This is a genomic window from Rhizobium sp. BK196 (assembly GCF_014193255.1).
In the GTDB taxonomy this organism is placed as follows: domain Bacteria; phylum Pseudomonadota; class Alphaproteobacteria; order Rhizobiales; family Rhizobiaceae; genus Rhizobium.
The window spans coordinates 111,962-169,632 of record NZ_JACHZB010000009.1 but is presented as its reverse complement, the minus strand read 5'-3'; the positions used below and the strand labels follow the sequence as shown (position 1 = coordinate 169,632).

Annotated in this window: 51 protein-coding genes and 7 pseudogenes (2 of these 58 running past the window's edge); 28 read left to right on the top strand and 30 right to left on the bottom strand. The window is 60.1% G+C overall.

Going from position 1 to position 57,671, the window contains the following annotated elements:
• Positions 1-391, bottom strand: partial view of a winged helix-turn-helix domain-containing protein gene (locus FHT78_RS29835; protein ID WP_183749296.1) — the 5' portion only. It extends 248 nt beyond the left edge of the window; the window shows 391 of its 639 coding nt (coding positions 1-391); its start codon is at positions 389-391; the stop codon falls past the left edge of the window.
• Positions 392-661: 270 nt separating this feature from the next.
• Between FHT78_RS29835 and FHT78_RS29705 the strand changes: the two genes are divergently transcribed.
• On the top strand, positions 662-1,360 hold the full coding sequence (locus FHT78_RS29705; RefSeq protein WP_183749295.1) for a response regulator transcription factor: 699 nt from the start codon (positions 662-664) through the stop codon (positions 1,358-1,360).
• A gap of 13 nt (positions 1,361-1,373) precedes the next feature.
• Positions 1,374-2,774, top strand: coding sequence for an amidohydrolase (locus FHT78_RS25260; protein WP_183749294.1), 1,401 nt, complete (start codon positions 1,374-1,376; stop codon positions 2,772-2,774).
• On the opposite strand, the gene FHT78_RS25255 is transcribed toward FHT78_RS25260, so the two are convergent.
• Positions 2,771-4,117, bottom strand: coding sequence for an MmgE/PrpD family protein (locus tag FHT78_RS25255; RefSeq protein WP_183749293.1), 1,347 nt, complete (start codon positions 4,115-4,117; stop codon positions 2,771-2,773). The two genes, FHT78_RS25260 and FHT78_RS25255, sit on opposite strands and share 4 nt — an antisense overlap.
• Positions 4,105-5,178 (bottom strand): ornithine cyclodeaminase, encoded by a 1,074-nt coding sequence (locus tag FHT78_RS25250; protein WP_183749292.1) that lies wholly within the window; start codon positions 5,176-5,178, stop codon positions 4,105-4,107. The genes FHT78_RS25255 and FHT78_RS25250 overlap by 13 nt, the downstream gene beginning before the upstream one ends.
• 264 nt (positions 5,179-5,442) lie before the next feature.
• On the opposite strand from FHT78_RS25250, the gene FHT78_RS25245 reads away from it, so the two are divergent.
• From FHT78_RS25245 to FHT78_RS25220, 6 genes are all read left to right on the top strand, one after another.
• Positions 5,443-5,706, top strand: a complete 264-nt coding sequence (locus tag FHT78_RS25245; protein WP_183749291.1) for a hypothetical protein — start codon at positions 5,443-5,445, stop codon at positions 5,704-5,706.
• A gap of 199 nt (positions 5,707-5,905) precedes the next feature.
• On the top strand, positions 5,906-6,190 hold the full coding sequence (locus FHT78_RS25240; RefSeq protein ID WP_183749290.1) for a hypothetical protein: 285 nt from the start codon (positions 5,906-5,908) through the stop codon (positions 6,188-6,190).
• Positions 6,191-6,549: 359 nt separating this feature from the next.
• Positions 6,550-9,765, top strand: coding sequence for a maltotransferase domain-containing protein (locus FHT78_RS25235; RefSeq protein WP_183749386.1), 3,216 nt, complete (start codon positions 6,550-6,552; stop codon positions 9,763-9,765).
• Position 9,766: 1 nt separating this feature from the next.
• Complete coding sequence (gene treS / locus FHT78_RS25230) at positions 9,767-13,060, top strand: maltose alpha-D-glucosyltransferase (protein WP_183749289.1); 3,294 nt, start codon at positions 9,767-9,769, stop codon at positions 13,058-13,060.
• On the top strand, positions 13,057-15,270 hold the full coding sequence (gene glgB / locus FHT78_RS25225; protein WP_183749288.1) for a 1,4-alpha-glucan branching protein GlgB: 2,214 nt from the start codon (positions 13,057-13,059) through the stop codon (positions 15,268-15,270). The genes treS and glgB overlap by 4 nt, the downstream gene beginning before the upstream one ends.
• A gap of 278 nt (positions 15,271-15,548) precedes the next feature.
• Complete coding sequence (locus FHT78_RS25220; protein WP_183749287.1) at positions 15,549-16,280, top strand: Crp/Fnr family transcriptional regulator; 732 nt, start codon at positions 15,549-15,551, stop codon at positions 16,278-16,280.
• A 374-nt stretch (positions 16,281-16,654) separates the two neighbouring features.
• Here FHT78_RS25220 and FHT78_RS25215 read toward each other — a convergent pair whose 3' ends face one another.
• The gene (locus tag FHT78_RS25215) at positions 16,655-18,187 is read right to left on the bottom strand and encodes a histidine kinase dimerization/phosphoacceptor domain -containing protein (protein WP_183749286.1); all 1,533 of its coding nucleotides are present in this window, start codon (positions 18,185-18,187) and stop codon (positions 16,655-16,657) included.
• Between the two features lie 281 nt (positions 18,188-18,468).
• Here FHT78_RS25215 and FHT78_RS29475 point away from each other — a divergent pair.
• A pseudogene (locus tag FHT78_RS29475) lies at positions 18,469-18,684 on the top strand (trehalose synthase); the annotation flags it as partial.
• Between the two features lie 143 nt (positions 18,685-18,827).
• On the opposite strand, the gene FHT78_RS25210 reads toward FHT78_RS29475, so the two are convergent.
• From FHT78_RS25210 to traA, 12 genes are all read right to left on the bottom strand, one after another.
• Positions 18,828-19,163, bottom strand: coding sequence for a hypothetical protein (locus FHT78_RS25210; protein WP_183749285.1), 336 nt, complete (start codon positions 19,161-19,163; stop codon positions 18,828-18,830).
• Between the two features lie 763 nt (positions 19,164-19,926).
• Positions 19,927-20,814 carry a carbon-nitrogen hydrolase family protein gene (locus FHT78_RS25205; protein WP_183749284.1) on the bottom strand — a complete coding sequence of 296 codons (888 nt, stop codon included), beginning with the start codon at positions 20,812-20,814 and terminating at the stop codon, positions 19,927-19,929.
• The gene (locus FHT78_RS25200; RefSeq protein WP_183749283.1) at positions 20,811-21,464 is read right to left on the bottom strand and encodes an RraA family protein; all 654 of its coding nucleotides are present in this window, start codon (positions 21,462-21,464) and stop codon (positions 20,811-20,813) included. Before FHT78_RS25200 ends, FHT78_RS25205 begins: the two co-directional genes overlap by 4 nt.
• A gap of 24 nt (positions 21,465-21,488) precedes the next feature.
• On the bottom strand, positions 21,489-22,352 hold the full coding sequence (locus FHT78_RS25195) for a TauD/TfdA family dioxygenase (protein WP_183749282.1): 864 nt from the start codon (positions 22,350-22,352) through the stop codon (positions 21,489-21,491).
• Between the two features lie 115 nt (positions 22,353-22,467).
• Positions 22,468-23,550, bottom strand: coding sequence for an ABC transporter ATP-binding protein (locus tag FHT78_RS25190; RefSeq protein WP_183749281.1), 1,083 nt, complete (start codon positions 23,548-23,550; stop codon positions 22,468-22,470).
• Positions 23,547-24,350 carry an ABC transporter permease gene (locus FHT78_RS25185; protein ID WP_183749280.1) on the bottom strand — a complete coding sequence of 268 codons (804 nt, stop codon included), beginning with the start codon at positions 24,348-24,350 and terminating at the stop codon, positions 23,547-23,549. Before FHT78_RS25185 ends, FHT78_RS25190 begins: the two co-directional genes overlap by 4 nt.
• On the bottom strand, positions 24,347-25,246 hold the full coding sequence (locus tag FHT78_RS25180) for an ABC transporter permease (protein WP_183749279.1): 900 nt from the start codon (positions 25,244-25,246) through the stop codon (positions 24,347-24,349). Before FHT78_RS25180 ends, FHT78_RS25185 begins: the two co-directional genes overlap by 4 nt.
• A 9-nt stretch (positions 25,247-25,255) precedes the next feature.
• On the bottom strand, positions 25,256-26,278 hold the full coding sequence (locus tag FHT78_RS25175; protein ID WP_312858792.1) for an ABC transporter substrate-binding protein: 1,023 nt from the start codon (positions 26,276-26,278) through the stop codon (positions 25,256-25,258).
• A gap of 510 nt (positions 26,279-26,788) precedes the next feature.
• Positions 26,789-27,391, bottom strand: a complete 603-nt coding sequence (locus FHT78_RS25170) for a TraH family protein (RefSeq protein ID WP_183749277.1) — start codon at positions 27,389-27,391, stop codon at positions 26,789-26,791.
• 14 nt (positions 27,392-27,405) lie between these two features.
• Entirely contained in the window at positions 27,406-28,563 is a 1,158-nt protein-coding gene (locus FHT78_RS25165; RefSeq protein ID WP_183749276.1) for a conjugal transfer protein TraB, read from the bottom strand.
• Complete coding sequence (gene traF, locus FHT78_RS25160) at positions 28,553-29,098, bottom strand: conjugative transfer signal peptidase TraF (RefSeq protein ID WP_246715421.1); 546 nt, start codon at positions 29,096-29,098, stop codon at positions 28,553-28,555. The genes FHT78_RS25165 and traF overlap by 11 nt, the downstream gene beginning before the upstream one ends.
• 17 nt (positions 29,099-29,115) lie before the next feature.
• Positions 29,116-32,424, bottom strand: a complete 3,309-nt coding sequence (gene traA, locus FHT78_RS25155; protein ID WP_183749274.1) for a Ti-type conjugative transfer relaxase TraA — start codon at positions 32,422-32,424, stop codon at positions 29,116-29,118.
• Positions 32,425-32,675: 251 nt separating this feature from the next.
• Here traA and traC point away from each other — a divergent pair, with 251 nt between their 5' ends.
• The 4 genes from traC to FHT78_RS25135 all read left to right on the top strand — a co-directional run bounded on the left by traC (position 32,676) and on the right by FHT78_RS25135 (position 35,866).
• On the top strand, positions 32,676-32,972 hold the full coding sequence (gene traC / locus FHT78_RS25150; RefSeq protein WP_183749273.1) for a conjugal transfer protein TraC: 297 nt from the start codon (positions 32,676-32,678) through the stop codon (positions 32,970-32,972).
• Between the two features lie 4 nt (positions 32,973-32,976).
• A complete protein-coding gene (locus FHT78_RS25145; RefSeq protein ID WP_183749272.1) occupies positions 32,977-33,192 on the top strand; it encodes a type IV conjugative transfer system coupling protein TraD in 216 nt (71 codons plus the stop codon).
• Positions 33,179-35,110 (top strand): Ti-type conjugative transfer system protein TraG, encoded by a 1,932-nt coding sequence (gene traG / locus FHT78_RS25140; protein WP_183749271.1) that lies wholly within the window; start codon positions 33,179-33,181, stop codon positions 35,108-35,110. Before FHT78_RS25145 ends, traG begins: the two co-directional genes overlap by 14 nt.
• 498 nt (positions 35,111-35,608) lie before the next feature.
• The gene (locus FHT78_RS25135) at positions 35,609-35,866 is read left to right on the top strand and encodes a WGR domain-containing protein (protein ID WP_183749270.1); all 258 of its coding nucleotides are present in this window, start codon (positions 35,609-35,611) and stop codon (positions 35,864-35,866) included.
• 64 nt (positions 35,867-35,930) lie between these two features.
• Here FHT78_RS25135 and FHT78_RS25130 read toward each other — a convergent pair whose 3' ends face one another.
• Together FHT78_RS25130 and FHT78_RS25125 are read right to left on the bottom strand one after the other, a co-directional pair.
• On the bottom strand, positions 35,931-37,094 hold the full coding sequence (locus tag FHT78_RS25130) for an aminotransferase (protein WP_183749269.1): 1,164 nt from the start codon (positions 37,092-37,094) through the stop codon (positions 35,931-35,933).
• A 26-nt stretch (positions 37,095-37,120) separates the two neighbouring features.
• Complete coding sequence (locus FHT78_RS25125) at positions 37,121-38,143, bottom strand: LysR substrate-binding domain-containing protein (RefSeq protein WP_183749268.1); 1,023 nt, start codon at positions 38,141-38,143, stop codon at positions 37,121-37,123.
• 301 nt (positions 38,144-38,444) lie between these two features.
• Here FHT78_RS25125 and speB point away from each other — a divergent pair, with 301 nt between their 5' ends.
• The 6 genes from speB (at position 38,445) to FHT78_RS25095 (ending at position 44,191) form a co-directional block, all read left to right on the top strand.
• Positions 38,445-39,503, top strand: coding sequence for an agmatinase (gene speB, locus FHT78_RS25120; RefSeq protein ID WP_183749267.1), 1,059 nt, complete (start codon positions 38,445-38,447; stop codon positions 39,501-39,503).
• Between the two features lie 81 nt (positions 39,504-39,584).
• On the top strand, positions 39,585-40,664 hold the full coding sequence (locus FHT78_RS25115; RefSeq protein ID WP_183749385.1) for an ABC transporter substrate-binding protein: 1,080 nt from the start codon (positions 39,585-39,587) through the stop codon (positions 40,662-40,664).
• Between the two features lie 56 nt (positions 40,665-40,720).
• A complete protein-coding gene (locus FHT78_RS25110; protein WP_183749266.1) occupies positions 40,721-41,758 on the top strand; it encodes an ABC transporter ATP-binding protein in 1,038 nt (345 codons plus the stop codon).
• The gene (locus FHT78_RS25105) at positions 41,755-42,609 is read left to right on the top strand and encodes an ABC transporter permease (protein WP_183749265.1); all 855 of its coding nucleotides are present in this window, start codon (positions 41,755-41,757) and stop codon (positions 42,607-42,609) included. The genes FHT78_RS25110 and FHT78_RS25105 overlap by 4 nt, the downstream gene beginning before the upstream one ends.
• Positions 42,606-43,400 carry an ABC transporter permease gene (locus FHT78_RS25100; RefSeq protein WP_183749264.1) on the top strand — a complete coding sequence of 265 codons (795 nt, stop codon included), beginning with the start codon at positions 42,606-42,608 and terminating at the stop codon, positions 43,398-43,400. The genes FHT78_RS25105 and FHT78_RS25100 overlap by 4 nt, the downstream gene beginning before the upstream one ends.
• A gap of 14 nt (positions 43,401-43,414) precedes the next feature.
• A complete protein-coding gene (locus FHT78_RS25095) occupies positions 43,415-44,191 on the top strand; it encodes a carbon-nitrogen hydrolase family protein (protein ID WP_183749263.1) in 777 nt (258 codons plus the stop codon).
• A 370-nt stretch (positions 44,192-44,561) separates the two neighbouring features.
• Here the strand turns inward: FHT78_RS25095 and FHT78_RS25090 are convergent, their stop codons facing one another.
• From FHT78_RS25090 to FHT78_RS25065, 6 genes are all read right to left on the bottom strand, one after another.
• On the bottom strand, positions 44,562-45,053 hold the full coding sequence (locus tag FHT78_RS25090) for a hypothetical protein (protein WP_183749262.1): 492 nt from the start codon (positions 45,051-45,053) through the stop codon (positions 44,562-44,564).
• Between the two features lie 338 nt (positions 45,054-45,391).
• The gene (locus FHT78_RS25085) at positions 45,392-45,556 is read right to left on the bottom strand and encodes a hypothetical protein (protein ID WP_183749261.1); all 165 of its coding nucleotides are present in this window, start codon (positions 45,554-45,556) and stop codon (positions 45,392-45,394) included.
• 318 nt (positions 45,557-45,874) lie between these two features.
• A complete protein-coding gene (locus FHT78_RS25080; RefSeq protein ID WP_183749384.1) occupies positions 45,875-46,186 on the bottom strand; it encodes a DUF736 domain-containing protein in 312 nt (103 codons plus the stop codon).
• Positions 46,187-46,826: 640 nt separating this feature from the next.
• Entirely contained in the window at positions 46,827-47,054 is a 228-nt protein-coding gene (locus FHT78_RS25075; protein WP_183749260.1) for a BrnA antitoxin family protein, read from the bottom strand.
• A 12-nt stretch (positions 47,055-47,066) separates the two neighbouring features.
• Positions 47,067-47,375: a hypothetical protein gene (locus FHT78_RS25070; protein ID WP_183749259.1), complete on the bottom strand. Its 309-nt coding sequence runs from the start codon at positions 47,373-47,375 to the stop codon at positions 47,067-47,069.
• A gap of 94 nt (positions 47,376-47,469) precedes the next feature.
• The gene (locus FHT78_RS25065; protein ID WP_312858791.1) at positions 47,470-47,772 is read right to left on the bottom strand and encodes an HU family DNA-binding protein; all 303 of its coding nucleotides are present in this window, start codon (positions 47,770-47,772) and stop codon (positions 47,470-47,472) included.
• Positions 47,773-48,046: 274 nt separating this feature from the next.
• Here FHT78_RS25065 and FHT78_RS29830 point away from each other — a divergent pair.
• Positions 48,047-48,274: pseudogene (locus FHT78_RS29830) on the top strand (MBL fold metallo-hydrolase); the annotation flags it as partial.
• A gap of 126 nt (positions 48,275-48,400) precedes the next feature.
• Positions 48,401-48,844, top strand: a pseudogene (locus FHT78_RS25055) (hypothetical protein); the annotation flags it as partial.
• A 163-nt stretch (positions 48,845-49,007) separates the two neighbouring features.
• On the opposite strand, the gene FHT78_RS29825 reads toward FHT78_RS25055, so the two are convergent.
• Positions 49,008-49,157 (bottom strand): hypothetical protein, encoded by a 150-nt coding sequence (locus tag FHT78_RS29825; protein WP_312858790.1) that lies wholly within the window; start codon positions 49,155-49,157, stop codon positions 49,008-49,010.
• A gap of 330 nt (positions 49,158-49,487) precedes the next feature.
• Between FHT78_RS29825 and FHT78_RS29700 the strand changes: the two genes are divergently transcribed.
• The gene (locus tag FHT78_RS29700; RefSeq protein WP_281412883.1) at positions 49,488-49,613 is read left to right on the top strand and encodes a hypothetical protein; all 126 of its coding nucleotides are present in this window, start codon (positions 49,488-49,490) and stop codon (positions 49,611-49,613) included.
• Positions 49,614-49,908: 295 nt separating this feature from the next.
• Here FHT78_RS29700 and FHT78_RS25040 read toward each other — a convergent pair whose 3' ends face one another.
• The 3 genes and pseudogenes from FHT78_RS25040 to FHT78_RS25030 all read right to left on the bottom strand — a co-directional run bounded on the left by FHT78_RS25040 (position 49,909) and on the right by FHT78_RS25030 (position 52,353).
• Positions 49,909-50,295: a hypothetical protein gene (locus FHT78_RS25040; RefSeq protein WP_183749257.1), complete on the bottom strand. Its 387-nt coding sequence runs from the start codon at positions 50,293-50,295 to the stop codon at positions 49,909-49,911.
• 78 nt (positions 50,296-50,373) lie between these two features.
• The gene (groL, locus tag FHT78_RS25035; protein ID WP_183749256.1) at positions 50,374-52,008 is read right to left on the bottom strand and encodes a chaperonin GroEL; all 1,635 of its coding nucleotides are present in this window, start codon (positions 52,006-52,008) and stop codon (positions 50,374-50,376) included.
• A gap of 49 nt (positions 52,009-52,057) precedes the next feature.
• Positions 52,058-52,353: pseudogene (locus tag FHT78_RS25030) on the bottom strand (co-chaperone GroES).
• Between the two features lie 1,211 nt (positions 52,354-53,564).
• On the opposite strand from FHT78_RS25030, the gene FHT78_RS25025 reads away from it, so the two are divergent.
• From FHT78_RS25025 to FHT78_RS29820, 3 genes and pseudogenes are all read left to right on the top strand, one after another.
• Positions 53,565-53,969: a response regulator gene (locus FHT78_RS25025; protein WP_183749255.1), complete on the top strand. Its 405-nt coding sequence runs from the start codon at positions 53,565-53,567 to the stop codon at positions 53,967-53,969.
• A gap of 122 nt (positions 53,970-54,091) precedes the next feature.
• Positions 54,092-54,751, top strand: a pseudogene (locus FHT78_RS25020) (acyl-CoA dehydrogenase); the annotation flags it as partial.
• A 133-nt stretch (positions 54,752-54,884) separates the two neighbouring features.
• Positions 54,885-55,307, top strand: a pseudogene (locus tag FHT78_RS29820) (FAD/NAD(P)-binding protein).
• A gap of 147 nt (positions 55,308-55,454) precedes the next feature.
• On the opposite strand, the gene FHT78_RS29815 reads toward FHT78_RS29820, so the two are convergent.
• Positions 55,455-55,757: a hypothetical protein gene (locus tag FHT78_RS29815; RefSeq protein WP_312858793.1), complete on the bottom strand. Its 303-nt coding sequence runs from the start codon at positions 55,755-55,757 to the stop codon at positions 55,455-55,457.
• A 455-nt stretch (positions 55,758-56,212) separates the two neighbouring features.
• Between FHT78_RS29815 and FHT78_RS25005 the strand changes: the two genes are divergently transcribed.
• From FHT78_RS25005 to FHT78_RS29465, 3 genes and pseudogenes are all read left to right on the top strand, one after another.
• Complete coding sequence (locus FHT78_RS25005; protein WP_183749254.1) at positions 56,213-56,455, top strand: type II toxin-antitoxin system ParD family antitoxin; 243 nt, start codon at positions 56,213-56,215, stop codon at positions 56,453-56,455.
• Complete coding sequence (locus FHT78_RS25000; RefSeq protein ID WP_183749253.1) at positions 56,452-56,745, top strand: type II toxin-antitoxin system RelE/ParE family toxin; 294 nt, start codon at positions 56,452-56,454, stop codon at positions 56,743-56,745. The genes FHT78_RS25005 and FHT78_RS25000 overlap by 4 nt, the downstream gene beginning before the upstream one ends.
• A gap of 42 nt (positions 56,746-56,787) precedes the next feature.
• A pseudogene (locus FHT78_RS29465) lies at positions 56,788-56,970 on the top strand (VapC toxin family PIN domain ribonuclease); the annotation flags it as partial.
• A 333-nt stretch (positions 56,971-57,303) separates the two neighbouring features.
• Here FHT78_RS29465 and FHT78_RS24990 read toward each other — a convergent pair.
• A protein-coding gene (locus FHT78_RS24990; protein WP_183749252.1) for a helix-turn-helix domain-containing protein crosses the window boundary here: on the bottom strand, positions 57,304-57,671 show its 3' portion. Its footprint extends 235 nt past the window's final position; only the last 368 of its 603 coding nucleotides appear in the window; the start codon falls outside the window, past its right edge; its stop codon occupies positions 57,304-57,306.

Here is a 57,671-nt window from a genome sequence, read left to right as displayed (position 1 = left end):
GCGAGCCATCAGGCGCCAACAACTCTCGACGGCGCGGATCGACGCGCCAGCCCTCAAAATTGAGGGTGGGCCGGCGCTCGTCCTTATACAAGTCGGATCTGCGCAAGAGTGCTCGCACATGGACCATCAGCTTGTGCATATCCGCGTGAAAGGGAAGGCAATAATCAGCGCCCGCCTCAAGACCGTCGAGTTGCTCCTCAGCTCCACTCAAAAGGATGATCTGTATCGAACTCGCGGCGCGGATGCGCCGGCACAGGTCGAGGCCGATTTCGGGCGTGGTAGACGTGGAGATGATGAGAATTCGAAAGCGACCGCCTGAGAGCACTTGATCGGTGGCTTGAGCGGGCGCGACGACCGCGCTTGCGAAACCGTGTCTGCCGAGCTCCTCCACCAGCGGTGCGGCGGAGGCGAAATCGTCGGTCGCAATGAGTATGGCGGACTTCCGTCGCGGCGTTTCCATCCGGTCAGGACAGCACAGAATGCGGCACCTTCAAGTCGCAGATGTGAGGGGATCAATCCGCGCGGCAAAAGCCCGAAATCGCCGTATCACCGAGGAAATAATATTTAATATCATAGTCTTTGCTGCCGGTGACCATTCATGGCATCGTTACATCCAAGAGTTGTCGATTCAAAAAGGAACTCGATTTCTCGCGGGCCGCCGGTGAAACCCAATATCGTCATAAGCTCGCCCGATGCCGACTTTTCGCTGACGCTCCGTCATATTCTCGAGGTTGAGGGATTTTCTACTGACCTTGCCATGGGCCCGGCTGAAACGGTCGACGCGATCAGGCAGAAAAAGAATGTCGGGCTCGTCCTCGACGGCAGAAACGAGTTCGCGATCAACCTTTGCAGATCACTCAAATCGGATGAAGGGATCGGACAAGTGCGCATCGTCACGCTCGTCCCGGCGGAAGCGGAGCACCGTTACGAGGCGTTTCTGAACGCCGGCGTGGATGAGGTCTTTATCCGGCCGATCGAGCCCGACCGATATCTGCGCGCGCTCAGACGGCTGCTCGGCGCAGACGGATGCCGGTCTTGCACCCATCAGGAACAGGAAGGCATCACTGACGGCGGGCTGACCGTCGACACGCGCGCCCATCGTATCACCTATGACGGCCGCGACATTCATCTCGGGCCGATCGAATTCGCGCTCTTGCGGACGATGGCCGGCGAGCCCAGCCGCGTCTTTCGGCGCGACGAGCTGTCATCTATGGCCTGGCCACAAGGTGTGTTCGTGGACCCAAGAACCGTTAACGTCCATATCGGAAGGCTGCGAAGAGCGCTTTCGGCCGTCATGGGAAGGGACATCATCCGTACGGTTCGCGGGATCGGCTACGGCATCGAATTCAACCGGGATTGAAGGAGGGAACCTTGTGAGCCAGATCCGTCCGATCGCGATCATCAATGCGAGCGTCATCACCGGTGACGGCGTAACCGTGCTCGACAAGGCGAGCGTGCTTCTTGCAAATGGCCGGATCGAGGCGGTCGTAGAGGTCGATCTGCCTTCGCTCTCCCCGGACTATCTCGTGTTGGACGCGTCGGGATGCAGCGTCCTGCCGGGAGTGATCAACGCCCACGCGCATGGCTGCGTCTTCGGTCCTTCAATGCCAAGCGGATCAGCACCCTTCGATCAAAGAGAGGTCGACTACCAGCGTAACCGCCATCTCCTGTCTGGCACGACGACGCTGCTAAACGTCTGCGGCCTTGCGCTTGATGACGAGATCGATGCCGGCCCGAATGGAGGCCATCCGCTCGACATCCATATCAGCACCGCCCACACGCCAGCCAGCCTCGCCGCTGCCCGGGCGGTCGACGGCGCGGGGCTCTCGGGCAGACATCTGGCAGCAAGGATCGATGACCTTCTTAGCCGCGGCGCCAAGGCGCTCGGCGAGGCGGGCGGGGGCCAGACGCTTGGCGGCGGCGCCCAGGACTACCGCATTCTTCCTGCCGCGATTAAAAAAGCCTGCGGGCTGGTCGTGCATCCGAATCTGGCGCGGCTCCTCAAAGAATCAACGCTCGGGCGCAATCTAAACGGGGCGGACAATCCGGGCGGCGAAGCGTTGGCGCGGCTGATCGAGGAGAACGGGCTCGGGCGGCATTTCACGGTCAAAAGCCTCTCCGGTCTGATCCGCGAGACTGTGATGCCGCCAGTAGCGCTCGCACGAAGGGGTTTTGCCGAAATTGCCGACGAGGCGACCCGCACCGCAATGCCGGCCATTTTCCACAACGCAGCACCAACGGCCAGCCAGCTGATCGATCTTGCAAGAGCCCATCCGAGAGCGAGGATCGTCGCCGGCCACAGCAACCATCCCTCGTTCACGACAAAGGAAGCCTTGGAGACCGCCGTGGCGCTGCGCGATCTCGGCGCCAGCATCGACGTTTCGACACTCGACTGCATTTCAACACGTTGGCGCAATGGACCAGGCAATTTCGATGCACTTGTCGAAGCCGGTCTTGTCGATACGATTTCGACCGACTTTGCCGGCGGTGACTGGGACGGTATCCTCGAGGCGGTTCATCGGCTGGTGAGAAAGAGGCTGTGCCTGCCCGCAGCAGCAATTGCCAAGGCGACGGGAAACGTGGCGCGTATCTTTCCTGAGCTTGCGGGCGACCGCGGCTTGATCGCCAGAGGCAAGCGAGCCGACATCCTCATCTGCCACTCCCACAATCTCGCCCGGGTCCGCGACGTCCTGTGCGCTGGCAGAATTGTCGTTTCCAATGGAGAGCTCCGATTCAACTCCATTTCATCTCAGGGGATGTCAGAAGGCGCTTAGGACGACTTCGTCAGGCTCTCAAGGGATCTGGTGATTGCGACTGGGTTTCCCTCCGGTATTGCTGCGACGGCGTCTATAAGCTCCTGCTGATGCCTCTCCTGAAGGCGATGCCGGGTGACGGTCTTGAACTTCTGCACGATGGCCGGCCAATCCATCGGTCTCGTCGGTTCTCCGACCGGCGTGTGGACCGAAGAGACAAGCTGCAAGGTCCGCGTGCTGACGATCAGCCGCGCCAGGGTCTGCGCCGGGAAAGATCGATCGATCTGCGGATCGACAGTCAATCGGATTTTGCGTGCCAACCGCTGCAGGTCTTTGCGTCCAATCGTGCTGACATCAATCGGCGACAAGGCCTGGCTGCCGTCGATCGCAAAAATCGCCAGGCAATAGGGAAGGCTGTATTGCACGTCGATCAGGCTTTGCGGTTCGAGACTGTTTGCGAGTTTTTGAACCCAGGAAAAGCTCTGAACCTCGATCTCGACGATGTCCTCGGCGTCGATCGTATCCGCTGCGGCGATTTCGCCATAGGCGTCGAGAGCTGCATGAATATAGCGGCAACAACCATATGGCTTGAAATAGGTATCGCCGATTTCCCATCGTTGGCCGAGATCTGCCACGATGCGCGCGCCGTCGTAATAGTCGGAATGATCGAGAATATCCAACGGACCGGTAAACCCGGCACCTCCCAGATGAGCTGCCGTCAGTCCGAGAACGCTGCTCCAGGCAATGCCTTCCTTCACGTCGTTGCCGGTCATTTTCGAATAGCCAGAGCTGCCGTTGGCAAGCTGGTTGGGCGCAAGCACGCCGGCGATCGCGAGCGCGTGGGCAAGGCAATCGGGATCGAGCCGGAGCAGACGGCCGGCCGTTGCGGCGGCCGCAAAGCTTGCCCAGCGCCCCGACTGTCGCGTCCTGATCCGTTCGGCGATATGGCCCGCCGCAATCCGCACCCCGACATCATAGCCACAGATGACGGCGCTCAAGAGTTCTGCGCCGGTAGCGCCGGCGTGACCTGCCAACATCAGAGCCGCCGGAATGACTGCTGCACCCGGATGGCCGCGAGCCGCACGATGTCCATCATCGATGTCGAGGGCAGTCGCAGCTGTCGAATTGCAGAACAGCGCGCCGGCCGGCGAACTGCTGCCCTTCAGCCAGATCGTGTCGGTGCCACTTCCAAAAACGGAGGTGGCGATGGAGCGCGCCGCAACGGCGCCTGGCATGTCGGCGCCGGCAACAGCTGCACCGACGAGGTCCAGGATGCAGCGTCGGGCGACATCGTTGAGTTCGGCCGGATAAGCGGTCTGGGCCCGGCATACATGATCGGCAAGAACGCGGCTCAGACAGTGCATGCGGCGATCCGATCGGCATCTGCGGCCTGGCAATATTTCTCGTAGCTTGCCTGGGCAACGAAAAGATCGAGCATGGGCAGGCCTACGCAGGTGATGCAGGTCGGACCATCCGCATCCAAAGACCAGTCCTGCATATCTGAAAGCGAGCGAATGCCGATCAGCGGCCCGACGGCTTCCAGCGATAGGCCCTGGCGAGAGAAATGCAACGCGATGCTCTGCGAGTTGCGACGCGAGACGGTCGGTAGGTCGTCGCAGATGACGAGCCCGGAGCGCAGGACGCGCCGCAGGTAGTCCGCCGGCGCCTCGTCACCGCCAAGATGCAGGGTCGTCGCATCCTCTGCAAGCTCCTCGTCGCTAAAGACCGGGGCGCGCGCATTGGTTGCTGTGATAACGAGCGCGCAGTCGCGCATCGCCCTGTTGTCCTCGACGCAGAGGAGGGGGATCTTCGTCTCGGTCGAAAGCCCGATCGCCAGCGCACGGGCGCTTTCGATCCTGCGGCTACGGATGAAGATCTGCTCGATCCGGGTTTCGCAGGAATAGGTGAGCGAGCGGATCACGCTGCGGGCGACCGGCCCCGATCCCAGAAGGAAGACGGAGGCGGTGGCCTGCCGGCGCAGGCATTTCTCGGCGACGATTGACGCGTAGGTTCCGGTCCGGTCGGCCGACAGAGCCGTTTCGTCGAGGATGGCGATCGGCCGAAGCGTATATTTGTCGAAGAGGATGAAGGTCGACGTCGATCGCGGTAGGCCAAGACGCCGATTGAACGCATTTGCGCCGATGATCTTGACGCCGCCATATCTCGAGTTGACGCCATAGAGCGACGACAGTTTCCAGCCGAGCCGCTCGTCGGCAAAATCCTCCTTAAAGGGGGCGAAGTCGGGCCTCGACCAGAACTCATCTTCCGAAAGCGAAAAAACCGTCTTTCCGCCGCGTGCCGTTCCCGATCGGATCTCATCCCAGGCGTTCGTCGTGGCCAGGTGAATCTCTGCGATCGTCAGTGCGCGATCGTCGTGCTCAAGGTCCCTGGCATTTAAAAGCAAGATATCGTGCGATGCCTCCATCGTCGTCTCCTCCCTTGTCGCGGTCTAAGGCGTGCAAGAGCTCAACGTACGGTTTTTGCTGGGTGCTGGGGGTGAATATTTGGACAATTCCCGTGCTACATGAAGCAGTGAACGCAACGGTTCGGCAACCTTTCGGCGACGTTTGGTTGATAGCGGTCACAGCCGCGGTGTCATCGGCCGCTGCGATCGCCATTGGAAGCGGCTGCCGCTGCGCATTGCGGGAACAAAGAGACCTGCTTGATGTTCTGCGCCAAGGAGGTGGCCATGCCGAAATTTCTCTTTCAGGTCATCGATCGCACAAACCCCGAACCAACCGAAGTCGCGCACGAATTCCGAAGTCTCGACGATGCCAAGCGCGAGGCAAGGTTGGCGCTCGCCCAGATGGCTTGCGAAGGACTGCCGGAGGCTCCGCTCAACATGATTTCTGTCGAACTATTCGATGAGGATCGTGTCCCGATTGCTGAATACCGACTACTTCTCGAGGAAGTCTCAAAAACGCCACCGCCGACACCGCCCGTGGAGCAATAAGGTTCCTAAAAGCCGCCGCGAGCCGTACGAAGGGCGCCGGGGACAGTCCGCTGCAGTCGGTCTAGCTCCCCGGTCACGCGGACCGCCACAGATACCGGTAATCTTGCATAGCCATAAGACGGGGAAGCCAAGAAACAAAATCCTCCCGGGAACTTCGAGGTTTTCGGCGGCGTTAGGCCGCGAAGAAACGGAGGAAGACATGAGCCAATCAAAATCCCCGGCCGTCGAAGCATACGAACTCGACAAGGCAAGGAAGCAGCAGCAAGAAAAGGACGGCGACCTCGACAAGGCACTCGAGGATACGTTTCCAGCCTCTGATCCCGTTTCGCACTCGGTTACCTCCGTTGCCGGCGCGCCGGCGGCATCCGAAAAGGCGGACAGCGAAAACCTCCTCGACGCGATCAGGGCTTGGGTCAAGGATAATCCGATAGCGGCCGTCGCCGTCACGGCCGCCGTCGCATGGGTGATCGGCTCCAGACGATAGCGGCAGCCTTGTCTGGCGATCCTTCCCCTCGTGGGTAGAGTAAGAACCGTCTCGGCGGCTCATACGACGTCAAAAGCTCAACGCGCGTTGGTTCTGCAGGATGAGTGCTGTCGCCGGGTCCCTCGACACAGGCTGTCATCGAGAACCCAGGCTGGATGGTAGCCGACGAGCGGTCGCAAGCGTGCCCCGAGGAGTTGGTCGCCTCCGTTATCGGTCTGAAGGGCGGCGACCCGACAAGCTGATCCATCCCGCCGCGTGCATCATCTGTCGCCTTGAATGGGAACAAGTAAAGCGCCTGCAGGTTCACCTCGGCGATCTTCAAAGACTGTTCATGCGACTGGGCGGAGACAGACCGAGTGATGACAACAGCAATCTCTTCGACCGCTTTCCCTCCACCTCTGCGGATCTACTATGTCAACCCGCTTCTGCTGTCGGGCAGAGACCGCTGGCTTGAGGTTTTCGACCACGCAGCCCTTCTTGGCTTCGATACCGTGCTGTCGGCCTCGCCGTTTCAAAGGACAGATGAAAGCCTGTTCTTTCCGCACGACTACGGCAGCCTCGATGCGGCCCTCGGCCTTGCTGGGGATGCCGAGGAGGCGCTTGCGATGCTGGCCGGCGAGGCCGAAGGTCGCGGTATCAAATTGATGCTGGACCTCACGATCAGCCCAGGAACCGAGGTGAACCACAATACCCTGCGGTCTCTTGACCCGCGGCGATCGCCGCTCATGCCATTCCGTCACCCGGTCTCGTCTACCTCGCCCGGGCTGATCGAGGCGTGGAAGAGGAGACTTTCCCGCTTTGCTGCTGCCGGAATTGCTGGCTACCGACTTGTCGGCCTGGATAATCTGGAGATCGCCGAATGGCAGCAACTGATCGCCGCTGCCCGGGCCGCCAACCCCTCAACGGGTTTTCTTGCCTATACGCCCGGCACCGCCTTTGCCCTGCGAAACAGCCTGCGCGATTGCGGGCTCGACGCCACATTTACCTCGCTCGCCTGGTGGGACCTGCGGGAAAGCTGGATGCTCGAAGAGTATCGCCTTCAGCAGTCTCTCGGACCGCAGATAGCCTTTCCGGAGCCGCCCTTCGGCAAGCGGCTTGCGCATGGTACGGAGAGCAGAGAGATCCGCGAGCGGCGGTCGCGCCGCGCCCTGCGCCTGGCGGTGGCGATCGGCGACGGTCTTCTCGTGCCGATGGGTTTCGAATTTGGAGCGGTGCTGCCGCTCGACCCGACGCATGGGCATGGCGAGGGCCTGCGTCGGCTCAGAGCCGACGGCACCTTCGATCTGACTGACGAACTGCGCGATCTGATAGCATCCAGCCGTAACGGGGCGAAGCAACTCGTCAATTGCGAGATCGCGAGCCATGTGACCGTCATGACGCAAGCCGACTCGGCCGACATCAGGAGCGCTCATTCGGTACAGCTGGTTGCAGTCAATCGAGATCTTCGTCGTTCCGCCGTCCTTGCGGAGACCATTCTCAATCGAGCTGTCGCACCCTTCGTGCCCGTTGATGCAGCGACGCCCGAGCTGCGCCTAAAGCCTGGCGAGGCCCGTTTGATTCCAACCCAGGCGCGTGCCGCCATTACCGCCGAGCACGGAGACCTGCCGCTCGACAAGGCGACAACCTCGCCGCGCATCGCTATCGAAAAAGTCGCCCCGGCAGTCGACGACGGTCGCTTCCCGGTCAAGCGCATTGTCGGCGAGACGGTCGTCGTCGAGGCCGATATCTTCGCCGACGGGCACGATCTTCTGTCGGCAGCGCTCCTCTTCCGCCCACGCGGACAAGACGGGTGGCGCGAAGCGCGTATGGGCCTTTTCGAAAACGATCGGTGGAGGGGCAGTTTCGTTCTCGATCGTGTCGGCCGGTTCCAATTCTGCGTCGAGGCTTGGAAGAACCCGTTTGCGATCTTCCGCTACGAGCTCGTCAAGAAACATGAAGCCCGCCTCGACCTCAGACTGGAAATCATCGAAGGGGAAGAGTTGATACGCAGGACGGCGGCGGATCCGGCCCCGGCGATGGCGGCCGAGGAGCGCAGCGAGCTTGAAGCGCTCCTCGGCGAACTCGAGCGTCGGGAGGGCGTCGCAAAGCTCGATTTACTCCTGGGACCGCGCACCGCCGAGCTGATGGCACGCGCCGACAGGCGCCCCTTTTCCTGCCGCACAGCAGTCTATGGCGTTGAATCGGAGCGGCGCGAGGCCGGATTTGCCAGCTGGTACCAGATCTTCCCGCGATCGCAGAGCGGCGATCCGAACCGTCACGGCACGTTCGAGGACGTAATACCCCGTCTGCCGGCCATTCGCGATATGGGTTTCGACGTTCTCTACTTTCCGCCGATCCACCCGATCGGCCGCACCAACCGGAAGGGCCGCAACAATTCTCTCGTCGCCACACCCAACGATCCGGGCAGCCCCTACGCCATTGGCTCGGAAGCCGGTGGCCATGAGGCAATTCACCCCGAGCTCGGCGAATTCGACGATTTCGAACGTCTGGTCGATGAAGCGAGAAAGGTTGGGCTGGAGATCGCCCTCGATCTCGCTATCCAGGCCTCGCCCGATCATCCGTGGCTGCGCGAACATCCCGGCTGGTTTGACTGGCGCCCGGACGGCACCATCCGTTACGCCGAAAACCCTCCGAAGAAATACGAGGATATCGTCAACGTCGATTTCTATGCCAAGGATGCGATTCCGGACCTGTGGGTGGAACTGCGCGATATCGTCGAGATGTGGGTCGACGAAGGCGTCAGGCTTTTTCGCGTCGACAATCCGCACACAAAGCCTTTTCCGTTCTGGGAATGGCTGATCGGCGACATTCGCGCGCGCCACCCCGACGTCATTTTTCTGTCAGAGGCTTTCACGCGCCCGAAGGTCATGTACCGGCTGGCCAAGATCGGCTTCTCGCAATCCTATACCTATTTCACTTGGCGCAACGAAAGGTGGGAGCTCGAGCAATATATGAGCGAGCTTACCGCAAGCGAGGTGCGGGAATTCTTCCGGCCGCATTTCTTCGTCAATACTCACGACATAAATCCAGACTTCCTGCAGAACGCGCCGCGGCCTGCCTATCTGATCCGCGCCGCGCTTGCCGCCACGTTGTCGGGCCTTTGGGGCGTCTACAACGGGTTCGAGCTTTGCGAAGGACGCCCCGACGCAAAGCGTAAGGAATATGCCGACAGCGAAAAATACGAGATCCGCGCCTGGGATTACGACCGCCCCGGCAACATCAAGGCGGAAATCGCCATGCTCAACCGCATCCGCAGGGACAACCCTGCACTCCATTCGCATCTCGGTCTGACGCTTTTGCCCTCATCGAACAGCAACGTCATGTTCTTCGAGAAAGCAGATGCCGAGCGTCATAATGTGCTCCTGATCGCCGTCACTCTCAACCCGCACGCAATCGAGGAGAGCAGCGTCGAGTTTCCGCTCTGGAAGTTCGGCCTCGGCGATATGAGCGCGCTGGCACTCGAGGACCTTGTCAGCGGCCAGAATTTCAAGCGCACCGGAAAGTGGCAAACGATCAGGCTGGACCCGGCCCATTTGCCCTTCGCTATATGGCGGGTCAGGGCAGGAGAAGCCTGAAATGGATGCAGCCTTCGTAGAAGACCGGAAACCGACAACCGACGATGCGCTCTGGTACAAGGACGCGATCATCTATCAACTGCACATCAAGTCCTTTTATGACGCCAACGGCGACGGCATCGGCGATTTCGAAGGCCTCTATCAGAAGCTCGACTATATCGCCTCGCTCGGCGTCAATGCCATCTGGCTTCTTCCCTTCTTTCCTTCGCCCCGCCGCGACGACGGCTACGACATTGCCGATTACCGCAATGTCAGCGCCGACTACGGGACACTCGACGACTTCCGCCGGTTCGTCGCAGCCGCCCACGAGCGCCATATCAAGGTGATCATCGAACTGGTGATCAATCACACCTCCGACCAGCATCCCTGGTTCCAGCGCGCCCGCCAAGCGCCAGCCGGCAGTCCCGAGCGTGAGTTCTATGTGTGGTCGGACAATGACCACAAGTTTCCCGAGACCCGTATCATCTTTCTCGACACCGAAAAATCGAACTGGACGTTCGATCCCGTCGCCGGCGCCTATTACTGGCATCGCTTCTATTCCCACCAACCGGATCTCAACTTCGACAATCCGAAGGTGATGGAGGAGCTCATCGACATCATGCGCTTTTGGCTCGAAACCGGCATTGACGGTTTCCGGCTCGATGCCATTCCCTATCTGGTCGAGCGCGAGGGCACCAATAACGAGAACCTGCCCGAAACCCACGCGATCCTCAAACAGATCCGCGCGGCCCTCGATGCCACACATCCGGGCGTCATGCTCTTGGCCGAAGCCAATCAATGGCCGGAAGATACGCGGGAATATTTCGGTGACGGGGACGAGTGCCACATGGCCTTCCACTTCCCACTGATGCCGCGCATGTACATGGCGATCGCCAAGGAAGACCGCTTCCCGATTACCGACATCATGCGACAGACGCCGGATATTCCGGAAACCTGTCAATGGGCAATCTTCCTGAGGAACCATGACGAGCTGACGCTGGAAATGGTGACGGATGCCGAGCGCGACTATCTCTGGGAGACCTACGCGTCCGACAAGAGGGCCCGCATAAATCTCGGCATCCGTCGCCGGCTGGCGCCGCTCATGGAGCGCGACCGCCGGCGGATTGAGTTGATGAACGCGCTGTTGTTGTCGATGTCCGGTACGCCGGTCGTCTATTATGGCGACGAGATCGGCATGGGAGACAATATCTATCTCGGCGACCGGGATGGCGTGCGCACGCCGATGCAATGGTCGCCCGACCGCAACGGCGGCTTCTCACGGGCGGATCCGGCACGCCTCGTCTTGCCGCCTGTCGCAGATCCACTTTACGGCTTCGAGGCATTGAACGTCGAAGCGCAGGTGGCCGACGCCCATTCGCTCTTGAACTGGACGCGGCGTATGTTGGCGCTGCGGCGCCGTCACAGTGCCTTCGGGCGCGGGTCCTTGCGGTTCCTGACGCCGAGCAACCGCCGGATCCTCGCCTATCTGCGCGAGTATGGAGACGAGGTCATCCTGTGCGTTGCCAATCTCTCGCGCCTTCCTCAGGCGGTCGAACTCGATCTGTCGGCTTTCGAAGGCCGCATCCCGATAGAGCTCACCGGCATGTCGCCCTTTCCACCGATCGGGCAGCTCACCTATCTTTTGACGCTTCCGCCCTACGGGTTCTTCTGGTTCCAGCTCAACAGCGAGGCGGATGGCCCCGCCTGGCGCACGGCGCCGCCCGAGCAACTGGCCGACTTCGTCACCGTCGTCATCCGGCGCAACCTGAGCGAACTTGTCGAACAGCCCCAGCACGCGGCAATGCTAAGCCGCGACATCCTACCGGCCTACCTGTCCAAGCGGCGCTGGTTTGGCGCCAAGGATCAGGCGCTTCAGGAGGCTCGGCTCGTGTCTGCCACACCTATCCCCTTCGCCGATGGTGTTGTTCTGGGCGAGCTTGAGGCCGTGTTGCCCGATCACGTGGAGAGCTATCAGCTGCCGCTTGCTGCCGAATGGGACGACACACCACCCAACGTGCTCGGCCAACAGCTCTCGCTCGCTCGCATCCGGCAGGGCCGGCGTGTCGGCTTTCTGACGGATGGATTTGCGGTCGAGACAATGGCGCGCGGCATCCTGCGAGGCCTGCGCGACCGGTCCGTCGTCAGCGGACGCACGGGGCAGATCGAGTTCATTGGCACTGACACGCTCGACCGCCTGTCGCTGTCTGACGACATGCCGATCCACTGGCTATCGGCGGAGCAATCCAACAGCTCGCTCATTGTCGGGGACGCGGCGATGATCAAGCTGATCCGACATGTCTTCGTCGGCATTCATCCGGAAGTCGAGATGACCCGCTATTTGACGCAGCACGGCTACGAACATACCGCGCCGTGGCTAGGCGAAGTCGCTCGCACCGACCGCGAAGGTCGGCGCTCGACCCTGATCATCGTTCAGGGCGCCATCCGCAACCAGGGCGACGCTTGGAACTGGATGCTCGCCAACCTCAGACGTGTCGCCGACGAGATCGTCATGACGGAAGTCGCCGTCGAGATGGCTGACGAGCAATTGCGACCGCTTGTCAATTTCGTCGCAATGATCGGGGAGCGGCTCGGCGAACTGCATGTGCTCCTGTCCCGGCCGACCGATGACGAGGCCTTTTCGCCGCGCCGGGCCGATGAGAGCGACGTTGAAACCATCCGCAAATCCGTCACCGGTGAAATTGCCTACGCCTTCTCCAAGCTCACCGACCTCGGTGCAGAGATCGACGAGGGAATGGGTGGCCCGGCCGGATCGCTCCTTCAGCGACGCGATACCATCATCGAACTTGCCGGAGCATTGGCGGACGGAGCAAAAGGAACGCTGCTCACACGCGCCCATGGCGATTTCCATCTCGGCCAGGTCCTGGTGACGGAAGGTGACGCCGTCATCATCGATTTCGAGGGGGAACCAGCCCGCAATCTTGCCGAACGCAGGGCAAAGACAAGTCCGCTGCGCGACGTGGCAGGGCTTTTGCGCTCGCTCGACTACCTGTCGGCGACCGCGAAACTCGAAAACGATGCGATCTCCGACCATCATGACGCACGTCGGCGCGAGGTCATTTCCCGCTTTGGCGCCAAAGCTGAACAGGTCTTCTTGCAGGCCTATGTGCAGGCGCTCTCGGCCTCTGCGGATCTGCCCAATTCGGAAGCCGAGGTCAGACGCATCCTCGATGTCTTCCTTTTGGAAAAGGCAGCTTACGAAATCGCCTATGAAGCGCGCAATCGCCCCAAATGGCTACCGATTCCGCTGAATGGATTTGCCAACATCTTGACCCGCCTCTCGGAGAGCCCCTCATGACGACAGACTTCGCCGACATCTTCTTCGGTGTTGGGCCGGATGCCATGCAAGCCCTCATCGAGGGGCGCCATGGCGATCCATTTTCAATCCTCGGCCCCCATCAACGCGGCGATGGTCGCTATAGTGTTCGCTTATTCTTGCCTGGGGCCACGGGCGTCGATCTAATCGCCGGCGACAGTGACAGGCTTCTTGCAACGGCGGATCTCGTCCATCCGGCGGGCCTGTTCGGCGCCGTGCTGCCGGAGCTGGCCTCCTACCATTTGAAGGTATACTGGCCTGACGCCATCCAGGTGACCGATGATCCCTACAGGTTTGGCCCGTTGCTCGGCGACCTCGACCTGCACCTCGTTGCCGAAGGCACGCACTACAGTCTGACGCGTGCGCTTGGAGCCAATCCAATGACGATCGACGACGTTGTTGGCGTGCGCTTTGCGGTCTGGGCACCAAACGCACGGCGCGTGTCGGTCGTCGGCGACTTCAACAGCTGGGATGGCCGGCGCCATCCGATGCGGCTTCGGCCCCAGGCGGGTGTCTGGGAAATCTTCGTTCCGCAGGTGAGCGTCGGCGAGCGCTACAAGTTCGAGATTCTCGATCGGTACGGCAATCTTCTGGCCCAGAAGGCCGATCCTGTCGCCAGGGCGGCGGAGCCGGCGCCCTCGACGGCATCGGTCGTGGCTTCCACCGATCCCTTCGCCTGGACCGATGCAGCCTGGTTGGACGCCCGCCGCAGCGCCGACCAGCAAACAGAGGCGGTCAGCATCTACGAGGTGCACCCCGGTTCGTGGCTGCGCGACATGAGCGAGGGGGCACGCGTGCTTGACTGGGTCGAGCTATCACAGCGCCTCATACCCTATGTTCGTGACATGGGCTTCACTCATATCGAGTTGCTCCCGATCATGGAGCACCCCTTCGGCGGCTCATGGGGCTACCAGCCGCTCGGCCTGTTTGCGCCAACCGGCCGCTATGGCACACCAGAGGATTTTGCTTACTTTGTCGACCGCTGCCATGGCGCCGGGATCGGCGTCATCCTCGACTGGGTGCCGGCGCACTTCCCGACTGATGTCTGGGGCCTGGCGCGTTTCGACGGGACGGCGCTCTATGAGCACGAAGACCCCCGTGAGGGTTTTCACCAGGATTGGAATACACTGATCTACAATCTCGGTCGCAACGAGGTCAAAGGCTTTCTGATCGCCAGCGCCCTTGAGTGGCTCGAGCATTATCATATCGACGGATTGCGCGTCGATGCGGTGGCATCCATACTTTACCGCGACTACAGCCGGGCGGCTGGCGAATGGATCCCGAACCGTCACGGCGGCCGTGAAAACCTCGAGGCCATTGAGTTCTTCAAGCATCTCAACAGCATCGTCCATGACCGGTTTCCCCATGCGTTGATGATCGCCGAGGAATCCACCGCTTTTCCGAACATTACCAGGTCACCGCAGGACGGGGGGCTCGGGTTCGACATGAAATGGAATATGGGATGGATGCACGACACGCTGAATTATATGTCTGAGGATCCGGTCTATCGCAAATATCACCACGGATCGATGACCTTCGGCATGATCTATGCTTACAGCGAGCGCTTCATTCTACCCTTCTCGCACGACGAGGTCGTGCACGGAAAGGGATCGATATTCGCCAAGATGCCCGGAGACGCCTGGCAGAAGATGGCTAATTTGCGAGCGCTTTTTGGTTTCATGTGGGGCCATCCCGGTAAGAAGCTCATCTTCATGGGGTCGGAGATCGGCCAGACGACGGAGTGGAACCACGACGGTTCAGTGGAATGGGATCTGCTTGATGATCCGGCTCATTCCGGCCTGCAGCGACTTGTGCGCGACCTCAACCGAATTTACCGCTATTTTGACTGCTTACAGTATGGCGACAGCGAGCCGTCGGGGTTTGAATGGGCAATTGCTGATGATGCGGAAAATTCCGTGCTCGCCATGCTGCGCTATGACCGCGAACGCCGATCGGTCGCTCTCGTCATTTCGAACTTCACGCCGATTCCGCGTCACGGTTACCGGGTGGGCGTTCCCGTGCCGGGCCACTGGCGGCAAATCCTCAACACCGATTCATCCGTCTACGGCGGCACCGGCACGAGCGGTGGAGATTGCAGCAGCGACAATGTCGCTGCCGATGGCCGCAGCCAGTCACTTCTCGTCGACCTTCCGCCGCTGTCGACGATGATTTTCGTGCATGAGGACGGTTAGTCGCTTTGAGGCCCTGCGGGTCGCTCTCGAGCGCGCATGGCGCCAGGGTTTGGGGTTTTTTCTCCAGGTTTCGACCCCGACGATTGCCTTGGCATCGCCCGATCGCGCAAAGCGAGCGGCTTTCGGCCAAACGGCGTGCCCACCCACACCCGATGCGGCCGCCAGCGCGCGAACGTGGTTGCTACGGAACCAGAAGCGCAGATGAAAGTTCACTCGATACTGGTGCAGAGCGAGGCTGCCGATTGCTGCTCGCGCTAGAGGCAAGTCGGGAGACACGGATGGCGCCGAGCCAGAGACAAATATCAAACCGCATGCTGACTGCGCTCGAACCGCCTGATTTTGCGATGCTTGCACCGTATCTCGCCCAGGTCGATCTTCCCGCTCAGTTCCAGATCGCAAAGCCGCGCGAAAAGCTCGACTACGTCTATTTTCCCGAAAGTGGGATCGGAGCGGTCATGACGGTCTCTTCCACAGGCGAGACCGCGGAGGCCGGCATGTTCGGCTGGGAAGGCTTTGTGCCGACCGCCACCATCATTGGCGACAATGTCGTTCCCTATGTCGTCGAGATGAACATCGCCGGTTCGGGCTACCGGGTGCCGATCGAGGCGATGCGGCAGGCCACGATGAAGAGCTCTACCTTCCAAGTCCCGCTCGTCAAATATATGCATATCTTTGCCACGCAGGTCGCCTTCACCGCGCTTGCCAATATTCGCTATTTGCTCGAACAGCGCCTCGCCCGTTGGATTCTGATGTGTCACGATCGCCTTCGCAGCGACGAGATGGCGATCACCCATGAATATATCGCGCTGATGCTCGGGGCCAGGCGCCCCGGCGTGACGGCGGCCCTGCATGTCCTGGAAGGGCATCGTTTGATCCGCTCCGTGCGCGGCTCCGTCGTCATTCGCAATCGCGCCGGTCTCGAGGTGTTTGCGGCCGGATCCTATGGGATTCCCGAACAGGAATTCGAACGGCTTATCGGGAGCCGCTTGAGCAATCACAAACCGGCATGAGCGGCGCCGGCCTCCGATAGAGTGAAGCATGCGGTATTTTTTTAATACGTGACGGCGAGGATCTGATCTGGATAAGGAGGGAAGCGATTGCGCGCGCCTTGCTGTTGCCATCGAGGAGGCCAAGGCCGGTGCGCGCGACCCCATGGCGGAGAGGTTGAGGTCCGGCCGGGAACTCGACGGGCAGTGCTTCGAGATCGTCGATGACGCTGGAACCCTGGCAGCCGTCGTCCGGTTCAAGGACGCCTTGCCATCGTGATCGTAAGGCCGTCGCGCATCTGGTCCCGGAAGGAGCGAATGAGATCTCACATCCTCAACGATCTGGGAGGAGGCGCGCAGGCGTCTGGCGCCAAAGGGTAATTCAGGTCAGACGTGGCCTAGCGCGTCAACGCCAACTGCGCCCTAAACAGGGTGCCATTCATGCGCTCGATCGTGAAGGTCCCGCTCAACTCGTTGACGAACGCCTTGATCAGCCGGCTGCCCATGCCCGCCTTTGCCGCGGCCGGATCGTATCCGATGCCGTCATCGGCAATTTCGAACAGCACGAGATCGCTCGACTGTCGCGAAAGCCGGACGCGGATTAGCCCCTGAGGCCGATCAGCGAAGGCGTATTTCATGCTGTTCGTCAGCAGTTCGTTGAGCAGAAGCGCAAAAGGCGTCGCCCTTTCAGCGTCGATCTCGATGTCGTCGAGTTCGAACCTCAAGTCGATAGGGCGATCGTTAAGCCTAACAAGCGTGCGCGCGAGGCTTGGAACGAGCTGGCGGGCATTGACGCTTTTGAACTGATCGAAGCCATACATCTGCTCGTGGACGGCGGACATGGCCTGAACCCGGTCGTTCAACTTCTGTACCGTTTCCGGCCTGAGGCCCTGCAGGCGCACAAGTGCCATAACGGTTTGCAGGTTGTTCTTCACGCGGTGGTGAATTTCACGCATGAGGGTCTGATTGGTATGCAGCGCTTCTGCCAGTTCGGCCGTGTGACGGGCGTCGGCCCGTGCCAGGCTCAGTATCTTCCATCCAGCCGCCAGGCTTGCGACGAGGGCAAGGGTGGTGATGAGCGCCACGATTGCGACATCCGTCCAGAAGGGTTTCAGGATCAGCGAAGTCTCGGCGGAGGCGATCGCCACGAATGGCGTGCGCTCGACAATGCGATAGGCGACCAGACGCTGCACCTGGTCGACTGGCGAGACTGAACTATAGGTTCCGGACGTGGCCTTGCGCATATAGTCGGTAAACAGCACGTAGTTGCCGAGATCGACCATCTCCTTCGGTTCGGGATGGCGCGCGATCAGTTTGCCATCCCTTCGAAAAAAGCTGACGGTGGAACCTGGACCAAGCGGCGACGCGTCCCAGATCGAACGCAACAGTCCGGTATCGAAGGCTAGAACGGCGACCCCGACGAATTTGTGGTCGCGCTCGATGCGGGCTGCCGACAGGAAGACGCGTCTTCCGGTACTGGCCATCTCAGTCATTGCCGACGTGTAGGCTTCCGCTCCATTGGAGAGCCGCTGGAAGTATGTCCGATCGACAATGTCGGCCGGCGCGCCCTCCCGATCGGTTGAATAGATTAGCGAGCCGTCGGAGGCCAGCACATAGGCTGTCGCTGCACTTGGCAGCTCCTCCGTTGCCAGGTTCAGCCGTCTGAGGCGATCACCGTTATCCGGACCAATTGCCGTGCCGAAAGCATCGTCCATTCGAAAAAGGGTCTGACGCGCAAGAGAATTGATCCAGACAGCATTGGCCACCACGATCTTGGCGGTTGCAACAACTTGTTCCTCGCCGCTTTTAACCGCCGCCGAATAGCTCGAATGCAGCCAGACTGCCAGGACGACACAAAGGGCGGCAAATAAGCAGGCAACTGCGGTGATCGCGGCCCTGCCGACAATTGTGAAGCCGTTGGCCGGGCCCATCCAGTCCTCATGATCTGACGAAGCGGCACTGTCTGATGGTGAGCTATTGGATGTCAAGAATTCGTACGGTTGGAATCAATGTGAGGCGTCCAAGACGCGATGCAGCTTTCAGTAACGACAGATGAGCCATTTGGCGGCTCTCGTCCGGTGCGGCGAAGAACGGGAGGTGCCGGAACAATCGACGGCATACGCCATTGGGGCCTCGAACAAGAAGGGGTGCGACGATTGACGATCTCCGGTATAAGAATGCCGCCATCAACTGCCTCTCGGTCGAAGCCTTCATGGATGCGTAGAGTGACGGGATCGGCGATTTCACCGGGCCTGCGCGCCGTCTCGATTTGCTGGTCTCGGCATCACGGCGATCTGGCTCATGCCGTTCAAGACGCCGGCAAGCAAGGACGATGCTGCGGCGTCTCGGTAATATAAAGTCGGCCGTGCTACGGGGATGCTCGGTGACGTCGTCGGGTTTCACGCATGGCGCAAGACAGCGCCGCATCCTACGCCGCACGGCAATCCGAGGCGGTCTGATGTCTCCATCGCGGCGGCGCAGGACGGTGGTTATAAAGCGTAAAACGCCGGTAGCGGTCTTTTACTCCCCGCCCTGATGGATCAAGGCATGATCGTCGGCATGTTGAACCACCTAGATTTCCGGGCAGCCTCTGACATTGGCAAAGCGTATGCGCTCAGACCTGCCGCTGCGTCTGAATCCTTCGACGATGATGCTGCGGCGCGTCTCGCCGATGATGTGCGGTCGGCGAAGACCGGCATCACGCGCATTGTCTAAGGCATCACGCGGGTCACACCGGCGCCGCAGGCCGTAATCGTCATCCGGATTTGCATACCGGTCGCGATCGGGATTTCGCATTTCGACCCCGCCGGGCCCCAATCGCAGCTCGACCTGGGCGTGAGCGACAGATGGCAAGGCGGCAGCGCCAGTGACCAACGTCAACAGGAATGCTTTGAGCGCAGTGTTCATACTTTTCCTCCACTAAGACTGAGATCCGAACCTCTGGACCGTCGTTTGGTTCCCTGCCAGCACCACGGGTTCGTCATGGCCTTTGAGAAACGACGAGATCCGTCCCGATCATCGGTGTTCTATTGAGGCGCCAACGTGTTTAGAGGGCCGTCAGGTATCCGAAGCGCTGGATTGCGAACCGGTTAGCCTGGGACTATCGCAGCGTCGCAACAGGCTGCGCTGGTGACGCGCAACCTGGCGCGCGCCTCTCCTTCGCGCCAGTCTTCCGTTCTTTCCGTATCGGTTTTTTCTCGATGTTCCAGAATGGAAGAACTCCAGGCGTCAGCGCCCCTGCAAGCCCAGATCGGCCTTCGTTTTTCTGGAAACCCCTGCGGATCCTGCCAAATGCAACCATATCGTCAGCTCCTTATCTGATGAGCAACGTCGTTGGCCCCAGGCGGTTCCCGCTGCGCGTGGCGTCACCGCTGAAACTTGTAGCCTCACGGTGCCGTCCGGTCGGAACGACGCGTTCGCCACAATTACAGCAGGTCGAATAAGAAGCGGCATGCGCTTCCGCTCTCATCTGGAGCAAACCAATGACGGCCGCGGAAATAAGGTCCGACGGCTCTTTATCATCGATGGGTTTATGTAACGATTTTTGGAGATCGACACATCCTCCAACCACCTCCGACAATGCTTGAAAGGCAACGACGAAGGCCACAGGGCAACCTGAACAAGAATATCGTCGATTGATGAAGCCTCTTGGGTCGGCCCCTTGAGCCCCTCAAAAGGTCATGTCCGTCACGCGGCGATTGGGCGTGGCAGCATTGGCAGTGGCGAGCGGCATGGCCGTAACATCTACCCGGTGTGCTTCCATCGGAATCCAGGCTCGAACCTGCCTCAGCCTATCACGGTCAATTCTGGCGCTGAGAACCCCCGGCCTATCGTCGGCCCTTACGAGAATTTGTCCCCAGGGGTCACAAATCATCGAATTCCCGAACATTTGCCGCTCCTCGCCGGCAGGCGTCGTGTAGGAACCGCATTGGCCGCAGGCGACGACGAACGCCTGGAACTCGATGGCCCTGGCCCGGCACAGAACCTCCCAATGGTATTTTCCGGTCTGGGTCGTGAAGGCTGCCGGTAGAACGAAGACATCGGCCTTTTCGGCGGCCAGACGGTCGAAAATGCGGGAGAACCGCAGATCGTAGCAGATGCAGCAGGCTAGTCGGAAACCATTCAGTTCATAAATGAGCAGCTGATTGCCGGGCGCAACCGTCTCGGATTCGGCATAGCGTTTCCCGTCCGGCGTGACGATGTCGAAAAGATGGATCTTCCGATAGGCACCGATCTGTCTCCCATTGGCGTCGAAGACGACACTCGTATTGAAGATCCGGTCGTGGCCAGGAACGCTTTCAAGGATGCTGCCGGCATGGATGGCGACACCATGCTCGGCAGCAAAGCGTTGCACCATCTTATAGGCTCTGCCGCCGGGGATAAGGTCGGCGGCCGCCTTTTTCTCGGCTGCAGTACCTCCCGTCCAGTCGAAATGTTCCGGCAGCACGATGAGGTCCGGCCTTTCGTTTCGAACCGCCTTCAGCATCAGGCGCCCAGCTTCGGCAAGATTGTAGGCGCGATCCGGGCGGGCGTTCATCTGAATGAGCGAGATCTTCATGCAAGGTCCTCTTGCTCGAACAGGAATATGGATTTGCCGGCAGTCAGGTGCGCACGCAGCGCTGCTGAGCGCTGCTGGCGTGCAATCGCCATTTCCGCAAGGGCGTGCATGCGCTCGGCCTCGGCAGCAAAGACGCCTTCGCTATCGGCCAGGACGGCGTAGCCCGGTAGAATTGCCGCGCTGCCGCAGGCGACTGGCACGTTGATCGATCCGCCGATCGAAAAGATCCGGTTTGTCGTCCGCGACGAAACACCCCGGCACCAGATCGGAAGGCCAACCGCGACCAACTCCTCGACATCGGTGCAAGGCCCGTCGATGACGATACCGCTTGCGCCCTTCGCCTTGGCAGCGGCAGCAACGCCGCCACCCACACAGGCCACATCGTCGCGGTCGACACGGGAAATGACCAGCATGTCGCCTGGCTTCAGCATGTCGACCGCCTTGTAGATGATGACGCCGTCGCGGCCTGGCGCCGCGACGGTCAAGGCCGGCCCGAAGGCCCGGCAGGGAAAGACCGGACGGACATTGTCGCCGACAAAGCCCAGATGCTCGACATGTCCGATCGTTGCGGTTTCGACCGCCGGAAGCATGTCGATGAGATCCGGGGGTAGGCTGAGCTGGCGTTCATAGGCCCGGTAGAAGGGTGTCATGTCACGGTCTTTCCTGAAATAAGATCAGATCGGGCGCTCGCCGGAGGTGGTCGTCCGGTGCATAATGCGGATCGATGCCGGATCGAAAGAGTCGCGCCGATGCATCGTGCAGCGGTTATCCCACATCATGATGTCTCCTTCGTCCCAGCGTTGGACGAAGACTTCCTGCTCTCGGGTCGTGTGATCCCAGAGCTCGGCGAGCAGCGCGTTGCTCTCGTCGAGCGGCATGCCGACGATCCAGGCGCCATCGGAGGTGCCGCCGAGATAAAGGGCCTTGCGGCCGGTTTCGCCATGGGTGCGCACCAGCGGATGCACCATGCCGCCCCACTCACGAAAGTCCTTGCTTTTAGGCTCCGTCTTGCCGAGCCGCAGCTTGCCGGTCTTGTCGTAAACGTTCTGGAAATAGATCTGGCGACCATCGACCAGCGTTTTCAACGACGACGGCAAGGTTTCATAGGCCATATAGGTGGATAGGAAGTAGGTATCCCCCCCTGACGGCGGAACCTTGATGGCCCGTAGAATGGCGCCGGCAGGCGGTCTTTCGTAGAACCACGTGTCGGTATGCCAGGTCGCTTCGCTGTTGCCCATGGCACCGGTCGGCTTGCCATCTTTCGTCGTGTTGCTGATGACGAGGATTTCCGGATGAGTCGGATGACCACCCTCTTGCAGCTGTTTCGGATGGATGACGAACTCGCCGAAATGGCGCGAGAAGGCCACCTGGTCTGCATCGGTGATGCGGGTCCGCTTGAAGCGAAGGACGCCATATTGCAGCCAGTAACGACGCAATTCCTCGATATCGCGCGCATCGTAATTGTTGAAATCAAACCCCTCGATGTCGGCGCAGACATTGCTCTCGACTTGCACCGCCTTCAGTCTTTCCTTCAGCATTTCCATTCTCCTTCTGTGGTCCCCTTGTGAGGCCGAGGTGATGCTACGTCCGGGAGGGTCGCTAGCTCCAATAGCGATTGTCGCGCATTGATAGGGGCGATCGATTGGTCCCGATTCACGTCGCCAGAGGCCGGACGTCAGCGGGATCGACCGCGAGCGTCACAGGATGGCCGGGCGTGAGGCCATGTCCGGTTGCGATGGTTGGGTGGTGCAGGATCACCCGGTGCCCGCCGTCGATGATCGCCTCAAGCTCAGCATAGGCGCCGAAGTCGGTCACGCGACGTAGGGTCCCTTCAAGCCGGTTCATCCCCGCTGGAACCTCGTCCACCCCGGCCAGCTTCACGCTCTGTGGTCTTACGGAGCAGAAACTGACTTGGGCTGGCGCGTTCGACCCGGCGGACATGAGAATCGTGGGTCCGCCCTCGATCGACAGTTTGATGCGGGACGCCGAGCGCGAACATCCCGAAATCGGCAGGATGTTCGACCGCCCGATGAAATCGGCAACGAAACGCGATGCCGGCTGGCGATAGATGTCGCCGGGTGCGCCTTGCTGAACAATGGCGCCACGATCCATGATGACGATCCGGTCGGACATGGCCATGGCTTCTTCCTGGTCGTGTGTCACGTACACAAAGGTCATGCCGAGCGTCTCATGGATCTCCTTCAGTTCGGCGCGCATCGCCTCGCGCAATTTCAGATCGAGATTGGAGAGCGGCTCGTCGAGAAGCAGGAGCGAGGGCCGAGGAGCTATCGCCCGGGCGAGTGCGACGCGCTGCTGCTGGCCGCCGGAGAGCTCCTTCGGATAACGTGCGCCGAAACCATTCAGATGCACGCTTCGAAGTGCCTTCTCCACCGCCGCATGGATCTCGGCGCGCCGCGCGCGGCGCATACGAAGTCCGAACCCGACGTTTTCGGCGACCGTCATATGAGGAAAGAGCGCGTAGTTCTGAAACACGAGCCCGAGGTTGCGGTTCTCGGGCGGCACATTCAGCTGACTGCCTCCGCGGATCCGGATATCGCCCCGGCTCGGAGCGTTGAAACCGGCGATCATGTTCAGCGTCGTCGTCTTGCCACAGCCGGACGGCCCAAGAATGCTGACGAACTCGCCGGCCGGGATCTGCAGATTCACGTCTCTGACCACGCAAACCTGGCCGAAGGACTTTGTAACCGACAGGAGTTCGATATCGAATTCGCTCATTTGCTTCCTCCATGAAGCTGCGCGGAAAAACCGCCGAGTTTTTCGAAAGCCAGGATCACCATCAGAACGAAGATCATCGACGCCACGTTGACCGCCGCCATGACGGGGTCGAGGCTATATTCGAGGTGATTGATGACGGCGATCGGCAGGGTTGTGTCGCCGGGGCGGACCAGAAAGACCGACAGCGGAATATTGTTGAACGAGATGATGAAGGCGAAGGTGACGCCAGACAGAACGCCCGGCTTGATGAGGGGAAGCACGACGTACAGCATCCTTTGGCGTCTGCTGGCGCCGAGGATCTGGGCGGCGCGGTCGAGGTTCTCATCGAAATTCGCAAGTGCGCCGGCTGCCATCCGCATTACGAAGGGAAGGGCCAAGACGATATGAGCAGCAATCAGTGCCGGCATACCGAGCATGTTTTGCAGGCCGATGATCGACAGGAAAAGGACAATCGCCACACCCTTGACGATCTGCGGGACAGAGAGCGGCGACAAGAGCGCCGCCATGATGACGCCCGAACCTGGAATACGCTCATAGACAAGGGCAAAGGCGGCAAGTGTCCCGAGAGCGCCGCTGATTGCCGCCACGATCACCGCAATCTCAACGCTTAACAGGAAGGGTCGGACCCATCGATCCTCGAAAAGCTCGCCGTACCAGACGAGTGTCCATTCCCATGGCCGGAATGTCACGGCCGCGGTTGGGCTGAGCGAAGCCGCAACAACAACGAGGAGCGGCAGTGCGATGAACGCCAGCACCAGAATAAGCGCCGCCCAGAAGCTGATCGCAATCACCTTCGTCATCTTACCTCTCCCTTCTTTGATGATTTTCGCACCTTGAGGCGTGCCTCCCACCGAATTCCGATCAGCGAGGCGACGAGCATCAATGCGAGCAGGGCGATCGCCATGACGCTCGCGAAGGGCCAGTCGATATAGAAGAGCACCTGTTCGGAGATCATCGTTGCCAGCACCTTGAAACGCGCGCCTCCGAGAAGAGCCGGTGTTGCGTAGGCACTGGCCGCCATGGTGAAGCTGATCAGCAACGAGCTGACGATGCCTGGCACAGAGAGAGGAAGGACGATGTGACGGATGACGGACGCTCTGGAGGCGCCGAGCATCTGGGCGGCGCGTTCCAGATTGACGTCGATCCCCTGGATGCTCGTCATCAACGACAATATGCCGAAGGGCAGCACGACATGCGTCAGTCCGACGACGACCGCAAAAAGGCTCTTAGAAAGGGGAATGGGCGTCGAGACGATGCCGAGATGAATCAGTGCGTCATTGATGAAGCCTCGATCCTCGAGGATAATCAGCCAGCCATAAGTGCGCAGCACCACGCCCGCAAGTTCGGGCGCGAGCGCCAGCGCGAAGACAATGCTCCGCCAGCGTGTTTGCGAACGGGCAAGGAAATAGGCGACGGGATAACCGAGAAGCGTAACGGCAACGGCGACCAAGGCCGACATAATTGCCGTGCGGGCAAGACCGGGCAGCGACAATCCATCGAGGAAGAAGCGCTCGTAATTTCCAAATGTCGGGGTGAGCGTCCGGCTGTCGAGAAAGCTCATGCCGATCATCATGCCCATCGGAAGGGCAAAGAAGATCGTCAGCAACAGGCAGGACGGCGCGAGCAATATCGGTGCAGATGTTCGCACGGCAAATCGACCGGGAACAACCGGTGCAGTATCGGTAAGTGCTGTCATGGACACTCCTCAACGCGCCTGCGAGACGACGTCCCGGTCCCAGCGTTCACCCCATTCGGAGAGCTTGTCGCCAAGCACGGTCAGATCGGGCAACTTGAGCGACCTGAGATCCTCTTGCGACGTGATCTGCCGGCGGCGCAGGGCTTCCGGAACATCGATGTCGGCGCGAGCGCTACCTACCTTGTACCCAGCGACCCAGGCTTCCTGGCTGGCCTTTTCGAGGAAGAAATCAATGAAGGATCTTGCCGCCGCCTTGTTCTCGGCTCCAATGGGGATGTTTAGCGTCGCGATCAGCGGGATGGTGCCTTCTTGGGGCCGCACATAGTCAACGGGCAAGCCCGCGTCGACCAAAAGCTGAGCGCGGCCGCTCCAGAAGGGCATTGCCCAGACCGTGCCGTCCTTGATGTAGCTTTCGAGGATGGCAGAGGATTGCTCGAAGCCGATCGAGCGCTTGGAGAGACGCGCCATAGCCGCAAACCCGGGATCGATATTGTCGATCAGCCCGCCCCCTTCCGTAATCGACATCATTTCCAAGAGATAGACGGCCATGATGTTCTGGAAGGTCGGCAGGACCACCTTGCCATCGAGATCAGGCCGGAGGAGATCGCCCCAGGAGGTCGGCGAGGACGCGAGCTTGTCGGTTCTGTATAGCAGCGACATGTACTGCACCTCGTGGACCGCGCCACAAGGGCCCGCTACGTCCTGTAGGCTTGTCGTGAGCGAACCAAGGTTCGGGATCGTGGTAACGTTGAGCTTGTCGAGCACGCCGTCGCGGCAGCCTTGAAGCGATTGCGACGCTGTCATGACGACTACGTCAAAGCCGGGATGTCCGTTTGTGGCCTTGATCTTGGCATAGTCCTGTGAGGCAGAACCGACCGCATCGTAGATGACGTCGATCCCAGTCTTGCGTTCGAAAGGTTCGATGATGGCCTGCCGAATGATCGCCTCATAGGGTCCACCATAGCTGTTGACGACGAGCGTTTCGGCATGCGCGAGCTGTGGCAGACATAGCGCAAAGACCGCAGGTAGAATGGAAGGTGGCTGGAATGGTCGCACGTCGGTTTCTCCCGGTTGGTATTGTTCCCGGAAAAAGTGTGCCGACGCGACATCCACACGTCTAATAACAATCAGCTGGCATTTATGCCTTGACGCTATGAATCGAGGCGAACTCATCGAAGGCGTGCAATGCGGCAGCGGATGATTTCAATTGGCCGCCACGTTCATTATTCAAACCGTCACAATGGAATGAAGCTATGGCGCTCTATCCAAGGCTCGTTGAGCAACAAAATAGCGGCGCCATATCAGACACGCCAGTCGTGGCTGGTTCGGAGCTTCCCGACAATCAGGAAAACCGACCCTCGCGACTTGGCCAGCGCGGAAATCGAATACCCCACGCTGGATAATGCGATGACCCTCGATGCAGCGACACAGGATCCAGTCGGCTTTGAAGACGCATGGACCGCGCCATCATCGATGAAATACAGCGCGCCCCCGGGCTGTTTCGGCATTGTGCTAGCGCTTCGCACTCTATCCTTCTATCGCCTACTTGTTCTCGATCCTCGAAAGATCGATCCGGATACCGGCATCCTGCGGCTTTGACTGAAAAGACACGGCTGGTTCGACCGGTTGACCGGACGTCGTCGACGTTTCGCTAGGAGGAACACTAAGCGGCTCGCCGAGCTTGCCTGCGGGATCCTCTGCCCGAAACACGCTCTCGCCCTCAAACTGGCCCGTCCTCCAGGCATAGATGGCGTCATCGAATATCTGAGGGAAAACTTCCTCGCTCTTTGGGTTTCCGTACCACTTGGTCACAATACGGAGGATTTTGGCGAACATCGCCGTCCCCATTCGGAGGTTGGCACATGGCTCGACAAGGTCGGGTTTCAGCTCGGAAGCGTCTTTCGCACCCACACCAGCCGGCAGTTGGGTGAGCCCGACGCGAACGATCGCCTTCCCGACATATTTGCGCATGAACTCAAGAGCCTCATCGGGTGTTTTCGACCTTGGCATCAAGATGAGCCGCCCGCCTGAGTGAACAGCGACGGCCAGGGGATCGGTAGAACCCGCAACCTCGATAAATTTCTCGACGATCGCCGGCTTCAGGGATGCATCGGCGCATTGTTGTATGAGTGCAGCATCGATCATAAATGCTCCGTTTGTCAGGTGTTAAAAGAAAGAACTAGCGGTTTGCCGAACAGCCGAGCCCAAGCGGTGGTGCTGGCTCGCTGGATGTCGACGATCGACGTCCCTGATGTCCACCATCCGTTTCCTACAGCCACAATCAGATCCGGGTCGTAGAGCATCGACTGCAGGACCGGCCAGACGACGAGCTGCTCGTAGCAAATCAGGGGCGCGGCCTGTTGATCTCCTATCTTCGCAATCGGATTGGCGAAGAAGTGCGCACGTGCGCCGCCACTCTCGCCGAGCCAGGACTTCCACGGCTGCCACATCGAGCCCGGGACCGGCATACGCTCGCGATAGAGAATGCTGCTGCCGGCGCCGGATAGGACGACGAGAACATTGTCATATCCTTTTGGGTCGACAACGGCGGCGCCAGCGACCACGGAAGCATCCATGCCCCGAAGGGCTGCGTTCCAAAGCCGTTCGACCGCCGGCGTCCAGAGGCCGAGGGCGCTCTCCGGCAACACGATTGTTTGGCCAGTTCCACGAACCCTCACCGTGGCAATCAGATCACGGTGGCGCTGCATGCTGGCGTCCCGCCCCAGCGATGACCCCATTTGCAGATCGACGCCCCGCCAGCCCTCAGGTAGGTTCGGATCGGTCCAGAAGACGGCGGACCACAGCCAAAAGCCTACGAAGGCGATGGCAACTGCCGGCCACATGCGGGTTACGAGGCCCATGAGGCTGGCTGTCATCGCAGCTAGTCCCCACCATCCCCATGCGGGAAACAGGACGCCGGCGGCTGTCACAGGGTGCGCCCATCCCGTGATGCCGAAAGGTGGCACCGCCATGAGGGCGGCCGCCATCAGATAGCGAAACGGCCGACCGCCGGCACGGCTCGTCCAGAGCATCGCATGCACGCCAACAAAACTCACCGACGTATATAGCCATAGCAACAGACCGGGCCACAGATCCGACGAATAGAAGGTCGCAACACCCTGCGGCAGACCTCGCGAAGCCGCCAGGAAATACCCGCCTGAAACAAGCGCCGCCACGGATCTGGTTTGGGCCCGCGCCCAAAGAATCGGGAACGCCAAGGCGGCGGGAAGCAGCAGGACACGGCCACTCCACCCGACCGTTCCGACAACGATCGCGGCAATGATCAGCAGCGCTGGTTGGTAGTGATTATGGCGCATAGGTCAGGACCTGTTGCGCCAGACCGAGGATACCCGAAGCAGGGAGGGGACCGAAATAGCGGGAGTCGTAGGAGCCCGCGAAAGCCGAGTGCAGGAACACGCTACCCGCCGGCACGATCCCGCCTCCAGCCGGCGTCAACGACCGTCCCTGTCCGTCCTGGTCTGCAAGCTTCGATCGAGCAACGTCACGCCCGTCGACGCGGACGCTTGCTGCGACCTCGACCCGCTGGCCGGCGACGGCGATCACCGTCTTGATCAGCGGCGCAACGCCACTTGGGCAAAGGCCGGAGCGCAGATAACCGCGGCTAAGTGCCTCCTGGATGGCTGCCGTTTGCGGCGGGCAAATGAAGACGAGATCGCCGACCTCAGCGGCGCGATCGAGCTTGACGATATGCCAGAGACCGAGCGGTTGGCTCGGTGTAAGATTGATCCGATAGCCACCGAACCCGGCCGCCACGATCGCAGCAAGAAGCGCTGCTGTGACTGTCGCCACGGCCGGAAGGAACCCCCTGTGCGGAGGCCGCGCCAGCGTCATTATCATGAGAGACAAGTTCATTTCAGCGACATCCCCTGGCCCTTGGCTTGGCGCATCGTCTCAGCTTGTTTGATGGCCTCGATCGTTCGGTCATGAGCACCGAGCTTCTGCACTGCGCGCATAAGGCTCCATGCTGACTGGACCTCTGCTTTCTGACCGGGGCTCATGTCCGCCGTAATCGTCTTAAAGGTCTCGCCATTGGTGTCCTTGGCAGCCAAGGGCAGCAAGGTCCGCTCGCCGAAACGCTCGGCGACCGCCTTGGCAAATCCCTCCAGTTCCGCCTTCACTTGTCTGTCGGCAAGACCGAACGCGAGCGCCGACGGAAGGTCATTGCGGTCGATCGCATCACGCACGCGTTCGAGCGTCTGGCGGGCATTCGGAGATAGCGCCGGAATGTCGATCGAGATCTTGCGGCGGAGGGCCACTTCCTCCGCCTGATAGCGTTGTCCGGCCCGGTTGCGCTGGCGCATGTAATCACCGAGGCTTTGAGCTAGAGCAGGAACGTTGCGTTGCGCCCTCTCGCGCTCCTGCCTTTCGGCCCGGCTTGCGAGGATGCCGGCTTTCCCCTTGAGTACACCAAAGCTTTCCGGCTGGCCGGCGAGCTTCGCCAGCATCGATTTGGCGACAGTCTCATCCTTCACCATAGCGTCGACATTGACGGTCCTGAAGGCGGCTTCCGGATGCGCATAGATGAGATGGAAGCGAGCCGACACATCTTCCCATTGCTTCTTCAAACCGGGGTCCGCTTCGAGCTTTTCGGCGACGGCCTGCTCGATCGTTTTCGGGAACGTCGCGATACCGGCAACCATGGGGCCGGCATCCTTGCTGCTTTGCGAGCGGATCGGTTTGGAACGGGCACCGAGACCGAGTTTGGCGCCGATGGCGAGGAGCCGATGAGCAAGAACGGCCAATTTTTGTTTCTGGCGGATCGTCCATTCGAGCCTGTCGCGGGCAACCGTTCGGGCGACGTTGACGATATGCAGGCCGCGCGCTTCCGCGAAGGGCAGCGCTTGTCGATAGAAGGTAGCCTTTTCGTAATCGAGCGTGGTTTCCTTGGCGTTCTTTCGCGACAGGATGTTGATCAGCCCGCCGGCGAATGCGAAGGATCGGGTACCGTAATAGATGCGGAGATCCTCGCGATGGCGGGTCATCGCCACATAGGTCAGATGCCGATCGAGCGAGAGGGATGCGAGCACCTTGACCCGGTCTACGGTGGCGCCCTGGCTCTTGTGGATCGTGGTGGCATAGCCGTGGTCGAGATTGTTATAGAAACGCTGCTCGACCGTGACCAGGCGGCGGTGCTCGCCTTCGCCGACCTCTGCCACGATGTGGTTTTGAGCAGCGTCGACGACCTTGGCAAGCATCCCGTTCTTGATGCCGAGCGAGCCTTCATTCTTCAGGAATACGATCTGGTCGCCGACCGCGAAGTCGCGGTGCCCGTGCTCCGTTCGGAACGCAAAACCTTGGCCAAGGACGCCACGCTCGACGAGCTCGGCGCGTGCCATCTCGTTGAGCATGCGCACGTCACGGCGGAGGTGGGCGAGGATCAACGTCGGCCTGCTCCGATCGTAGTCGCGGCTCCAATCGGCGATGAGCGTCTCGACGGCCTCTTCCTTCAGACGCAAGCCGATCATTCGGCCCCGAGCGGCATAGGCATCGACAGCCTTGCGGATGTTGCCGCGCGCAAGATCGAGCGACGCATCGCGCATCCATTGTTCGCGCTGGCGATAGATGGTTTCGAGCTCGGCATAACCGATCCGATCGGCGATCGCTCGGAAGGCGGCGCCGGCTTCGATCGGCTGAAGCTGCTCCGGATCACCAACCATGACAAGCTTGGCGCCGGCCTTCGTCACCGCCTCGACCAGGTGCGCCATCTGGCGTGACGACACCATGCCGGCCTCATCGAGAACGAAGACCGTCTTTGCGTCGAGCTGGTTTCGGCCTCCGCTCCAGCGAAGCTCCCAGGACGAAAGCGTGTGCGAGGCGATCCCCGCTTCCTTCTCCAGACCCTCCGCCGCTTTACCGGCAAGAGCACCACCGACGACATGATATCCGGCACCTTCCCACGCTTCCCGCGCAGCCTTCATCATCGTGGTCTTCCCGGCGCCGGCGCGGCCGATGACGGCTGCGATCCGCTCGGGTCCTGCGACATGCTCGATCGCTGCCTTTTGCTCCTCTGAGAGGCGGGAATGGCGCGCGAAAGTCGCCTCTAGCACCGCGTCCTGAACGCCATGCGACGATCGCTCAGAAAGCCAGATCGCGCGGTCAGCCATCACCGCTTCCAGCCGGATCAACTCGCGGGTCGTGTATTTGGCAAGCACCCTGGCCCCGGTCGCAAACGCGATCCGCTCGCGTTCGAGGCGGAGCGCTTCGGGGCTCTGCAGGACACGGACCATCAGGTTCTGGAACAGGGCGGCATCATCGATATAGCGATGCAGGATTTTCGCGACGTCTCGGCTATCGAAGACACTCTTCTCGCGCGTGATCAGGTCGAGGACGATCTCCGGCCGGCGCTGGATGCGGCGTGCGTTCTCGCTTCGCCGCGCCTCCTGCAACTCGATCCGTTCGAGCTTTGGTGACGCTGCCTGCGTCTCCGCCTTCCGGTCGATGGCAGTCGCACCGACACCAATATGGATGGTCGGCTCCACGTCGATGCCTTGCCTTTCGAAGGATCGGCCATCGACGCGGACGTCGAGGCCGGCCATTGCCAGATGCCTGTTCTGGCAGCCGAACCAGCCGTCGCGAAATACGTTGAAGTCATCGAGGTTTCCCGCCCAAAGCTCGTAGACGATCTTCCCGGCGTCGTTGCGAATCGCATTCCCATCCGGCCTGAGAACCGCGACCTTCTTGGCGCCGAACCCATCCTCCTTCAGTGGCCGCAAAGTCGTCATCAGATGAACATGCGGATTGCCCGGCGCATCGTGATAGACCCAATCGGCGACCATGCCCTTGGCGGTGACGTGACGCTCGACGAAGTCTCGAACGAGCGCGATGTTTTGCGCGGTCGTCAGTTCGATCGGCAGGGCAATCGTGACGTCCTTGGCGAGCTGCGCATCGGAGCGCTTCTCGAAATCCTCGACCCTGTTCCAGAAGGCTTCGGAAGCACCGGAGATCGACCGATCGGCGGTTATTGTCCGCAACCACTCGGGCGCGTCAGCCGGGATCACGAACTCCTCGTGCAGGAGACCGCGCTTGTGGGTGTAATCGATCGTCCGCGCCTCCCGCTCATACTCCATTTTTGCGCAGTGCCGGTAGGCTGCCGACAGCACCGCACTGCGGCCGGAGCCGCGGGCGACGACGCTGACGGAGAAATGAGGGACGGCCACGGCGAAAACTGCTCCTGCGTCGAAGAAATTCAAAGGGTTCGTCGGGAGCGGTGGCACCGCCGGCGCAAAAGCAGGGCGTCGCATCAGCGACGTATAATTGCGCCCTTCGGATCCGCTCCTTCGGAACGGCCGGGATGATGCTCAAACGCGTTGGCTGCGCCAACTCGCATTTATGTTAGTAGATCGGCACGCCGATCTAGGGGACTCTCACGTGGTTCGAATTCAAAAATCGCATGAAAGGACGCTCGGCAATGAAGAAGCCTTCCTCCAAGATCCGCGACGAGATCGCCAGACTCCAGGAACAGCTCAAGGCTGCGGAAACCCGCGAAGCCGAGCGGATCGGCCGGATCGCGCTCAAAGCAGGTCTTGGAGAAATCGAGATCGAGGAAGCCACGCTCCAGGCCGTCTTCGAGGATCTGGCGAAACGGTTTCGCGGAGGGCAGGGCGTTTCGAACGGAGGGAAGAAGAGCAACGGAGACGCCAGCACCGGTGCATCGCCCGGGGCGGTCACGCATGGCGCGGCTCAGGGCAGCACTGGCGAGGCTTGAGCGGATGGCGCGAACAACCACATCAGATGCGCGCAGACAAGACACGCGCGAGAAGATCGAACTCGGCGGCCTGATCGTCAAGGCCGGCCTTCGCTACGAGAAGCGGGCACTCCTGCTTGGGGCACTGGTCGAACTTAGCTCGCGGCTGAAGTCTGATGACAGCGAGCGGGCGCGACTGATCGCGATCGGAGCGGAGGCTTTCGGCGATGACCGCGAATAAGCTTGCTCTGTCCGGCGTCCCGGTCGTGCTCATGATGCTGGCGGTCATCGGCATGGCCGGGATCGAGCAATGGCTTTCGGCCTTCGGCAAGACGGAAAGCGCGAGATTGACGTTGGGCCGGGCAGGCATCGCCGCGCCCTATATCAGCTCCGCGGCGATCGGCGTGATCTTCCTGTTCGCGAGCGCCGGCGGGACTTGCATCAAATTCGCAGGCTGGGGCACCGCCGCGGGAAGCATGGCGACGATCCTGATCGCGGTGGCGCGCGAGACGACACGTGTTGCCGGTTTCGCCGGACAGGTTCCGGCGGGCAAGTCGATCGTTTCCTATCTCGACCCAGCGACAATGATCGGCGGGGCGGCCGCGCTGATGGCGGGATGTTTCGCGATACGCGTCGCGCTGATCGGCAACGCCGCCTTCGCGCGAGCCGAGCCGAAACGCGTCCGCGGACCACGCGCGCTGCACGGTGAGGCCGACTGGATGAAAATGCAGGATGCGGTCAAACTCTTTGCCGACACGGGCGGCATCGTCATCGGCGAGCGCTACCGGGTCGACAGAGACAGCACGGCCGCGCGCTCATTCCGTGCCGATGACCCGGAGACCTGGGGCGCCGGCGGTAAGTCGCCGCTGCTCTGCTTTGACGGTTCATTCGGATCGTCCCACGGGATCGTGTTCGCCGGATCAGGTGGCTTCAAGACAACGTCAGTGACAATCCCGACCGCGCTCAAATGGGGCGGTGGACTTGTCGTGCTGGACCCTTCGAACGAGGTCGCACCAATGGTGCAGGAGCAGCGCAGGGGTGCGGCGCACTTCATCCGCATTCTCGATCCTAAGGAGCCGAAAACCGGGTTCAACGCACTCGACTGGATCGGCCGGTTCGGCGGGACGAAGGAGGAGGATATCGCTTCGGTCGCGTCCTGGATCATGAGTGACAGCGGCGCCGCACGCGGCGTGCGCGACGACTTCTTCCGCGCGTCAGCGCTCCAGCTGTTAACCGCTCTGATCGCCGATGTCTGCCTGTCCGGCCACACCGACCAGCAGAACCAAACCTTGCGTCAGGTGCGTTCCAATCTCGCCGAACCAGAGCCGAAACTGCGCGAGCGGCTGCAGGAGATTTACGACAATTCGAACTCGGATTTCGTGAAAGAAAATGTGGCTGCCTTCGTCAACATGACGCCGGAAACCTTCTCCGGCGTCTACGCCAATGCGGTCAAGGAAACGCACTGGTTGTCCTATGCAAACTATGCCGCGCTCGTGTCCGGGTCGACCTTCTCGACCGACGCGCTTGCCGATGGCAAGACCGATGTGTTCATCAACATCGACCTGAAAACGCTGGAGACGCATTCCGGTCTGGCGCGTGTCATCATCGGGTCGTTCCTCAATGCGATCTACAATCGCGACGGAGCGGTGCAGGGCAGGGCGCTATTCCTCCTCGATGAGGTGGCACGACTTGGCTACATGCGCATTCTGGAAACCGCGCGCGATGCCGGCCGCAAGTACGGGATCACGCTGACGATGATCTACCAGTCGATCGGTCAGATGCGCGAGACCTATGGCGGCCGCGATGCAGCGAGCAAGTGGTTCGAAAGCGCGAGCTGGATTTCGTTCGCCGCGATCAACGACCCCGACACCGCCGACTACATCTCGAAGCGTTGCGGCATGACGACCGTGGAGGTCGACCAGATCAGCCGCAGTTCCCAATCCAGGGGATCGTCGCGAACGCGATCGAAGCAACTTGCGGCAAGACCACTGATCCAAGCGCACGAGGTTCTGCGCATGCGAGCCGATGAGCAGATCGTGTTTACGGCCGGCAACGCGCCGCTTCGCTGCGGTCGGGCGATCTGGTTCCGGCGGGATGACATGAAGGCCTGCGTCGGCAAGAACCGGTTTTACAAGATCGAGAAAACGCTTGAAGCCTGATCAGCCGGCGCGCAGTGCAACGAGCAAGGCTGATCCAGGACAAAGAAGAGTATCGGAGAAATCAGCATAGCGGCGACCAACGGTCGCGATTTCGGGAATTCTCGTCGTGCGAGGGCGGGAAGCAGCGCAGCCGCGGGAGCCTCAACTGAGTTACCGAAGGGGAGGCGGGACCGACTGCGCCCCGCATCTCGCGCACCGCCTGAAGCGCCTTGCCCGTAAACGCAGATGAAACCGAAGCCGAGATAGGTTGAGGCGAATCCAGACACTCGGGCGGCGCGAGACTCGGATGGTGCGGCTGGGGCCCGCGAGAGGATTGTCACCGGATGGCCGAAACCGGCTTCAGGATGGGGCGAGCGCGGCGAGTAGAGCCTGCGCCGAAGGGGTCTCGCCCAAGCCTGTCACGGCCTTTCCAATATCATCACGGATATGAATCGATCCACCCCGACCGATTCATAAGTGTCGTTGGACGCAACTCCGCGGATCGGCGATTCTCATCTCATGATCTCGCAGCCCTATCACCTCTATGTCGAGCGCTCGGACGCTGCCAGGAACATGGCGCGCTACTATGCTATGTCGATCGAGCCGAACCTGTTCGGCGACGTCTGCCTGTTGCGGAAATGGGGGCGCATCGGTACCAAAGGGCAGATGATGGTCCATCATTTCGAGAGGGAAGAGGAAGCGGTCGTGCTCTTCCTCGATCTGCTCCGGCAGAAACGAAAGCGCGGTTATCGTCAGCGCCCCTCAATGTCGATATAAAAAACGCGCCAAAGCGGGCCAGAGAAATGCTCATCGGCGCCAGTTCCACATTCGTAGCCCTCGGTCAAAATCGCGAGAGGCGGCCACTCAGCATACGGATGGTTTGAGCATCCGCATTGGCAAAGGCAAAACGGAGATAGGCGTCCTGGCCCTCTCCGAAATAGGCGCCAGGCACACAGAGAATGCCGGCGTCGCGCGCGAGCTTCTCGGCGACTTCGGTCGAATCACGCCGGTCGAAGGGATGACGTACGAAAGCGAAATAAGCGCCAACCGCGCCAAGCTTCCATTTCGTCACCTCTGCCATCGTGAGGCGAAGGGTTTCCGCCCGCAATGCAATCTCCCGCCGGTTTTCCTCCCGCCATGCAGCTAAGCGCGGAAGAGCCTTCGCCACGGCCGCCTGAGGCGCACGAGGCGCGCAGATCTGCAGGTTGTCCATGATCTTTGCGACCTGGCTCACGACCTGCGGCCCTGCCGTGATCGCTCCGAGCCGATGGCCAGGGATGCAGAAGGACTTGGAGAAGCTGTAGAGGCCGATCAGCGTATCTTCCCATCCCTGCTTGGCAAAGAGACCGTGCGGTCGGCCGACACCTTCGGGCAGGAAGTCACGATAGGTCTCGTCAAGGATCAGCCAGATCCCGCGCGCCTTGCAGAGGTCGAAAATCTTCTCGATCAGGTCGGCCGGATATAAGGCGCCGGTCGGGTTGTTGGGCGTGACGATCGCCAACGCCCGCACATCAGGCGTGATTGCCGCGGCGAGGGCGGCTGGGTCAGGCAGGAAACCGGCTGCCGGATCACAGGCGGCAAACCGGCTTTGGATCCCCAGCATGGCAAGGGTCGTTTCATGATTGAAATAATAGGGATTGGTCATCAACACTGCGTCGCCCGACCCAGCAACCGTCATCGCCGCACAAACGAAGGCCTGGTTGCAGCCTGCGGTAATATGGATGTTGGCAGAGTCGATAGGGGCGCGATAGACCTCGCGGGCCTGAGCAGCATAGGCTTGCCGGAGTTCCGCTTCGCCTTCGATCGGCCCGTAGCCGGTATACGCGGCTGAAGCAGCGGATTCCCCGAGCAATTTCAGCATTTCCGGGTGGGCCGGATAGCCTGGTACGGCCTGAGAGAGATCGATCAACGGTCCGTACCGTCCGTCATAGGACCTTGCCCAAGCGAAAACGGAAGGAATCGGAGGCGGTACGAGTTTGTCGACGAGCGGATTGAAGGGCGGCATTGGGTTTCCTGTGGTTCTATCCGAGTTTAGGCCCGAGATTTGCGTCTCTGCACGAGCCCTGCCCGCCGTTGACCGGGCGCCGAAACAGGCTGAAAGCCTTCCTGACCGGCACGGCCGGCGCGCGTTCTGAGCAAGGTGCGGGCCGAGTTCTTCGGTTCTGGCAAACTGTCGGCCTCGAGCGAGGCGAAGAGCCAATCGATGAAGACCTTGGCGATGGGGGCCGCCCGAACCTCGTGGCGGCAAGCGACATAGAATGCATCATTCGCAGGCACCGTGAGATCGAAGGGAACAATCAGTTCCCCCTTGGCGATCAAGTTCCCCGCTGTAATCGTATCGCCAAGGGCAATCCCCTGACCGTGCAACGCGGCTTCAGTCGAAAGTCGCGCATCGCTCATGAAATGCTGCTGACCGCGACTGAGATCGATCGCGTCTGCGGCGGCAAGCCACGTATTCCACTCCCGTCCGTCGTCTCCGTGAAAAAGCACGTGGTCGGCGAGATCGCGCACGGATCGCAATGGCCGGCTGTTGACCAGAGTGGGACTTGCGATCGGAAAGAGACGCAAATGGCTCCAGAGCCGTGTCCAGCAGTCGGACCAATTGCCGTCGCCATAGAGGATGCAGATATCGACATCCCTGGAATGAAGTTGACCGGGATCATTGGATGCAATCAGCGTCAGCCTCACATCCGGATACTGCTCGGTGAAACGGTTGAGGCGCGGGATCAGCCAGAAGGACAGCAATGCCGGGACGCAGGTGACGGTGAGTTCACCGCTCGTCGCCGGTCGTTTCATCAGTGCGGTGGTCGCAGCGATTTCGCCAAAGGCCTTGGTGACGGCAGGCAAGAGGAGCGCACCTTGCGCGGTGAGCTTCAGCCGCTTGCCGCCGCGCTCGAAGAGCGCCGCATTCAGCGAAGCTTCCAGTGCCCGGATCTGATGACTGATCGCACCGTGCGTGACGTTCAGTTCGCGCGCAGCTGCCGAAACTGAGCCGCGACGCGCCGTCGCCTCGAAAGCACGCAAGGGGTTCAGGGGTGGCAAACGATCGGACATCCAACTTCCCGGGGCAATGTCATGTGAATTTTTCTCACATCAATTGCTATAACAATGTCAATTGATTTTCTATCTGCTTTGTACCGATAATGGAAAAAACAAGGGCAAGGCCCGAGACTCGGATGATGTCAGGTCGGAATCGGCCTGACATCTGAAACCGTCTCTCGATCAAAAAAGAGAGGGAATGTCGCCCGAAAACGGCGTACACCAATTTCGGCAATCCGCTCTGGGGAACAACATTCTTACAGGCGGCGAGGCGGGCGATTTTCCGCGTGTCCCGCCGCGCAGAAGGGAGGCAGGAATGGCATTCGACAATGGAAAGCTGCAGGCGTTGAGGGCAAAATATAGCGAGGGCCATGGCGGCGAGCTCTTCGATGCCGCCTTCCGCAAGGTCGCCGACAAGATCTTTTCTAAGACCGGCACGCGTCTTGCGCCCTATGCCGGTGTGCCAACCTTCCTGACCGCCCCTTACATGCCCGTCGAAGCCGATAATCCGGATTTCGGCAATCTGCAGGTTGCGATCACCGGTGTGCCGATGGATCTTGGCGTTACCAACAGGCCCGGCTCGCGCTTTGGACCGCGGGCGCTGCGCGCCATCGAGCGGATCGGCCCCTACAATCACGTGCTCGGCTGTGCGCCGGTCTTTGATCTTCGTGTGGCAGACATAGGCGATGTGCCTTTCGCCAGCCGCTATCGGCTGGAAATGAGTCATGACGATATCGAGCGTCGGATCGGCCAGATCGTTGATGCCGGTGTCGTTCCCCTATCGGTCGGCGGCGACCATTCCATCACCCATCCGATCCTGAAGGCGGTTGGGAGGAAGGAACCGGTCGGCCTGATCCATATCGACGCGCATTGCGATACCGGCGGCGCATTCGACCAGACCAAATTCCATCATGGCGGACCGTTCCGCAACGCCGTGCTCGATGGGGTGCTCGACCCCACGCGCACGATCCAGATCGGCATCCGCGGCTCGGCCGAATATCTTTGGGAATTCTCCTATGAGTCAGGCATGACGGTGATCCATGCGGAGGATGTCCCGGGCATGGGCATTGCAGCGGTCATCGAGAAGGCGAAGGCCATCGTCGGCAACGGCCCGACCTATCTTTCCTTCGACATCGACAGCCTTGATCCGAGCTTCGCGCCAGGGACGGGCACGCCGGAAGTGGGGGGCCTTACAACGCGCGAAGTTCTCGAACTGATCCGCGGTCTCAAGGGCATCAATCTCGTCGGCGGCGATGTGGTGGAAGTCGCGCCGCAATATGACGCGACAACGAACACGGCGCATGCGGGTGCACAGGTATTGTTCGAGATACTGAGCCTGATGGTTTTCAGCCCTTCCATCGCGGCAAAGGTGTAAAACATAGTAATAACAATGTGGGAACTGGCCGGGATGGCGAAAACGCCGGTCGGCAAATAAAGGAGAAAAGAAATGAGTGACATCCTCAACACGAGCGTGAGCCGGCGCGCCCTGCTAGGCGCCGGTCTTGCCGGCGCCTCGCTGCTGGCCATGCCGACGGTCCTGCGGGCGCAGGACAAGTCGTTGAAGGTCGGCGTCTATGGCGGTTATTTCAAGGACAGCTTCGACAAGAACATCTTTGGCGACTTTACCAAGGCGACCGGAATCGCGGTCGAATCCGTCGCCGAGCCGACTGGCGAAGCCTGGCTGGTACAACTCGAGCAGGCCGCCAAGGCTGGGCAGGCACCGGCGGACGTCTCGATGATGTCGCAGGTTGCGATGCTTAAGGGACAGGCGAGCGAGCTCTGGGCGCCTCTCGATACAGCGAAGATTAAAAATTCGTCCGGCGTCATCGATCGCTTCATCAATAAATATCCGAATGGCCGCGTGGCAGGCATCGGCGCCGTCGCATGGTACATTACGCTGGTCACCAATACCGATGTCTACAAAGACGCGCCCACGTCATGGGCGGCGTTTTGGGATCCGGCAAATGCCGACAAGCTCGGCCTGCTGGCGCTCGTCTCCAATTCCTTCCTGCTGGAGGTGACGGCCAAGACCTTCTTTGGCGGCACCAATGCACTGGATACGGAGGAAGGCATTCTGAAGGCCTTTGAAAAGCTCGCTGAAGTCAAGCCGAATGTCCGGCTCTGGTATCGCGATGAAGCGCAGTTCGAACAGGCGCTGAAGTCCGGAGAAATTCCGATGGGCCAGTATTACCATGACGTCACGGGACTTGCAGCCGCCGACGGTTTCAAAGTTCGCTCGACCTTCCCCAAGGAAGGGGGCATTCAGGACTCCGGTTGCTGGGCGCTGTCGCGGGCATCCAAGAAGGCAGAAGAAGCGCATATCTTCATCGACTATATGTGCCAGCCGGCGATCCAGGCGACTTTGTCGCGCAAGGTCGGCACTGCGCCTACGGTCAAGCGCGATCTGCTCGATCTCAACGAGAAGGAATTCGCCGCCGTTTCCTCCGACATCGAGCCGATCACGCCGCGCTATGATCTCTACCAGAGCAAGTCCGACTGGCTGAACCAGAAATGGACGGAACTTATCGCCGGTTAAGCGACTATTGACGGGTCGCCGCGCTGGACGGCGACCCTTTTACCGGAGAGATTTGAATGTCTGGCTTGGCGTTAAACAGCGTCTCAAAACAATTCGGCACGTTCACTGCCGTCGATCACGTGCAGCTCACCGTGCCGCACGGAACCTTTGTCTGCATGCTCGGTCCGTCGGGTTGCGGAAAGACGACCCTGTTGCGGATGATCGCCGGCCTGGACACGCCGACCAACGGAACAATCCTCATCGACGGAGCCGATATTACACCAGTTCCGACGCACAAGCGGGATTTCGGCATGGTATTTCAGTCGCTTGCGCTTTTTCCGCATCTGACGGTCGGCGAGAACATAGCCTACCCCTTGCGCATTCGCGGCGCGGCAAAGGAAGCGCAGAAAAAGCGGGTCGAGGAGCTGCTCGCGATGATCGATCTTACTGGCTATGCCGGCCGACCGGTCCATAAGCTTTCGGGAGGCCAGCGCCAGCGTGTTGCAATTGCGCGCGCATTGGCCATCTCGCCGAAGCTCTTCCTGCTTGACGAGCCGCTCTCGGCGCTGGACGCCAAACTGCGCGAAGCCATGCAGGTCGAGCTGCGCCAGCTGCAGCAGCAGCTCGGCATCACCACGATCGTTGTCACCCATGATCAGCGAGAAGCCATGACCATGGCCGATACAGTCGTCGTCATGAATGGCGGCCAGATCCGGCAGGCGGCAAGCCCGATCGAGATCTACCGACGTCCCGCCGACCGCTTCGTTGCAGATTTCATCGGATCGACCAACCTTCTTGCTGTGGAGAGCGACAGCGCTGGACGTGCGCTCGTGCTTGGCCACCCAGTCGAGGGGGTAGCAATTCCAGACGGGCTGACCAAGGCGGCGCTTTCCGTACGGCCGGAAGACGTGCACCTGACGGCGCCGGGAGCCGGGACGATCAACGGCAAGGTTACCTTCATTCGCGATCTCGGTGGCACGATCGAAACCTTTGTCGATATTTCCGGCACAAAGGTGATCGCAGTTTCCACTCCCCGCGAGCGGCCAAGCGTCCATGTTGGTCAGGAGGTCGGCGTGACGCTTTCGCCGGATGTCTGCGTGGTGCTGAAGCAATGACACGCGAACCGCCTCAGACGCTCCGGGACTACGGGCCGCTTGCCTTCCCGGCAGCGATGCTGACGGTCTTCTTCGTCATTCCGTGCGGGACGATGATTGCGGTTAGCTTCTTCCAGCGACAACAGGGCGGCTTTTACACGCCTGCCTTCGTCTTCGATAACTATGCACGATTCTTCAGCCTCTTCTTCGGCAAGGTGCTCGGCTTCTCGCTCTTTCTTGCGGTTTCGGTGGCCGTCTGCTGCATCGTTCTCGGCATCCCATTCACGTACTTGCTGACCCGCATAAGCCGGAGAGCTCAGATCCTGTGGCTGATCGCCCTGTTGTCCATCCTGTCCCTTTCCGAGGTGATCATAGGCTTCGCCTGGTCGACGCTCTTTTCGCGCACGGCAGGCATTACCAATCTGCTCGTGATGCTCGGCGTGATGAAGCAAGCCGTGGCGCTGACCCCGGGCTTCCCGGCCGTGTTAACCGGAATGGTCTATCAGGCACTGCCCTATACGATCCTCGTACTCTATCCCGCCTTGGTGCGTCTCGATCCGACACTGACCGAGGCGGCGCGCACGCTTGGCGCCTCGCCCGTCAAGTCCTTCTTCACGGTCGTCCTTCCAGCGCTCCGCAATACGATCATCGCCACGCTGATCATGGTCTTCATCTTCGCGCTCGGCTCTTACCTTCTGCCGCAAATCCTCGGCCGACCACAGCATTGGACGCTGTCGGTCCTCATTACGGACCAGGCGATCTACCAATCCAACATGCCGTTTGCAGCGGCCATGGCTGTATTCCTCGTGTTGGTCACGCTGGCGCTCGTGGGCCTCACGATCCTGGTCGGACGCAAAGGAGCGGCGGCATGAACGTCTGGCATCGCCTCTTCTTCTTTTTCATTGGCTTGTTCCTTGCCGCGCCGATCATTGTGGTCGCCGGCGTCTCTATCAACGAGAAGCAAAGCCTGACTTTCCCGCCGCAGGGTTTCTCGCTTGCCTGGTACGGTGAAATCTTCCTCAATCCAGAATGGCGGAGCGCCTTCTTCGCGTCGCTGACACTCGCCATTCTTTCCGCTGCCGTTGCAGTGCTGATCGCCCTGCCGCTCGCCTGGTTCCTCTGGCGCCGCACTGCGCCATGGGCGAACATATTCCAACTTCTTGGCATTGCGCCCTTCACGCTGCCACCTGTTATCACTGCACTCGGAATGCTTACTTTCTGGGCGACCGTCGGCTCTTACGGCCAACCATGGACAGCAGTCATCAGTCACGCGATCTTCTTCGTGACCCTGCCGCTCGTTACGATCTCGCTCGGCTTCTCAGCGATCGACCGATCGCTCGTGGAGGCGGCCGCGACCATGGGCGCCGACGATAGGACGGTGTTTCGCACCGTCGTCATGCCGCTCATTCTGCCTTACCTTATTTCCGGCTATGCCTTCGCCTTCGTGCTGTCGCTCAACGAGTATATTGTGGCCTACATGACCGTCGGCTTCACGCTCGAGACGTTACCGATCAAGATCTTCAACGCGTTGCGCTATGGCTATACGCCGACCATGGCCTCTGTGACGATCCTGTTCGTGGTCGTGGCAGCGACGGTGTTCAGCCTCGTCGCGCGCTTCGGCGATCTGCCGAAATTGCTCGGCGCCATGTCGTCCAACGATTAATAGGAGCCGGGAGGATGGAACTCGCCGCTCTGCAAATGCAAGCCGTATGTGGCGATGTTGAAGCCAATCTCGCACGCATTGAAGATGCGGCTCGTAAAGCAGCCGCTAGCGGTGCGGGCATGCTGGTCGCGCCGGAACTGGCAGTTATCGGATATGGGGCGGGAGAGGCTTTTCGTCGTCTCGCCTGCGAGGCGAGTGGCGAGATCCCTGAAAGGCTCGACGCGATTGCCCGCGAGAACGGCATCGCCGTCGTTGCGGGCTTCGCTGAACGGGTCGCCGACACGATCTACAACAGCGCGCTTTTGACCGATGGCAGGGGAACGACTGCTGTTTACCGCAAGTCTCATCTCTACGGCGATTATGAACGAACCTGGTTCAAGCCAGATTTCCCCTCGTCTGAGATCATGTCGGTCAATGGTATGAAGCTGGGGATGCTGATCTGCTATGACGTGGAATTCCCCGAAAACGTACGGCGACTGGCACAGGCCGGCGCCGATCTCATCGTTGTGCCCACGGCCCTCCCGAGGGGTCACTCAGGCACCATGATTGCCGAGCATATGATCCGTGTCCGTGCTTTCGAAAACCAGGTTTTTGTGGCCTATGTCAATCATTGCGGCACCGACGATACGTTCGCCTATGCCGGGTTGTCGCAAATAGCCGCGCCTGACGGAACCCTCCTCGCGGAAGCGCCGGCCGAAGGCGAAAAACTGCTTTTCGCGACCATTCGACCGCAAGATTTTGCCCATTCGCGTGCTGAAAACACCTATCTCGCGGATCTGGTTCGGACCTAAAGCCTGTCGCGTGAAAAGAGGATGAACGGACAGGCCTTAGCTCATTGATTCGATAGATGTCGTTACCGCAAGCCGCTGCGAACGTTTGCGCGACATACATGAGAGAGAGGAGCAGCGGCGCGGCGGGGAAAATTCTGGCGGCGCCAAGTTGCGTCGCGGCGAACGGCTAACATTCCCGATGAGAGATGGCGGCATCGTCGAAAGGAGAGGGCAGCTAAGAGCTGCTCGGCATGGCGTTTCGGCCATCGACGATCCGCTTGTTCAGAAACGGCGCACCGTAAGAATGTGACTCTGAGCGTTCGGCTCCGATTAAATAGAGAGGCCGCCTTGGCCGCCCCTCGATCAATCGGGACTGCAACTGCAGGACTGGTCAGGATTCTGACCAGCAGGCGTGAACGGCGCGCGCTGCGCGTACGTCAATCCCGGTTTCCCGCGTGATATCCTTGAGGATCGCCGCCAGTGAGCCGAGTTCGTCCTCAGTCAGGGAAACCAGATCCGGATAGGCGAGATCGACGCCAGTGTCGTCTGCCGTCAAAGCGATGACCCAATCGCCGCCGTTGATCCGATATTCGTGCGTGTCGAAATCTATTTCGAGCTTGTCGAGCAGGTTGATGGCCAAACGTGCGAAAATCCCGGTCTCCCATTCCAGCTGATATTCCGCGAACTCGTCGTCGCCCATGAGAACGCTGCGCTCCAGCGCCATGATCATCCGTAGGCGGTCAATTCCTGCCTCCAGTTGGTCGACCAGACGGTCGTGAAGCTTTCGCGAGAAGTCGGTATCGCAGCCGAACCGGTTGGCGAGCACCACGAGCCGGAAGCCGGCAAGCTGGGTGTAGAGCATAAGGTTCTGATCGGTTGCCATAATGTGATCTCCTTCATCTTGATGACGGGGATCGGCCACTCCTCAGCAAAGAGGCGTCAAGGACTGCGGAACGCGGCTTGCAAGCGGGGGAACCGATTTTTCCAGAGCGAAGTCGTAGCGCAGCAGCGGAAAAATTGGGGGAGACCGCGCCGTCCTTGACGCCGGATTTGCTGGAGTAAAATCGGACGTCAGAGAGAGAAGAGACCCGCGGCCCAGGAGGGGTCGCGACCGTATCCGGCGCGAGCCGGCGGGAGTGTCGAGGGATGAAATCCCTGACAGCCGGTCTGGCCGGTCGATCCGGCCAACCCCGCTCGCAAGGCGGAGAAAAAGAGCCTCCCTCAAAAGGGCGGCTCAGCCGAGATGACGCCCTCCTGCTCCGCAACCAGAACGGCCAGATCGGCTTGGGCGAATTGGAGCTCCGCTTCGATTTCGCGGCGCTCGACTGCATCCAACGTATTGTTGAGCTCGGCACGCAGTTCCTCGATGTGCTGTTCGATGGTCATCGTCTCATCTCCTTGGGTTCGTGAAGGACGACGACGCAGGGGCGTGGTGGGATGGCGGGGTCAGGGATCGCGCAAGCGACCGCCGGCGGCGGCGAATGGGCGAGCCGATTTTCTGGTGACGGCCGCAGGACGGCACCGGAAAATTGGGGGAACCGTTCGTCCTTGAGGCCGCCGTCCCGCCACGGCACAATCGGGCTATCTGAGCAGACATTTCCGGTTCCGTATGGCATCAGAAAAGAGGTAACAGGCTCGATGCCTGTTACCGATTTGCCAATCGGGCCTTTGACCCCGCCTTGAGGAGCGGGGCCGTCCCTGATCTCAGTCCCGGTTGGGGCGAGACCAGATCAGCTGGTAACCGTCCTCGCCTTCGACTTCGCTAAGGGTCGCGTAGATCGGGGCGGGGAAGCTCGGGTCGTCCAGCTTGACCGAGAGATAGTCGCGATCCGTGTCGGTGGAGCGCTTCTGCCACGCGGCGCCGAACTCGACATTACCGGCGTAGATGCGGTAGTGCGGTCCCTTGTCGGAGGGGTTCTCGACGCGGGCGATGCGGGCCTTGACGTTGAGGGCAAGCGTGCGGATCGAGCCGTTGAAGCCGGTTTCCGTGGAAGTGAAATTGCCGATGGTTGCCATTGTCATGTTCCTTTCATTGGTTTCGGGCCGCGCCCTTCGCGGCCTCGATGGCTGTCGCAAGGATCGGGGACGATCGGACCGCACCCCCGGGGTCCCCGTTGCGCCTGCGCAATGGGGTGGTTCATAGGGCCGGAACAGCGTGGAGGGCGGCAAGTCGCAAATTTGTTAGTTGGCGAGGAATGGCGGCAACCTGGGTCCCCGCTCGACCTGTCGAGCGGGGTAGGTCCGACAGGGGTCAGAAATTGCGGCGGCCGTTGCGGGAGGACGATCGAGGCGAAGCCGCTCTCCGATCAGACACGCCTCATCGAGCCCGCGGGGGACGCGCCGGCAACAGCGGTGGAGCATGATGATGGCAGCTCTCGCTGCTGTTCAGCCTACCGGCGGTTTCAGCGCGCTGAAATTTCAAACATCTGCTGCGTCTGTTCGCTCGAGTTCTTCGCAACGCGCTCCGGACTTGCGGTCACCGTATCCATCAACATTTTTGTGCGGTCACTAGAGGCTAAATCTCAGCTTGCCGATCGCGGTCATCTCGCCGACGCCACGCAGCAGATGGAGCTGAAACGCTCGCCCTCGTGCACGAAGACATGGAGATTGAGGATGTAGTCGTTGCCATGCCAACGAGGAACTGGCTCGATTAGCCTTAGCGCTCCATGGCCTGCCGCAACGCTGCGTTGATGCGCTCTTGCCAACCCGGGCCGTCTTCCTGGAAAAAGGCAAGGACATCACCATCGATCCTGATCGAGACGGTCTCGGTCGCGACCGGGACCGGGCGCCGTTCGACGGCTGCCGCGGCTGTCTTCTTTGTCGGCTTGAAGAGTGCTTCGGCGGCATCCAGCGGATTGACCGGTCGGCGGGGTGTGGTGGCCATCGGATTTCTCCTTTACTCGATTGATGACTGCGGAAGGGCGGGACCGTGGACCAAGTCGGTTGTTTCATCGAGTTTCAGCGGATTAGCGGCCGGAGCGCCTCCAGGCAATTGCTGAGGTTCCCGCACCGTCCGAGTGTTTCGCGACGCGCGCGCACGTTCTTCCTCGCGCACCGTTATGAGATACTGACGGCGCATTTCGGCTGCGTCGATGACGCCGTCGATCCAGAGTTCGACGAGGCGTCTGGCATTCGCATCGAGAGGGAATCCGCTTGCTTTCCATCGAGCAATGACCCGATCGGCAATTTCTCGTCTTCGGTTCATTGCCCCTCGCAGAGTTGGCATCCCGACATCGAGGATAACACCGGGGCACGACGTAAGATAAGAGCCTCGATCAGGTGCCGAGGCTCTCTGCATGTTACTTATTCATTGCTTCCTTGAGTGCCTTAGCTGGCTGGAAGCTCAGCTTCTTGGCAGCCGCGACCTTGATCGTCGCCCCTGTCGACGGATTACGTGCTTCGCGCTCGGGCGTTTCCTTGACCTTGAACTTGCCGAAGCCCGGCAACGAGGTTTCATTGCCAGCAAGTGCCGCCTCGGTAATCGAGGCGATGACGGCCTCGACAATTGCCTTGCCCTGGACCTTCGTCAGGCCGTGTTCTCCAGCGATCTTGTCTGCGATTTCGTTGGTCGTCGTCATGTCGTTCTCCGCATTATGGGTAATGCGGAATTCCTGACATCGGCCGCCTCCATTGTCATGACGCAGGTGCTAATGCCGGAGTTCTTCCGACGACATTTCCACAGCTTCCGAAAGATTCATAGGCGGCGCGGGGCATTCTCTGAGGGTCCGCGCCAAGTACGCGCCGGCCGGCGAGGCGGAAAGGTCCTGATCCTCGGGATGATCGCGTCGTTCTGTTGGGACCTGGCAGCGCTGGCGACGTCCGGGCGCCGCAGGATGTTGAGTTCCGGGCTAAACCTTGTCCCGTCTTACGTCTTGCATGTCGCGGCCGCGTCGGACCCGATGCTCCGGCAAACCAAGGTCACAGAATTCCGTCAGGCTCGGGGGGTATGATGGGCTGCGACCTGCAGCGCGCCAGCGACATGGCGTGGACGCCGGGATCAGTCTCTCTCAGAAACAGATGACCAAGGCGCTATCCGACATCTCGCGGGACCCGGTGTCCCACTTGATCAACACCCATTGGCATTTCGACCACGGATGGAAATCCCTGGATCGGGTCCGGCGGCGCCAAGATCATCGCGCACGAGAATACCCGCAAGCATCTTTCGCACGTCCAACGAGTGGAGGACTGGGATTACAATTTTCTCCCGCTGGCGCGGAGCGGTGTTCCCCAGCATGTCTTCTCCAACGAGCATCCGAGGCGTTCAGGACCACTAGCCGCGGAGCCTACACGGGGGTCGCCGCGCAGCCCGGCAAGGACGGCGAGCTCCTCATCGCCGTATCGGCAAAAGGCGGTTCTAAGATCGCCGACGAACTCTCCAAAGGCGCGCGTTTTCAGCTGTATCTCGCGCTCCGGGTAGCGGGATATCACGAGTTCGTCGCCAATCGTGCTCCCATTCCGTTCATCGCAGACGACATCATGGAAACGTTCGACGATTTTCGCCCCGAGGAGGCCTTCCGGTTGTTCACTGAGATGGCCCGCCATGGGCAGGTGATCTACCTCACGCATCATCAACACCTTACCGAGATCGCGAGGAAGGTTTGGCCGGGCGTTCGGCTGCACGATCTGGAGACGCTCCAGTCGGCGAGCCGACTTAATGGACTTGCTGCGGAATAGGATGGGCGTGAGAAGCTCGAGCACCCGAATGCGATGGCTCAATGCAAGCGGGGCAGCTTCATTGTCTCTTTGACCATCCTGTCATTGAGGGTTACTTGGACCTTTCCGATCAGTCTCGCCCGTGAACGGATCCATCACTCGCGCAGAAGCATACATGCGTGTATCAACGTCGAGAATTCTGGTTCGAAGCCGGGCAAATGCCGGTTGATAATGCCCTTCCGACGTCGCTACCGGGGCAAGGTCCTTTAGTTAGCACGTCGATGTCCATGAAGAAGCGAATCTCGAACATGCCATCATAGCCGAGGAAGCGGATGCGCTTGGCGGTTTCGTCATAGCTTCTGGCGCTGTTGCAACGCGTTGTTGGCGAGATCGGTCAGATCGATGCGGGGCTCGTCACGCAGATACGTCAGTCCTGGCCCACCGCGACGGATGCACCGCAACTGCAGCATATTCTTTCAATAACGCAACATCCTAATGTTGAAGGCACAAACAAGGAACAATCAGGCATTGAGGCAGCCATCCCACATGTGGCTAGACGTGAGCAGGTCGATTTGCCCAAAATTCCTCGAAGGAGCCGCTGATCTGGCCGCGGCCCCCAAACGGGAAGGAATACGGGCCAAACGTCGTCTATACCTGCGGCGCGATGCGCCACAACGACCAGATCGTTCTGCCCTATGTGGTTCACGACACGTTTTCGAATATCTCGACGATCAAGATTTCGGACCTTCTCAAGACGCTCGATGCTGAGGTGCGGGTTCGTCAGCCGTGAGCTGCGCAATGAAGCAGAGATGCAGCCTCATGTGTAATCCAAACCTGAAGGCTCTCTCAGATGAGGCGGGTCGTCCAGCATTTTGCCGGGCACGTGATAGGTGCCATTCGCGGCCGGTTTCTTAAGTCCCTCGGCGGGTATCTCGCGGAGCTGTTCGACGGGCTTGTTCTCGGCTTTCTCAGGCGTTGTTTGCGAGTCGGCCTTTTTTCGAAGCCGATCATTCGTTATTTTCCTGATCTGGTCGATTGGGGCTGCGCTTCCAACCAATATGGGAGCGTTTCCGTGACCGGGTGTCTCAGCCGGCAAGAGCCGTGGTGCAACCCTGAACCCCGAGCCTGTCAGGAGTGGTCTGTCCCGGCATGGTCGCCCACCGACCGGCCTCGATGAACTGACGCTTCTTATAGCTGTCGGTGATCGCCTTGAACTCCGCAAGTTTTGCGGACGCATCCGGCGCAGCGTTGAACCGCTCGACGCATATAGCGGAGGCAAGCTCGCCGCGCGCGTTCTCGACTGCGGTCGCTTCCGCCGTGCGGAAGGTGCCGCCCGTCACCCAGCCGGCCCAGTTGAAGCCAATGACGATGGTTGCGACCGCTGTGATGGCGCAAGCCCATACGAGGGTCGTCTTGGAAGGCTGGTAGCTGTCGATCTGCCCGGCGATCGATGTCTTGCTGCTGTTCTGCATGGCCTTGCAAATCTCCGTCTCTGTCGTTGTTCGCGTTCCACCGCCCGGCCACCCCGCCAAGCGGCTCAGGCACTGTCCTCAGTATCCCATCCCGGTCATGGCGTTGTTTCCGGCGCCGGAGGCAAAGTCTTTTGCAGGAATGTCGGCGATCATCGCTTCGCAGGTGACCAGCAGTGCTGCGATCGAGCCGGCATCCCGCAGGGCGGTCCGCACGACCTTGGCTGGATCGACGATTCCGGCTTTTATCATATCGACATAGGTTTCCGTCTGCGCGTCGAAGCCCTCGTTGTGATCTTTACTGTCGGCGAGCTTGCCGATAACGATCGAACCTTCGACGCCGGCATTGTCGGCAATCTGCCGGATCGGCGCTTGGAGCGCTCGGCGCACGATTGAGATGCCCGCCGTCACATCGGCATTGTCGCCGGTGAGGCTGGCCAGCACCGATTTCGCACGCAGCAACGCCACGCCGCCGCCGGGAACGATACCCTCTTCAACCGCCGCACGGGTGGCGTTCAGCGCGTCGTCGATGCGGTCCTTTTTTTCCTTGACTTCGAGCTCGGTCGCGCCGCCGACTCGGATCACCGCAACGCCGCCGGCGAGCTTTGCCAGCCGCTCCTGCAGCTTTTCCTTGTCGTAATCGGAGGTGGTTTCCTCGATCTGCGCCTTGATCTGCTGGATGCGCGCCTGGATGGCGGCTTTGTCGCCGGAGCCGTCGATGATCGTCGTCGTGTCCTTCTCGATCAGCACACGCCTCGCGCGGCCGAGCATATCGATCGTGACACTCCCCAGCTTGGTGCCGAGATCCTCGGAGATCATCTCGCCGGATGTCAGAATGGCGATGTCTTCGAGCATCGCTCTGCGGCGGTCGCCGAAGCCTGGCGCCTTGACGGCCGCAACTTTCAGGCCGCCGCGCAGCTTGTTGACCACGAGCGTCGCCAAGGCCTCACCTTCGACATCCTCGGAGATGATTAGCAGCGGCTTGCCGCTCTGCACCACCGCCTCGAGGATCGGGAGCATTGCCTTCAGGTTGTCGAGCTTCTTCTCATGGACGAGGATGTAAGGATCCTCCAGCTCTACGCGCATCTTTTCGGTATTGGTCACGAAATAGGGCGAGAGATAACCGCGGTCGAACTGCATGCCTTCGACGACATCGAGTTCGGTATGGGCGGTCCTTGCCTCTTCGACGGTGATGACGCCCTCGCTGCCGACCTTGTCCATCGCACTGGCGATCATCTCGCCGACCTCGGCATCGCCGTTGGCGGCGATCGTGCCAACCTGGGCGATTTCGCTCGAAGATTTGACCTTGGTGGCGCGCGCCTTGATTTCCGCAAGCACGGCGCTAACGGCGAGATCGATGCCGCGCTTCAGGTCCATCGGGTTCATGCCGGCCGAAACTAGCTTGGCTCCTTCGCGCAAGATGGAAGCGGCAAGCACGGTCGCCGTCGTCGTGCCATCGCCAGCAAGATCATTGGTCTTCGAGGCGACTTCGCGCACCATCTGCGCGCCCATGTTCTCGAACTTGTCTTCAAGCTCGATTTCCTTGGCGACGGAGACGCCGTCCTTGGTGATGCGCGGCGCGCCGAAGGATTTATTGATGACGACATTGCGGCCCTTGGGGCCGAGCGTCACCTTGACGGCATTGTTCAGCAGTTCCACGCCGCGCAGCAACCGGTCGCGGGCTTCGGTGGAGAAGATAATTTCCTTGGCAGACATGGTCTTTGCCCAGTTCAGTCTTGAGAGAAGGGATCGGAAATTCCACGGATCAGGCGGCCTTCCCGACAATACCCATGATGTCGGATTTCTTCATGATCAGCAGGGCTTCGCCGCCGGTCTTGACTTCTGTTGCGGACCATTTGCCGAACAGGATCGTATTGCCGGCCTCGACGTCGAGCAGGATAAGCTTACCGATTTCGTCGCGGGAACCAGGCCCGACGACAAGCACTCGCCTTCCGGGGGTTTTTGTTTGGCGGTATCGGGAATGATGATCCCGCCCTTGGATGTGAGATCGCCTTCCGCGCGCCTGATGACGACGCGGTCGTGGAGGGGACGGAATATCATGAGAAATCTTTCTGCGGCCGGCGCATAGGGCAGCTGCATCCCCTAGATAGCACTTATGACACTCGATTGATAGGAGTGGCAGGAAATATTAGCGGGAGAGGAACATGATACGAAATAATCTTTGCTCGCCTGTAGCTTTATTTTTTATGAATAAGGGGGAATTTATTTAAGGAAAAGGATTTTTACTTTAGTTCGCTGCTGTTTCTATATGAAATAACGCCGAAAAAACTTTTCGCCTTGATTGCCTCAATCGAAGCATAAGAATAAATCTCGTCTGATTTGGCCTATCTGGCTTCGCGGTGTCAGAGACTACGGCCTGCCATACACTACGAATTCTTGATAGTGAATGCATGGCGCCGTTTTGGCGTGCGGCATCGAATCCGACCGCTCCTGGACTGTCTATCATGTCTTCACCGGCCTTCAGGCGTGAGCAGACGGACGGAGCCTGACCGGCATGTGCCGATCGGATGTGACCAGGGGCATGTTATCCCTCAACCTCATCAATACCGGATGCCGCAGGGAACAGACCAGACTGTCGGAACTCGCCCTGTCCGCGCAGAAAACGACGGAAGGCCAAACATCCCGTCGCTTGGAGACTTCGGGATGATGGCAAACCGTCCGGGAGGGGACGGAAGAACCGGAACACTTAGGTACCCGTCTGGTTCTGTTAAGGAGATCCAATCCGATTTTTTTAGCTGGAGGGCCGCTCGCACAATCGCCGGGATGGTTGCCAAAACCGGGTTGTGGACCGGACTGTCGGTATTCGGGCTTTTGCGATGGAGAGACCTATGGAAGCCAATACCAGCGCCGAATCAACTGGCTCAACAGAAGGGTTAAAGCCCGTCTTAGACGCCCGGGTCAGATCTCTTGATCTACCTTCTGGGATTCCTGATGCCGTGCACTCACCGATCTCGCTGACGTTAGTTCGCAGCGACAATTTCCATACGAAGCTCAGCTAGGCACCAGGAAGAACCGCACCATCTCATGTGCCGTGTTTGGTGCACGGGGGACCTGGGGCGGTCTCGGGACTGCGAGCCGGGCATGGCCGGCGTGCTCAACAAGCTGGTTCCAACACGAGAAATCCTTGCACATTGGCGACAAAAGGACGGTAATCTCAATCACTTCGATTTGCATCATCTCAAATGTTTCCAGTTATTTTCGAAATTATATCAAAAGTTTGGAACAAGCCTTCGGGGATCGTGTTAGCGAGCATGGATAAAGAACGATTCGACAAGATCGCCGAACCCATCGCACTCGTCGTGGATGACGAACCATTGATCCGGATGGATACTGCCGACTTAATTTCGGAAGCTGGATATTACGTCGTAGAGGCGGATACGGCCGACGAAGCTTTCGCGTTTCTCGAAAAATACAGCTTCCTCCAGCTACTGTTTACCGACGTGCAGACCGGCGGAGACCTTGACGGTTTCGAATTGGCCAGGAAGGTCGCCGAGCGGTGGCCAAACATAGAGGTGATCGTCGCATCGGGAGCAAGGATGCCCAAGGAGGGTGATCTCCCGAGCAATGCAAGTTTTGTTAAGAAGCCGTTTTCTGCCGAGATCCTTCTCGAAGCACTCCAAGAGCACGTTCCAAGCAAAACCCGAGATAGGAGCTGATACCTTGGCGCAGGGCGCATGAGCCGTTTGAGAGACCCTCGCTGGCTGATTATAGAGGCATCGTGAATGTGAACCGGGTGTCTGAGTGGTCCGACGTAACGGTCGATCGCCTGCGAGGGCGAAGGCCCACCGTTCTCGACGACTGGGACGGCATGGGCCAGCGGCTGACGGCGAGCGGCGGCGTGTTGCTGGAGGACGTCGAGGTCCTGCCGCACGAGATTTTCACGCGTGGCCTGAATACGCTCGTCGGCCGTCACACGTCTACGCTTCGCCAGCTTCATCTTGCCGCCTCCATGGCGGGTGCGGTGCGCGGTGCCGTGGCTGAGGGCACCGATTATGTGCGCAGACAGGCGCGTTCGGCCGCCCATAGCACTGCCGAAACGGCCAATGCCGACCCGTTTGTCCAGAAAATCCTAGGCGAGATCGCCAGCGGCTCATTTGCCGTCGATACATTGATCCGCGAGGCGGCCCGCGCACTGGACCGTTCCGTCGAGGCGTTCGGCGCAGGCGATTCTGAAAGATTGGAGGCAGCCCTCGTCGAAAGCGCGCTTACGACGGCGCGCATCCAGATCGTCGCCTCCCAGATCGCGCTTTCTGCCGCAACCAATGTCTTCGAACTCGGCGGCGAGTCGGCCACGTCAAGGCATCTCAACCTCGACCGCCACTGGCGCAACATCCGCACCGTGCTCAACCATAATCCGTTGCTGCACAAGGCGCGTGTGGTCGGCGATTTCTACATCAACGGAACGACGACGCATCTGGAAGAAGGCAAGGTCTTCTAGGCACAGCCGATCTGCGTGGCTGAAATTCCGATCATCGTTCGAGGTGGCCCCGGCTTCCGGTGTTAGGCCGGCAGGTTATCTATGCGCTTTTTCAGTCGGTCCCGGGTCTGTGTGACGGCGAAGGAGAGGTCTCATGCAGTTCGATCCGAAGCCAGGTCATTCTGTCGTCATTGTCGGCGGCGGCTTTGCCGGGGCCCTCTCCGCGCTCAAACTGCCCGCCGAAACGATGGTCGCACTGTCTATCACCATCCTGGAGCCGCGTGCCGAGCTCGGGCGCGGCGTTGCCTATAGCACCGCCGACCCGGCCCATCTCGTCAACGGACCGGCCGAGATCTTCTCGCTCTATCACGACGACATGGGTCACCTGACCCGCTGACGTCGCCGCAAGCAGCCCGCCCGCGTCATCTTTACGGGACCTATGTTCGCGACGAACTGAAGCGCGCGGCAGCGCAAGCGCGATCCGGATCCAGCCTAAATCATGTCCGCTCGTCGGGGGCGCATCTGTCATCGTCGCCACATCGGATCCGTGTTACGACCACGCAGGGCGCTGTGTTAGAAGCGGACGAGGCGGTGCTTGCGCCCGGGGTATTCCAACCCGGTCTGCGTCCTGACGAAGCCGCAGTCGCAGGCCATCCGCGCTTCCCCGAAAATCCGTGGAATCCGGGCGCACTCGACCGGTTGGTCGAAAGTTCCGATATCCTTATCATCGGCGCCAGTCTCTCCATGGTCGATGCGATCGCGAGCATGGAGGCAAGGGGCTTTCGCGGGCGCTACCGGGTGATCTCGCGGCGCGGCCAGTTCGTCGGGTATAGGTGTCACCATAGGGCATCACATCGTGCGGCACGTCGAAGCGCACACCGTCAGGCCCGCGCGGACAGCCGGCGTCGTCGAAAAGCTGTTTGCCCCTGACCGGATCATGGGCATAGACCGGAACGTCAGGATTATAGAAAGCCTTCAGGAAGGGATCGATCGGGCTCGGCGCGACGAAACTGCAACCCGTCTGCACGAACGACCGGCGAAGCAACTGGTGAGACTGGCGGTGCAGCCTTCGGCACGACGCCAATCTCCTGCCGTTGTTGCATCGATACCTGGTGAGGCGGTCTATCCATGCGCTGGGTCGAGGAATGCAATGCCGGCTCATCGCCAGCCCCAAACAACCTCGTTGTTTTGCAGAAGTCCCCGCCTTTAGATCTTATTTGAGCCAGGGCTGATGCTCACGTTGCATATCTTGCGCTTCCTAAGCTCAGTTGAGCTCTTCATTTCAAGGAGAGCGGGCTGTCGCGCTGAATAAGCCGCGAGATCTTCAAACACCGCCCCGTGAGGGGGCGCTTCTCGGCAGCGCGAACTTCGAAGAGCGCGCAAGGTTCTAGGGCTAACCAACGGAGGCCGCCATGCACCCGAATCCAGTCTTTGACAAACTTTGCCAAGATCGGTAATGGTACCTTCAAATGGAGGTTTCCAATGGCTACGATGAATGTATCTCTTCCAGACCCGATGAAGGATTGGGTGGAGGCCCAGGCCAGGACGGGGCGATATTCTAATGCCAGCGACTACGTGCGCGACCTGATCCGACGCGACCAGACACGCAACGACAAGATTGCCGCCATGCAGAGCTTCGTCGATGCCGGGCTTCAAAGTGGTGTTGGGATTCGATCAAAGGACGAACTTTTTGCCGAAGCTGTGGCTCGTGCCAGCAAGTCATGAGCTTCAGGCTTTCTGTCGAGGCGGAAGAAGACGTAATCGCGATCGCCGAGCAGGGTGTTCGCTTGTTCGGAGTAGTGCAGGCGCAGCGTTGCCACGATGACCTTTTCGCACTCCTTGATCTGATCGGTGCCAATCCACGCATCGCGCGGGAACGGGATGAAATTCATCCGCCTGTTAGAATTCATCCCTTCAAAGCGCATCTAATTGTCTACCGGATCGAAGACGATGACACAATTTTTGTGATACGAGTTCGCCACGGGCACGAAGATTGGGCAAGTAATTCTATTTAGAGCACCATGAATCAGCAGTGGAATTTGGTGCATCGCAAGTTCGTCTCGATGGACAGGCCGGCCGTGGAGGCGGGCCTGGCCGTCCTTGAGGCCGGAGGCGATTTTGCAGACGGCGTCATCGCGCATGAAGGAGCGTGACTTGGTGGCGAGACGTTCGTGTCTTTCAACCGAAAAGCAGTTGATCTGCTAAACGGTCAGGGTCGGCAAACGCTCCTTCTGACTTAGATGGGCTCGCCACGGGTGGCGGGAAATACAGCGTCAGCGCTTTCCCGATCAAGGACAGTTCGGAGATCACAGCTGCCGGCAGAGAACAACAACCTAAATATGCAAAACAACTTAAAGTTGTAAATCGCATAACATGTCTTATGGAACTGGCGCAGAAAGCGGGAAATCAATGTGCTCATCCGTCGTCGTGTCAGTCGTCCGACTTCGCGAACGCGAGCATCCCCGCTGATTGTTGGATACGGAGGATGCATTCTGCTTGAGGTGAGCAGCGCAATGTCCTGCGAACCACAGAACTGAGGTGCCCTACAGCCTTTGGAGCAAGTGACCCAGTGTTTAGGCTTCATCCTTCAACAAGGCCTGCAAGCCGGCCAATTGGAAACGCCAGAAGCAACCGATAACTTTGCGAATGTCTTCAGGTTTCTGATACTGCTGCAGAATTGCGCAAATAGTGTCCAAGGTCGCAGAGAAAATCCGGCGAAGGACGAACTCAAGAGATCCGTCTTCTTCCTTCCCTTGTGTCTTCATCGCGCGTGAGGTCATCTCCTCGATTATTTGTTCACGGACACCGGCAAAGCGGCTGCCCTGGGCATTGCCAATTAGGATCGCCGCAACATGTCGGTGATCCACCCAAAACTCGAGGAGCTTTGCTGCAGCAGATGATTGGCTGTCGGTGAGAGCGGTCCAGGGCCGACGCTCACCAA

Coding starts and splice junctions, on each gene's coding strand:
- FHT78_RS25255 (WP_183749293.1), bottom strand. CDS start 4,117: ATGCACTGTCTGAGCCGCGTTCTTGCCGATCATGTATGCCGGGCCCAG.
- FHT78_RS25250 (WP_183749292.1), bottom strand. CDS start 5,178: ATGGAGGCATCGCACGATATCTTGCTTTTAAATGCCAGGGACCTTGAG.
- FHT78_RS25245 (WP_183749291.1), top strand. CDS start 5,443: ATGCCGAAATTTCTCTTTCAGGTCATCGATCGCACAAACCCCGAACCA.
- FHT78_RS25240 (WP_183749290.1), top strand. CDS start 5,906: ATGAGCCAATCAAAATCCCCGGCCGTCGAAGCATACGAACTCGACAAG.
- FHT78_RS25235 (WP_183749386.1), top strand. CDS start 6,550: ATGACAACAGCAATCTCTTCGACCGCTTTCCCTCCACCTCTGCGGATC.
- treS (WP_183749289.1), top strand. CDS start 9,767: ATGGATGCAGCCTTCGTAGAAGACCGGAAACCGACAACCGACGATGCG.
- glgB (WP_183749288.1), top strand. CDS start 13,057: ATGACGACAGACTTCGCCGACATCTTCTTCGGTGTTGGGCCGGATGCC.
- FHT78_RS25220 (WP_183749287.1), top strand. CDS start 15,549: ATGGCGCCGAGCCAGAGACAAATATCAAACCGCATGCTGACTGCGCTC.
- FHT78_RS25215 (WP_183749286.1), bottom strand. CDS start 18,187: ATGGGCCCGGCCAACGGCTTCACAATTGTCGGCAGGGCCGCGATCACC.
- FHT78_RS25210 (WP_183749285.1), bottom strand. CDS start 19,163: ATGAACACTGCGCTCAAAGCATTCCTGTTGACGTTGGTCACTGGCGCT.
- FHT78_RS25205 (WP_183749284.1), bottom strand. CDS start 20,814: ATGAAGATCTCGCTCATTCAGATGAACGCCCGCCCGGATCGCGCCTAC.
- FHT78_RS25200 (WP_183749283.1), bottom strand. CDS start 21,464: ATGACACCCTTCTACCGGGCCTATGAACGCCAGCTCAGCCTACCCCCG.
- FHT78_RS25195 (WP_183749282.1), bottom strand. CDS start 22,352: ATGCTGAAGGAAAGACTGAAGGCGGTGCAAGTCGAGAGCAATGTCTGC.
- FHT78_RS25190 (WP_183749281.1), bottom strand. CDS start 23,550: ATGAGCGAATTCGATATCGAACTCCTGTCGGTTACAAAGTCCTTCGGC.
- FHT78_RS25185 (WP_183749280.1), bottom strand. CDS start 24,350: ATGACGAAGGTGATTGCGATCAGCTTCTGGGCGGCGCTTATTCTGGTG.
- FHT78_RS25180 (WP_183749279.1), bottom strand. CDS start 25,246: ATGACAGCACTTACCGATACTGCACCGGTTGTTCCCGGTCGATTTGCC.
- FHT78_RS25170 (WP_183749277.1), bottom strand. CDS start 27,391: ATGATCGATGCTGCACTCATACAACAATGCGCCGATGCATCCCTGAAG.
- FHT78_RS25165 (WP_183749276.1), bottom strand. CDS start 28,563: ATGCGCCATAATCACTACCAACCAGCGCTGCTGATCATTGCCGCGATC.
- traF (WP_246715421.1), bottom strand. CDS start 29,098: ATGACGCTGGCGCGGCCTCCGCACAGGGGGTTCCTTCCGGCCGTGGCG.
- traC (WP_183749273.1), top strand. CDS start 32,676: ATGAAGAAGCCTTCCTCCAAGATCCGCGACGAGATCGCCAGACTCCAG.
- FHT78_RS25145 (WP_183749272.1), top strand. CDS start 32,977: ATGGCGCGAACAACCACATCAGATGCGCGCAGACAAGACACGCGCGAG.
- traG (WP_183749271.1), top strand. CDS start 33,179: ATGACCGCGAATAAGCTTGCTCTGTCCGGCGTCCCGGTCGTGCTCATG.
- FHT78_RS25135 (WP_183749270.1), top strand. CDS start 35,609: ATGATCTCGCAGCCCTATCACCTCTATGTCGAGCGCTCGGACGCTGCC.
- FHT78_RS25130 (WP_183749269.1), bottom strand. CDS start 37,094: ATGCCGCCCTTCAATCCGCTCGTCGACAAACTCGTACCGCCTCCGATT.
- FHT78_RS25125 (WP_183749268.1), bottom strand. CDS start 38,143: ATGTCCGATCGTTTGCCACCCCTGAACCCCTTGCGTGCTTTCGAGGCG.
- speB (WP_183749267.1), top strand. CDS start 38,445: ATGGCATTCGACAATGGAAAGCTGCAGGCGTTGAGGGCAAAATATAGC.
- FHT78_RS25110 (WP_183749266.1), top strand. CDS start 40,721: ATGTCTGGCTTGGCGTTAAACAGCGTCTCAAAACAATTCGGCACGTTC.
- FHT78_RS25105 (WP_183749265.1), top strand. CDS start 41,755: ATGACACGCGAACCGCCTCAGACGCTCCGGGACTACGGGCCGCTTGCC.
- FHT78_RS25100 (WP_183749264.1), top strand. CDS start 42,606: ATGAACGTCTGGCATCGCCTCTTCTTCTTTTTCATTGGCTTGTTCCTT.
- FHT78_RS25095 (WP_183749263.1), top strand. CDS start 43,415: ATGGAACTCGCCGCTCTGCAAATGCAAGCCGTATGTGGCGATGTTGAA.
- FHT78_RS25090 (WP_183749262.1), bottom strand. CDS start 45,053: ATGGCAACCGATCAGAACCTTATGCTCTACACCCAGCTTGCCGGCTTC.
- FHT78_RS25085 (WP_183749261.1), bottom strand. CDS start 45,556: ATGACCATCGAACAGCACATCGAGGAACTGCGTGCCGAGCTCAACAAT.
- FHT78_RS25080 (WP_183749384.1), bottom strand. CDS start 46,186: ATGGCAACCATCGGCAATTTCACTTCCACGGAAACCGGCTTCAACGGC.
- FHT78_RS25075 (WP_183749260.1), bottom strand. CDS start 47,054: ATGGCCACCACACCCCGCCGACCGGTCAATCCGCTGGATGCCGCCGAA.
- FHT78_RS25070 (WP_183749259.1), bottom strand. CDS start 47,375: ATGAACCGAAGACGAGAAATTGCCGATCGGGTCATTGCTCGATGGAAA.
- FHT78_RS29700 (WP_281412883.1), top strand. CDS start 49,488: ATGCGCCACAACGACCAGATCGTTCTGCCCTATGTGGTTCACGACACG.
- FHT78_RS25040 (WP_183749257.1), bottom strand. CDS start 50,295: ATGCAGAACAGCAGCAAGACATCGATCGCCGGGCAGATCGACAGCTAC.
- groL (WP_183749256.1), bottom strand. CDS start 52,008: ATGTCTGCCAAGGAAATTATCTTCTCCACCGAAGCCCGCGACCGGTTG.
- FHT78_RS25025 (WP_183749255.1), top strand. CDS start 53,565: ATGGATAAAGAACGATTCGACAAGATCGCCGAACCCATCGCACTCGTC.
- FHT78_RS25005 (WP_183749254.1), top strand. CDS start 56,213: ATGGCTACGATGAATGTATCTCTTCCAGACCCGATGAAGGATTGGGTG.
- FHT78_RS25000 (WP_183749253.1), top strand. CDS start 56,452: ATGAGCTTCAGGCTTTCTGTCGAGGCGGAAGAAGACGTAATCGCGATC.